Below are 57,421 nucleotides of genomic sequence, written 5' to 3'. Positions count from 1 at the left end.
GTAGGAGCCGCCCAGCAGCCGCGTCAGCCACTTGATGCTGTGGTAGGCCAGCCAGTGCCGGTGCAGGTCGTTGATGACCACGGCTACGCCGGCTTGCTGGTGCCACTGCCGCAGCAGCGGCACCAGCTCATCATCGGTGAAATGGTGGCAGAACAGGCTGCACGTCAGCACATCGTAGGGCTGGGTCTGAAACTCCGGGGAGAAAATGTCGAACTGCCGGTAGCTGATTTCGGGATACTCCCGGCTTTTGGCCGTGGCGTATTCCAGCATGAAGGCATTGGCATCGATGCCGGTCAGTTCTACGGTCACACCGTTTTTGCGGGCCCAGCGGGCTATGTGGCGTAGGGTATCGCCGCCGCCGCTGCCCAGGTCGGCCAGGCGAAGGGGGCGGCCAGTTGGGAAGCGGCTTTTGAGGCGTTGCAGCGCGTTCAGCACTGGCGCATAGCCGCCCAGCCAGGTGTTGATGGTTTCCAGCTCGTCGAGGTTCTGGCGCAGGGCGTCATTGGCCAGCGTCAGGTCGTCCATCAGCTCCGGGCCGGAGGCTCTTTCACTTAACATTTATCAATTAACATTTAACAGTTCGGGCAAGGGCTTTGTAGCAGTCAATGCGCCTTGTTGCGTTTCTTCTTGCGCCTGCTCGTTAAATGTTAAATGTTCATTGGTGAATGAAATCTCCAGCAGCATGGCCTCCATGGTCAGGCCCGGGCCGAAGGCGAAGCTGAGCACGGGCGCGCCGGCATCGGCCGGGGTGGCGTGGGCCAGCACATCGCGCAGCACATACAGCACCGTGGCCGACGACATATTGCCGTAGTCGCGCAGCACGCGGTAGGCGTGGCGGTTGTCGTCGTGGGTCAGGCCCAGCTCGGTCTCAATGGTTTCCAGAATCTTGCGTCCGCCGGGATGAATGGCGAAGTGCCGGATGTCGCCCAGCTCCACGGGCAGGCTGGCCAGCAGCCCATCCGTCAGGTTGCGGATGCCGCGCTGAATCAGCTTCGGCACGTAGCTGCTCAGCGTCATCTCAAACCCGAAGTCATTGATATGCCACGCCATGTCGTCGTGGCCATCGGGCTCCAGCCCGCAATGGAAGGCCTGCAGTGCCAGGCTGGGCACGCCGTTGGGCAGCGGGCTAGCCTGCACCAGGCAGGCCGCCGCGCCATCGCCAAACAGCGCGTTGCTGATGAGGTGGTCTTCCTCGGGGCTTTTTTGAAAGTGCAGCGTGCACAGCTCCACGCTCACAATCAGCACACGGGCCTGGGCATCGGCGCGGCAGAAGGCATCAGCCAGCTTCACGGCGTTCACGGCGGCGTAGCAGCCCATGAAGTTCACGCAGGTGCGGCGCACGTCGCGGCGCAGGCCCAGGGCCTGCACCAGCTCAATGTCCAGCCCCGGCGCGTACATGCCCGTGCAGCTCACCGTCACCAGATGCGTGATGGTGTCCACCGCCACGTCGGGCACCTGGCGCAGGCACTCGCGCACAGCCTCGGTGGCCAGCGGCAACGCTTCCCGCCGATAAACGGCCATGCGCTGGCCCACGCTCGGAAACGGCTCCAGGGTGGGGGTATTGGGAAAAAACGTGTAGTCGCCATTGGCCCGGCCATAGTCGGGCAGCACCGAATACCGGTGCGCAATGCCCGAAACCCGGTACAACGCCCGTAGCTTGCGCGTGTCGTTTTCGCCAAATTCCAGGGCCTGGGCCATGAAATCGGCAATTTGCGGCTGCGCAATGCGGTGGACGGGGTTGGCTGTGCCAATGGCACCTAAGTAACTCGGCATTCCGGGAAGGATTTTCGGATTGGGATAATTAAAAGAAGCTCAATGCGCCTGACGGCTGAAATTACGGGCAGTCCCGCACATTGCTCCACTACTTACGGAATAAGGCAGGATTTTACACATTTGGGTCCAAAAAAACACCAATAACATTCCGGCCTTGGTACCCGGACTACCGCGCTGCCGCCGGTCTTTAGAAGGGCTGGCCGTGGGTGCGGCGCATCAGCGCCCGCACCGCCCCCGGCCAGTGGCGCAGGCCGCCCACCACCGCCTCGCTCAGCAGCGGTCCGCCAAAGAGCTGCTGCACCGCCCGGCCCACCCGCAGGCGCGCCCCAAACTGGGCCTGCCAGGCCCGGGCGTAGTCATGTTCCAGCTGCGGGCGGCTGGTGCGGCCCGCCAGAAAACCGTCGGCCGCCGCCGCCGCCAGCGCTGCGCCGTGCAGCGCCATGGCCATGCCATTGCCACACAGCGGCGTGATGAGGCCCGCCGCGTCGCCCACCATCAGGATGTGCTGCTCCACGGGCTGCTTGGGGGCGAAGGATATCTCATTGATGACCTCGGGCTGCGGATACAGCACGTCGGCCGCGTCCAGGATTTCGCGCAGGCGCGGGTTGCGGGCCAGCACCTCCCGCTCCAGCGCCGGAATGCTGCCGTGGTCCTTTAGGTTTTGGCGCGAGCTGAGGTAGCAAAAGCACAGCTTATCCTCTTCAATGGCCGAAATCCCGGCGTAGCCATCGGCAAAGTTGTGCAGCGCAATCACATCGCGCGGAAAGCCCGGCAGGCGCAGGTGGTATTTCACGCCCAGGTAGGGCGAGCGTTGCGCGAAAAACGGCCGTTGCAGCTGCCGGTCAAGGTTGGCGCGCTTGCCGTAGGTGCCCAGCACCACGCGGGCCGTGAGGGTGCGGCCGTCGGCCAGGGTCACGGTGTGCCGGTCGGCGGCGGGGTCAAAGGTCACGTCCGTTACCGTGTTTTTGAGGTGAAACACCACGCCCGCCGCCAAGCCCTGCTGGTACAGAAAGTCATCGAGCAGATAGCGGCTCACGCCAAAGCCGCCCAGGTCGAGCGGGCTGCTAAGCGTGCGGCCGCCCGGCGACGACAGCAGGAACCGCGAAATGGCCGCCGGCCCCAACTCGGCCGGGTCGGCCCCGAGGCGGCGCAGGTAGGGCAGCACCTCATTGCTCACGTATTCGCCGCACACTTTATGAAACGGATACTGCTTGCGCTCCACTACTGTTACCTGGTGGCCGCGCCGGGCCAGGTCCAGGGCGGCCGCCAGCCCGGCCAGGCCACCGCCAATCAATAAAATATCCATTTAACTGGTCGGGGAAATAAGAACGGTGGAAGTGAAAGTAGCGGAGTTTATCGAGGTTTTTGGATATTCTGGTGTAGCTTACTGCACAAGGGCTGTATCTTTGTCAACCAAAAGCAAATTTTACCGTTACTTCAACAACTTACTGCCCTTTCTACCGCCTCCTAATTTACACTATGATGAAACGCCTACTTTTACCTCTGCTATTATTTGTCTGTCTTAGCCTCGGCGTAGGGCCGTTGCTGCATACGGTGCCCACCGTGTCGGCCGCTGCCATGCACCGCCCCGGCCAGCAAACCCGCCCCAGCGACGACAAAAACCTGCTGGTTTATCCCAACCCCAGCACCGGCATCGTGCACCTCACCATCAATAACTTGCAGGGTAAGAAAGTGGAGCTGAGCGTGCTGAACGTTATCGGCTCGGTGCTCTACCACGAAACCGTCACGGAATTCAACGACAAATATTCCCGTACGCTTGATTTAAGCAAATTCGCCAACGGCCTGTATTACGTGCGGCTGGAGTCAGATAACACCAGCCAGATGTGCAAGCTGGTTATTCGCTAAGCGAAAATTCAGGGCATTATCGGTCAATAAAAAAAGCAGCTTTCGGGCTGCTTTTTTTATTGACAAAAATTGAAGAATTATTGGGCACGTACCGGAATGGGCGTGAGCATTTCTTCGACGTTGGATACCGTTTTGAGCGCCAGAATGGCGGTGACCAGCAAGAGGCCAAGCATGAAAATAAACATAATGCTACAGAAAAATCTAGTGGACAAAAAGCAGCCCGATTCAGCAAGCTGCATCTGATGTATTCAACCCCGAAAACCCCGGGCAGGTTTCAATAAGATTAGGGCATTTGCAGCAGGGCCTGCACTACGCGTCGGGCATCGGCCCCAATACCGTTGAGCAGGGCCGAGTTACGGCTGTCGAGCCAGTCGAGCCCCAGAAACGCTACGCCCGGCGCGGCCGTGAGGCCGCGCTGGTGGCGGGGCTGGCCATTGGCCTCAAAAACGGGCAGCTCCAGCCAGTCGTAAGCTGGGCAGTAGCCGGTGGCCCACACCACGGCATCGAGGGGCGGAGAGGTTGCCCGCTGGCCCGCAATGGCCCCGGTGGGCAGCACCGCCGTGGCCCGGCCAATGAAAGTGGCCGCCGGCAGCCGGCGCAGGCGGGCCAGGTCGCTGCTCACCACGGGCTCGGGCTGGCTCGCCATCCAGCGGCCGAGGGCCGTGTGGCGCGGAATGCGCAGCAGGCCCAGCACGGTCAGGCCGGCCCACATCAGCTGGTTGTTGGGCATGGCCGGAGTCTTCTCATCGAAAGCCACAAAAACAGCCCGGCCGGTGGCCGCAATGTCGGCCGCAATTTGCAGGGCCGAGTTGCCGCTGCCCACTACGGCTACCGGGCCGGTGCCGGGCAGCTGGGCTGGCCGGCGGTAGTCGCGGCTGGGTAATTGGGCCACGGCGGTGGGCAATTCGGTGGCCCACGCCGGTATTTTGGGAGTGGTGTAGGGGCCGGTGGCTACTATCACGCGGCGGGCGGCGTAGGTGCGGCCGGCGGCGGTGTGCGCGTGGTAGCCGGGCTGGCCGGGGGCGGCCGTGAGGCGGGTCACGGCCAGCCCGGCATCGAGCGGAAATGCGAAATGCGCGGCGTAATCGCGCAGGTAGGCGCTGGTTTCGGCCCGGGTGGGGTAGCGGAGGCGGTTGCCGGGCCAGGGGCGGCCGGGCAGGCCGCTGGCCCAGGCCGGCGAAAACAGGCGGAGCGAATCGTAGCGGGTGTCCCAGGCATGGCCGGCTGTGGGGGCGGCATCCAGCAGCCGGAAATCGACGCCGTGCCGCTGCAGGTAGTAGGCAGCAGCCAGCCCGGCCTGCCCCGCCCCAATCACCAGCGTATCGGTGTGTATGAGCGGGGGCGCCGGGGCCAGGGGAATGGGAGGTGGCATGCGCGCTAGGATTGCAGCTCGGGAAACTCCGTGCGCAGGCCGGCCATCACCTGCTCGGTAACGGTGCGGATGAGGGTGACCTGCTGGGCGGCGTGGGCCGGGGCGGGCGGCGTTTCGGCGTAGGCCTCCGCCTCCCGAATGACGTGGCGCAGGCTTTCCACGCCCAGGCCGTCGAGGGAGCTTTTGAGGTGATGGGCGGCATCGCCCAGGGCTTCCCAGTCGCCTTTGGTCAGGGCCTCGTCGAGGGCGGTGAGGATGGCGGGCGTGGTTTCGATGAAGGCCCAGGCCAGGCGGCGCACGATGGTTTCGTCGTTGCGCACCAGCTGGCGCACATTGCTTAGGTTATAGAGGGAAGGCGCGGAAGGCATAGTGGGAGTAGTGAAGGAAGGAGACGTTGATTTGCTGGCCTGGCTGTGGTGTGCCAGCACGGCCTGCATGGTTTCGAGGAGCTGCTCTTCGCGGTAGGGCTTGGCAAGGTAGCCGGCAAAGCCGGATGCCTGCAGGCGCTCGGCTTCGCCGGCCTGGGCGCGGGCCGTGAGGGCAATGACCGGAGTAGCGGCCCGGCTGGGGTCGGGGTGTTGGCGCAGGGCGCGGGCGGCAGTTTCGCCATCCATGCCCGGCATCTGAATATCCATCAATACGAGGTCGAAGGTCCGGTGTTCAAAAAGGTTGATGGCGGCCGGGCCACTGGCGGCGGTGGTTACCTGCCAGCCCCAGTTGCGCAGCACGGTTTCGGCCAGCAGGCTGTTTACCAGGTTGTCTTCGACCAGCAAAATGCGGCCGGCATCGGCCAGGACAGGGGCTTCGGCCGGCGTTTCCGATTCTATCGGGCGGGCGGCGGCCACCGGCTGGAAGGCCAGCGTGAAGGCAAACGTACTGCCCTGGTTCACCTCGCTGCACACCTGCAGCACGCCGCCCATGAGTTTCACCAGGCCTTCCGAAATGCTCAGGCCCAGGCCCGTGCCGCCGTACTCGCGGTCGGTGCTGGCGGTGGCCTGGGTGAAGGGCTCGAAGATTTTATCCAGTGTTTCGGGCGCAATGCCCAGGCCGGTGTCGCTCACCATGAATTGCAGCCACACCGTGCCTGCGGGCTCGGCGTGCTGGCGGGGGCCGGGCACCACCCGGCAGCGCAGGTTGATGGTGCCGGTTTCGGTGAACTTGATGGCGTTGCTGACCAGGTTGAGCAGCACCTGGCGCAGGCGGTGCGCGTCGCCCAGCACCGGGCCGGCGAGGGTGGGCTTTTCGATGCGCAGGCGCAGGCCTTTTTCCCGGGCGCGGGGCCGCAGCAGGGCCGCGCAGCCGCGCAGCAGCTCCACCGGGGCAAAAGATATGGCCTCGGGCTGGAGCTTGCCCGCGCCGAGGCGGGCGGTGGTGAGCACGTCGTTCAGCACATTGAGCAGGTGCTCGGCCGACTCGCCCAGCAGCCGCAGGTAGTCGTGCTGGCTGCGGCTGAGGGTGGTTTTCACCAGCACCCCCGTCAGGCCCAGAATGCCGTGCAGCGGTGTTCGGATTTCGTGGCTCATGTTGGCCAGGAAATCCTCCTTGGCCTGGGCATCAACCTGGGCCGTCGCAATGGCACCTTCCAGAGCCTGCTGGGTGCTTTTGAGCTCGGTAATGTTGCTGTCCACGCCCAGCACCTGGGCCGTGCCGTCGTCCTGCACAAACAGGCGCTTCACGCTGCTAAACCAGTTGACCCGGCCATCGGGGTTCGTGAAGCATTCCTCCTGCGTCAGGTCCTGGCCGGTGGTGAGCACCTGCAGGTCCTGCTGCCGGTAGCGGGCGGTATCAGCCGTGGTGGGAATATCCGGCTTGCCGGCGCACACCAGCTCATCGGGCGTCATATTATACAAAGCGGCCAGCGACTTGTTGGCCAGCAGGTAGTTGCCGTGCTCATCCTTTAGGTAGATGGGGTGGGGCAGGGCATCAATCACCTGCCGGAACAGGCGGTGCTGCTCAGTGAGCCGGGCGGTGGCAAGGCGGTGCTGCTCGTCGGCGGCCCGCTGCTCACTGATGTCCTCGGTCACGCTGATAACGCTGGTGGTTCGGCCCTGGGCATCGCGGCCAAAAGGCGCGTGGGCGCTGTGCAGCCAGCGGGTGGTGCCGTCGCGGTGGCGGGCCGTAAACTCAATGGTTCGCACCTCGCCATCGGGCATCTGAGCCACTTCCTTCATGGTGGCCTGGTAGCGCACCAGCGACTCGGGCGGCAGCAGGTGCGGGAGCAGGTGGCCGGGTGGGAAGGCCAGAATCTCTTCGCTGGTATAACCCAGCAGGGTTTCGATGCGGCGGTTGGTGTAAGTGGTGCGCTGCTGCTGCAGGTCGAACACCGCCACCAGGTTGGGCACCACGTCCAGCACCTGCCGCAGCTGGTGGCGGCTCTGGCGCAGCTCGTCGATGGCGGCGCGGTGGCGGGTCACGTCCTCGGCACTGCCCATAATCTCCCACACCTGGCCTTCGGGGCCCAGCACGCTGGCCCGCACCCGCAGGCGCAGCAAGCGCCAGCTGCCGTCGTGGTGGCGCACGCGGCAGTCCCAGCTGGCGGTTTGGTTGCGCGCCAGTAGCAGCTTCATATCCGATTGCATGAGCTGCGCCCGGGAGTCCGGGTGTATTACCTCCTGGCCCAGCCCCTCGCCCAGCGCCAGCAACGCCTGGGCCGTGTAGCCCAGCACGGTGTGGCAATGCCGGTTGCAGTGCACCAGCTGGCGGTGCCGCATGTCGTAGCTGAACAGGATGAGGGGCACGCGGTCGGCCAGCACCTGCCCTGGCACCACCGCCGGCAGGGAAGCGGCATTGCCGGCAGGTGCGAGGGGAGGGGGCTGCATCCTGCGTTCGGCCACCCGCCGGGCTGCTGTTGCAGCGGCCCGGCGAGCCAGACGAGGAGAACGGGAGCGACGCATCAAATGAGAGCTAAGCGTAAAACAATGTCGCAGGCAAAGGCAATGCGCACCAACGAACTCGGCAGCCCGCTCGCCGGTATTTACCCGATGTGCAGCTCGCGTTGCTGTAACATACGGTAAATAGTGGATTTCCCGATGTTGAGGCGGGCCGCCACGGCCAGTACGTCGCCGTCCAGCTCATCGAGGCAGCTCTGCACGATGGCCGTGGTCTGCTCGCGCAGCGAAAGCTGGCTGCCGGGGCCAAAGGTGGCTTTGCCGGGGCGCAGAGGTAGGTCTTCGCCATGAATGAACTCGCCGTCGGCCAGCACGGTAGCCAGCTCCACCACGGCCTTCAGCTCGCGCACGTTACCCGGAAACGGATGCGCCTTCAGCTGCTCGCGGGCCGAGTCGGTGAGCTGGCGTGGCGGCAGGTTGTTGAGCTGGCAGAAATCGTGCACGAATACGCCGGCCAGCAGCAGCACGTCGGTCCCGCGCTGGCGCAGGGGGGGCAGCACAATGGGCAGGCCCAGCAGGCGGTAGTACAGGTCTTCGCGGAAGCGGCCCGCCTGCACCTCCGTCAGCAGGTCGCGGTGCGTGGCCACAATCAGGCGCACATCGAACGGGATGGCCTGGTTGCCGCCCACGCGGGTCACTTCGCGCTCCTGCAGCACGCGCAGCAGCTTGGCTTGCAGGCTCAGGTCGAGGTCGGCTATCTCGTCCAAAAACAGGGTGCCGCCGGTGGCTTCTTCCAGCCGGCCCACGCGGCGGGCCACCGCTCCGGTAAAGGACCCTTTCTCGTGCCCAAACAGCTCGCTCTCCACCAGCTCGTGCGGAATGGCCGCCATGTTCACGGCCACAAAAGGCAGGCAGGCCCGGCTCGATTGAAAGTGAATGGCCTTGGCCACCAGTTCTTTGCCCGTGCCGGTTTCGCCGCTCACGCTCACCGTGATGGTGGTGCGGGCCGCCTTGGTGATGAGGGTTTGCACGGCCTGCATCGACGCGTGCTCGCCCAGAATGGCCTGGCCGGCCCCGTGGCGCACCCCAATCTGCTGGCGCAGCTGGGTGTTCTCGCGGCGCAGGCTCACCTGCTGCGCTATTTTGCCCACCAGGTTCCAAAGGCGGTCCAGGGTATTCTCATCCTTCACCAGGTAGTCGTAGGCGCCCTGCTGCAGCATGCTCACCGCAGTACTCACATCCTCCTGGCCCGATATCACCACTACCTCGGTGCCCTGCAGCCGCTCCCGAATCTGGCGCAGCACCTGCTCGCCCTTGGCATCGGGCAGCGAATAGTCGAGCGTGATAAAATCCGGCTTTTCGCCCAGCTGCTCCAGGCACGCCTGGGCCGTGGTGAAGCGCGAAACGCTGTGGTTCGGGTTCTGGCTGAGGCGGTGCAGGAGCAGCTCGCCATACCATTCATTGTCCTCGACTATAAAAATCTTAAAGGGTAGAGTAGGGCTCATGCAGCAGGTGGAAATAGGAACCTAAAATAACGTTGCATCAATCGAAAACGAACGGCTTATGAGCCTATTTACGATAGTTGAATAAAGAGTAGCATTAAAAAAATTATATTACAAAAATACGCAATAAAAAGCGGAGTAGTGGAATAAGTGGTTCAACAAGGCACATACGAACTTGGGATGTAATCGGATTTTAGGGGGATTATTGATAAATTCCCATTTGAGGACGCTGTTCCAATAATGGGAAATAAAATTAATATCGTAAAAATTATATCTAATTGACTGATAGGGCAAAAAAACGCCTGTGCCGACATGGACACGGAATTGCACGGATGGAGCAGGCACAGGGCCAAAGAGTTAAATATTTTTTGCGAATAGTTATGGAATCCTTTACCCCAACTTCCGTTTTAACAGCCCATGCCCGGGCGTGGAAATCGCTGCTGACCTTGCTGCTGCTCTGGCTGATTGGGGCGGGTGGTGCCCACGCACAATCGGCTCCGAAGCGCGCCTACTACTCCACCGGGAGCAATGTGGCAGTGGTGAAGCAGCCCTCGCCCCAGGTGGCGGGCAGCGGCAACGTCACGGCGGGAATCAACGCCGCTGATGGCGACGTCAACACGTTTGCCATACTCAAGACCGATGCCAATGTCAGTGTGGGAAATCCTGTGGCGTTGCGCCTGGGCCTGACGCAAGCAGCACCGGCCGGCTACCGGGCGGGCGTGGTGTTGGCCAACGCGGCCACTTTACTGAGCCTGAATGCCCTGGGCACCGTCACGCTGCGCACCTACCTCACCGGTGCCTCGCCGGAGCTGCGCGAAGAGAAAGTGGTGCGGCTCGATATTGTGCGGGCAGCTCTGGGGGCAGGGTCACTGCCCACGCAGCTGGAGTTTGTGTCGTCCAAATCGTTCGATGCAGTAGAAATTGAAATTGGCGGCGCATTGGGCATCAACTACATCACCAATATCTACTATGCTTATGGTGTACGGCCGGGCCTCCAGACCCGGGCCACGGGGTATCTGTCGCGCTTCACCGTTCCTACCAGCGCCGAGTACAGCACGGCTAGCTCGACCGGGGGCGTGTGCGTGAATACCGATGTTGACGACGCGGCCAATGTGGCCGACATCAGCCTGACCAACTTTGCCACCATGCGCAGCACGCTCACGGTGGCCTGCAACCCCTCGTTGAGGACCAAGCTGGCCGGCGTGCCCACGGGCGGCGTACCTGCGGGCTACTACGCGGGCTTTGTGATTGGGCAAAATAGCCTGCTGGATGTGAGTGTGCTGAGTGGCCTGCGGCTGACTACCTACAAAGCCGGCGTTAAAGCGGAGGCCAGCATCGGGGCCAATCTACTTCAGCTTACGCTGCTGCCCGATAATAAGGCCCAGGTATCGTTTGTTGCCACCAAGGTTTTTGATGAAGTGCAAATCGAACGCATTGGGGTACTCACGGCCCTCGACGACCTGCAGGTATTTTATGGTTTTGGCCTGGCTCCTTCGGCTTTTCAGGGAATTAATCCGGTGCTCTCAAATTTTGCTGACCCTGCTAATAACGTAGACTATTTTGCCAGCGCCGCGCAAGTAATACAAGTATTTGGGTTGGGGTTGGTGACGCTTTCCAGCGTGAGCAACCCAAGCTTTGCCGCAGATGTCGACAATACCAATTTTGCGCAACTGAACACTACCGGGCTTGGCGTGCTGCTTAACACGGCCACGGCCAGCCTGAAGCTGAAGCTGAACGGCTCGGGCCGGGCCGGCAACCGCGTGGGCATGGTGATAAGCAGCGGAGCCGGCTTGCTCGACCTGAACCTGCTGCCCAACCTCACTTTGTCGACTTACGACTCGACCAATACCCTGATTGAAGCCAAAACCGGCGCGGCTCTGCTCAGCACCACGCTGCTGGGTAGCACCAGCCAAAGCCGGATATCGTTTCAGGCCTCGCGCGATTTCCAGTTCGTTAAGCTGGAAGTGAACGCCGTGGCTTCGCTGTTTACCAACACCCGCATCTATTATGCCTTTGCCGAGGATATTCCGTTGCTGTCGCTGGCGGCCCCGCTGCCCGTCGAGCTCACGGCCTTCACTGGCCGCTGGAACAACGGCGCGGCCGACCTGGCCTGGAGCACTGCCCTGGAAAAAAACAGCAGCCATTTCTTAGTAGAGCGTTCCATTGGCGGCGATGTTGCCTTCCAGGCTATTGGGAAGGTGCTGGGTGCTGGCAGCAGCAATACCCCCAAAGACTACAAGCTCCGCGATGCCGAAGCCGGCAACCTGGGCGTTACCACCCTCTACTATCGCCTGCGGCAGGTCGATAACGATGGCACCGAGACGTTTTCGCCCGTAGTGGTGGTGGCGGTAGCCAAAGCAGTGGCCGTGCCGCAGCTCGAAACCTACCCCAACCCCGCCCCCGATGCCCAGGCCGTGAAGGTTCGTTTTGTGAATATGCCGGCCGGGGGCGGCCTGGTGCAGACGTATTCGGAAATGGGCCAGCTGGTGAGCCAGCAGCCCGTGGGCCCGGCCACTACTGGTCTGGTATTGCCCAGGTTGGCTCCCGGCCTCTACCATGTAGTGCTGCGCGATGCCGCCGGACAGCGGCTGGCTACGCAACGCCTGATAATTAGCGGCCAATAGCACACTGCAGGCCCTTCGCAGAAAGTCCCGTTGGCGCATTGCCAGCGGGACTTTCCGTTTCCCGTGAGGCTTATTGGCAGTCGGTTAGGCAAGCCCTGGCCCGCCGCATTGCCCACCAGTTAATACCGAAGTGACAAGGCAGCGCGCATATTCCTGAATAATAAACAGGTAAACTATGATTTTTAAATGCTGAGGAGCGAATGCCAAAATGTTGATGCTCTAATATTTAGGCGATTGATAATGTAGCGGTAACATTACGGTGGTGGTGAGGCAATCCCAAAGAGGGAATTTTGCGGTCATCATTCGAAATCCCCATTGCCTGCCTGTTTTTATGAAGCAAACGATTATTCGCATTAGCAGTGCCGCGCTGCTCCTGACCCTGGCCGCGTCGTGCTCGCGCACCGAGCAAGTAGCTCCCAGCCAGCAGCCCATTGCCGCCACCGTAAACCAGGACGCTACCCGCGACAGCAACCTGGCCATGGGCAACCCCAGCGGCGCCGTGACCGACGCCACCAACTCGCCTAACAACTACCTGATGACCAAAACCCAGTATACCCTTTCGTATAGCCGCGACAAGGGCAAGCCGAACTGGGTGAGCTGGCACCTGAGCAGCGCCTGGCTGGGCAGCACCCCCCGCCAGGACAACTTTTCGTCGGATGCCACGCTGCCCAGCGGCTGGTTCCGGGCCACCAGCACCAGCTACACCGGCTCGGGCTTCGACCGGGGTCACAACTGCCCCAGCGCCGACCGCACCGGCTCGGTAGCCGACAACTCGGCCACGTTTCTGATGACGAACATGATGCCCCAGGCCGCTAACAACAATCAGCAAACCTGGGCCAACCTCGAAAACTACGAGCGCACCCTCGTGGCCCAGGGCTACGAGCTGTACGTTATCTGCGGCAGCTATGGTACTGGCGGCACTGGCGTAAACGGTTATGCCACTACCATTGCCAGCGGCAATATCACGGTGCCCGCCCGTTGCTGGAAGGTGGTGGTGGTGCTGCCCGAGGGCAGCTCCGACGCCAGCCGTGTGACCACCAGCACGCGCATCATTGCCATCGACACGCCCAATACCACGGCCATCAGCTCGGCCTGGGGCGGCTACCGCACCACCGTGGATGCTATTGAGGCCGCTACGGGCTACAATATTCTCTCGGCCGTGAGCAGCACCGTGCAGGCCACCATTGAGTCGAAAGTAGACACCGGCCCCACCAGCTGAGTTGTGGCCATAATTACAATTTTCGCCCGGTTTCTGGCCGATTAATTACAGTTATAGCAAGCAAGCCGGCCGGAAAGTAAAAAGCCCCTGAAATACCGTGTATTTCAGGGGCTTTTTACTTTCCGCTGAATGCAGATGAAGGCTACATATCCTGAATAAACAGCCAAAGTTACGGCACGTTGTCCTTGCAAAGCAATTAGTTACGAAGGCCCGAATTTTTTCCGAAGCAAAAAAGCTGGGTGAAAAGCGCGTCGATTAGCCAGTTAGGGCGAAAACGAAAGTTGAAAAATGAGTGCCCAACAAAAAGGTAACATTACCAATGTTTGCCCGGCGTAAACATTCCGTAATTTTGCACCGTGCTTCAACCCAAACACCAGTTGATAGAGCGCGGGACCCTGCTCAGCAGCGACCCGCGAGAGGACCGAAAGGTCTTCGCCGCCGTCGGTTTTTCCGATTTTGCCGCCGGTATTTCTGCTGTTTCTTCTTGTTGCTGCCCCGCCGCCGTTTCGGATTCCGAAACGGTTTTTTTATGCGCGGTTAGCTCGGTTTTCTCCCCAGCTGTTCAGTCTAAACGCTCTTTTGACTAATATTCATGGATGTCAACACCCTCGCCCTCAAGGTAGTCGCAGCCACTCTCGCCTCGGCCCACACCGGCAACAGCGACCTTAGGCACCGGCCCCAAGCGCATGGCGGTAGGCCAGACGGATATTCGAGAGTGTGTGCCCTTCCTGATTAACCGCGACAATGTCATCTAGTCTCGTTCTGATGTGATGCCTCATCCCTGCCGGGCACGGCCCCTAGCCCCCTTCTCTGTTGGAGATGGGGAACTGGTTTTTAACGCTAGTCTGGTTTTGGGTGGGGATATTAAAAGTGAAGTTGGCCTGATGGGCAGTAAATTTAAATAAGTCGTCTGGTTTCCCCCCCCCCTATCCATCGGGGAGAGGACCAAGTGGCGAGGCGAACATTATAACAATACAGCTTATGAAACTCGGAGCCATAACGTTACAGAATGCGGTGTGCCTGGCGGCGGCCCCGTGGGAGCTCGACGGCCTGGGGTACGAGCAGTTGGGCGCGATTTTCACTAAAACCGTAACTATGGAGCCCCGCGCCGGCCTGCCCGGCGACGAAGGCATCCTGCAGGTAGCCGACCAAACCCTGCTCAACCGCACCGACCTGCGCACCGAAGGGGCTGAAGGACTGGTGCAGGAGCACCTGCCGCGCCTGCGCCGCTTCGGCGTGCCGGTATTTGTGAGTATTACGGCGCCGGGCGTGCCGGGCTTCCGTAAAATTGCCCGCTACCTGCAACGGGAAGTGGGCGAGCAGCTGGCCGGGGTAGAGGTATACATTACCGTACCAGCCGGTGGCTCGGGGGGCGATATAACGGCCCGGTTCGTGCGCGAGGCCACCGAGGCCGTGCGCAACGAGCTGCGCGACAATGCGGCCGTGATTGTGAAGCTGCCGCCGTGGCCCGACCACATCCGGGGCTTGGCCCTGGCGGCGCAGGAGGGCGGTGCGACCGCCCTGGCTGCTACCAACACCCTGAAGGTATTGCACCTGCCCACCGACCGCGCCGCCGCGCCGCTGGTGGGCGGCCTCTCGGGCGAGGCGCTGCGGCCGCTGGCCCAGCGCTGCGTGTGGGAGCTGGCCAATGACGAGAAACTGACGCTGCCCATCTTCGGTACGGGCGGCATTTTTACGCTGCGCGACGTGCAGGACTACCTGCGCGTAGGAGCGCAGGCCGTGCAGGTGGCCAGCGGCGAATGGCTGTCGCCGGGCCTCTCGGCGCGGCTGGCGGCCGAGGTGGCGCACGCGGCGCTGCCCACGAATTAGGCGGCCGGGCAGTAGTGCCGGTTTGGCCGGCGGCTGTTACCTTGTTTGCTTCATTCTTCGCCATTCACTCCACTATTCCCACCCACCTGGTCTCATGCAAAAGCTCATATCCCGCGTTCAAGCCGCTAATTCCCTGCTCTGTGTCGGCCTCGACCCCACCGGCGACGATGCCACCGTGGCCCGCCGCCTGCGCGAAGTCATTGCCCAGGCCGCGCCCTACGCGGCGGCTTTCAAACCCAATCTGGCCTTCTTTCTGAGCCGTGAAAACGGCGTGGCTCTGCTTCAGCAGACCGTGCGTGATATCCCGAAGGACATTCCGGTGATTCTGGACGGCAAATTCGGCGACATCGCCAACACGGCCGAGCAGTATGCCCGCTTCTCCTATGACATTGTGGGGGCCGACGGCGTAACCGTGAACCCCTACATGGGCGACGACACCATCCGGCCCTTCGCCCGGCCCGGCAAAATCGTTTTCTCCCTCGCGAAAACTTCCAACAAGCCTCAGCACGGCCTGCAGGATGCCGCCATGACGCGCGGCGGCTCCATCAGCGACTGGGCCGCCCGCCTGGCCAAGCTGATGGATGAGGAAATACCCGACTCAACGGTGGGCCTGGTAGTGGGCGCGACCGAGCCGGCCACCGTGGCCAAGCTCCGCGCCGCCTGCCCCGAGCAATGGTTCCTGGTACCAGGAATTGGCGTGCAGGGCGGCGACCTCTCCGCTACGCTGCGGGCCGGCCTGCGCCAGGATGGCAGCGGCCTGCTCATTAACTCCTCGCGGGGAATCTGGCAGGCTCCCGATGCCGGAGCCGCTGCCCGGGAGCTGCAGGAACAAATCAACGAATTCCGGGCCGTGACGAGCCCCGCTCACGCCTGAACCAAAAAGCCGCTTCACCGCGGCTTTTTGCATGTTAGTCTTTTCAAATCAAATGACTGAAAATACCCAAGCTCATTCGCCCATTGCCCTCGATGCCGAGCTGCTGACCGAGCAGTTGCACCAGGAAGATGCCCTGTTGCGCGGGCACTTCCGGCTGTCGTCGGGCCTGCACTCCGATACCTACGTGCAGTGCGCCCGCTTCCTGCGCCGCCCGGAACTGGCCGCGCCCGCCGCCGCTGCGCTGGCCGGCCAGATTCAGGCCGCTGGCCTGCAGCCCGACGTGGTGGTAGGCCCCGCCATGGGCGGCGTGGTGATTGGCTACGAGCTGGCCCGGCAGCTGGGCGTGCCCGGCATTTTTACGGAGCGCGACGCGGATGGGCAAATGACGCTGCGGCGCGGCTTCACCATCGAACCGGGCGAAAGAGTGGTTATTGCCGAAGATGTGGTGACGACTGGCAAAAGCACCCTGGAAGTAGCTAAGGTGCTGCGAGAAATGGGTGCAGAAGTGCTGGCCGTGGCTTCGCTGATTGACCGCACGGGCGGAAATGGTGGGCTGGATTTCCCGCATTTCGCGCTTTTAAAAGTGCAGGCAGCGACCTTTGCCCCCGAGAGCTGCCCTTTGTGCACCGCCGGCGTGCCGGTAGTGAAGCCCGGCAGTCGGCCGGAGAAAGCGTTTTAGTAGGAGAGTGAAGACCCGAAAGCCCAGCTTGAACGTCATGCTGAGCATTCTGCGCATCAAGCAGAGACCGAAGCATCTCTACCGCTTCGTTGTGATAGTAAATAATTAGTTGTGCGTTAGAGATGCTTCGGCTTCGCTCAGCATGACCTTCTGATATTATTGATGTCTGACAACACCACCCACACCATCCAGCTCACGCTGAAACCCGGCCAGCACGACGGCGACGGCCAGCGCGTGGCCGAAGCCGCCGCCCGCCACCTCGGCCTGGCCACCGGCCGCGTGCGCAGCGCCGCCCTCTACACGGTGCGCTACCCGCTCAGCGAAACCCAGCTGCATGATTTCGCCACCCGCTGCCTCGCCGACCCGGTGCTGCACGACGTGCGCCTGAACGAGTTGACCGGTGCTGAAGGGTTCGCCACTTATATTCTGGTAGCCCGCCGTCCCGGCGTGACCGACGACGAAGGCACCTCCGCCCAAAACGCCCTCGCCGACATCCTGAATGAGCCGCTGGACGTGCACACCCAGCACATTTTTAGTAAGAAGCTCTACCTGCTCGAAAACGACCTGCCCGAATCTGACCTGCGCCGCATCGCAGAAGAACTGCTCGGCAACAAGCTCATCAACTGGCTGGAAGTGGGCCGTGTGGCCGACGGCATCCGCGACTACACGCCCCGCCCCGGCGGCGGGGCCGAAGCTATTACCGAAGTTATTTCCCTCACCGGCCGCAGCGATGCGGAGTTGGTGCAGCTCTCGAAGGAGAACATCTACGCCCTGAATCTGGAGGAAATGCAGGCCGTGCGCGACCACTTCGCCGCTGCTGAAACGCAGGCCGAGCGGCAGGCCGCCGGTCTGCCCGCCGACCCCACAGATTGTGAGCTGGAAATCATCGCCCAGACGTGGTCGGAGCACTGCAAGCATAAGGAGTTTTCGGCCCTCATCAACTACAAAGACCTGGCAACGGGCGAGGAGAAGCAGGTCGATTCGCTCTTCAAAACCTACATCAAAGACGCCACTGCGGAGGTTGACCGTCAGCTGCGCGCCAACGGCAACGACTGGCTGGTGAAGGTATTCTCGGACAACGCCGGCGCGGTACGCATCAACCCCGACTCGCTGTTTGTGTGGAAGGTGGAAACGCACAACTCGCCCTCGGCCATCGACCCCTACGGCGGGGCTATCACGGGCATTCTGGGCAACAACCGCGACCCGCTGGCCACCGGCATCGGGGGCGCGCGGCTGCTGTTCAATACCAACGTGCTGTGCTTCGGCAACCCCGAATATGACGGGCCGCTGCTGACCGGGCAGCTGCACCCGCGCCGCATTCTGGAAGGCGTGCGCAAGGGCATTGAGGACGGCGGCAATAAATCGGGCGTGCCCACAGTGAACGGCGCGATTGTATTCGACGACCGGTACGCCGGCAAGCCGCTGGTGTACTGCGGTACTGGCGCCGTGATGCCGATGCAGTTTGCGGGCAAGGATTCGTGGGAAAAGAACATAGATGCCGGCGACCGCATCATCATGGCCGGCGGCCGGGTAGGCAAGGACGGCATTCACGGCGCGACGTTTTCGAGCATCGAGCTGGACGAAACCGCGCCCGCCACGGCCGTGCAAATCGGCTCGCCCATCACCCAAAAGCTGGCGATGGATTTCCTGCTGCTGGCGGCCCGCCGCGGCCTGCTGAAATGCAGCACCGACAACGGCGCGGGCGGCCTTTCGTCCTCCGTGGGCGAGCTGGCCGGCATTAGCGGCGGCGCGGTGGTAGAGTTGGAAAAAGTACCGCTGAAGTACCCCGGCCTGCGGCCCTGGGAGATTTTCGTGAGCGAGTCGCAGGAGCGGTTTACGCTGGTGGTGGAGCCCGGCAAAATGGCCGAAATCACGGCGCTGGGCCAGGAAATGGAAGTGGAGTTGACCGATATCGGCCACTTCACCGCCGACGGTTTCCTGGACGTGCGATTTGATGGCGCGCCGGTAGCCCGCCTCAACATGCACTTCCTGCACGAGGGCGTACCGCGCAAAATCCTGGAAGCGGAGTGGACGCGGCCGGCGCTGACGGAGCCAACGTTCACCTCACCCCCTGACCCCCTCTCCCGTGGAGAGGGGGCACCGGATATGCACTCAATAGAACCATCAGGCTCCCCTCTCCGCGGGAGAGGGGCTGGGGGTGAGGTGAGCCAGCCGCGCATTGCGCTGCCGGCTGACTACACCGAGACGCTGACGCAGCTGCTAGGCTCGCTCAATATCTGCTCGCGCGAGTCGGTGATTCGCCAGTACGACCACGAGGTGAAGGGCCGCACCATTGTGAAGCCTCTGATGGGCGCGACCGGCCAGGCTCCGCAGGACGCGGCCGTGGTACGCTTTAATTTCGAGAGCTGGGAAGGCGTGGCCGTGAGCAACGGCATCATCCCGCGCTACGGCGATTTGGACGCGTATGATATGTCGGCCGGCTCGTTTGACGAGGCCGTGCGCCAGATTATCGCGGTGGGAGGGAAGCTCCCGAACCTGACGCCCGGCGACGGGATTTTCTGGTCGGTGAACGACAACTTCTGCGTGCCCGATTCGGTGTACGACGCCACCAGCAACCCCGATGGCAAGCAGAAGCTGGCCAAGCTGGTGCGCATGTGCGAAGCCCTGCGCGACGCCACCGCCGCCTACTGCATCCCGCTCACTAGCGGCAAGGACTCGATGAAAAACGACTTCAAGGCCGACGGCGTGAAGATTTCGGTGCCCCCCACCGTGCTCTACTCGATGACGGCCAAGATGGAAGACGTGCGCCGCGCCGTGACCTCCGATTTCAAGCAGGCCGACGACGTGGTATACCTGCTCGGCGAAACCCACGACGAGCTGGGCGGCTCCGATTTCTACGCTCTGCACGGCCAGCTGGGAGCCAATGTGCCCAAGGTGGACTTCGCCAAAGCCAAGGCCTTGTACACGCTGGTGGGCCAAGCCAACGACCAGCGCCTCATCCAATCCTGTCACGACCTGAGCGACGGCGGTCTCGCCGTGGCGCTGGCCGAAACCACCTTCGGCTACGGCTACGGGGCAGAAATCGACCTGCCCGCCGCTGGCCTGCCGCTGGCGACGCAACTGTTTTCGGAGTCGCATTCCCGCTTCCTGGCCACGGTGGCCCCGGAAGACGTGGTGGCCTTCGAGCAGCTGCTCGGTAGCCGCGCTACCCGCCTCGGCCGCGTGACGCTGGATGGCCAGCTGACCGTGCGCCACGCCGGCCAGCCGGTTATTTCGGCCAATACCGCCACCCTCCGCGCCGCCTGGACCAATGGCCCAGTCAACAAATTACTTGGGGTTGTTTCAAAAGACAACCTCAGTCACTCCAATTCGCTCTAAAAGCACAAGACCCTTTTCCATTGGCCCAAAAGACTTTTGAAATGGTACAAGACGGCGCTCACAGAGCACATAAAGTTCAATCGGAGGCACAAGCTGGCGCGACTGCTTCGGCTGGTGCCGTGCAGGCCCTCATTCTGACCGGTTTCGGCATCAACTGCGAAGAAGAATTCGCAGCGGCTTACCGCCTGGCCGGTGCGGAAGCTACCATCGTGCACCTCAACCAAGTGCTGCACGGGCAGGTGAGCATCCACGATTTCGACATCCTCAACTTCCCCGGCGGCTTCTCCTTTGGTGATGACCTGGGCTCGGGCGTGGTGCTGGCCAACAAGCTGCGCTACCGCCAGAATGGCCCCCACGGCCGCACCCTGCTCGATGACATTAAGCAGTTCATTGCCAATGGCAAGTTCGTATTCGGTATCTGCAACGGCTTCCAGGTGCTGGTGAAGCTGGGCCTGCTGCCCAACCTGGGGGGCAATGTGGTGCCCGAAGTGACGCTGACCCACAACGCAAGCGGCCGCTACGAGGACCGGTGGGTGACGCTCCGCGTAAACCCCGCGTCGAACACGCCCTTCCTCAACGGAATGGACAGGCTGGAGGTGCCCGTGCGTCACGGCGAAGGCCGGCTGGTGATTCCGGACGCTGCCACGCAGGCCGCCATCGAAACCGCTGGCCTGAACTGCCTGACCTACGCCGATTTCGACGGCAGTGCCACCGATGTGTACCCCTTCAACCCCAACGGCGCGGCCCTGAACTGCGCCGGCCTCACGGACCCCACGGGCCAGGTGTTTGGTCTGATGCCGCACCCAGAGGCGTTTTTGTCGGCCTATAACCACCCCGACTGGGCCCGCCGTCGCCGCCAGAGCCCGGAAGCTTCTGAGGAAGGGGAGGGGCTGCAGATTTTTAAGAATATCGTGGCGCACATCGCCCAAAAAAATACTTCGACGGCCCCGGCCGCGCAACTCGCTAACCAACACTAGCCTCTTTCAGAAACGTAGCTAATGAACACGCTCACCCACTTCGCTTCGCCCCAACTCCCCCTGCTCCACCGTGGTAAAGTCCGCGACAGCCTGCGTGCGCCCTCCGGCGACCGCCTTATCATCGTAACCGACCGCCTCTCCGCGTTCGACAGCGTGCTGGAAACGGCCATCCCGCACAAAGGCGCGGTGCTGAACGGCCTGGCCAACTTCTGGTTTGCCAAAACCGCGCACATCATCCCCAATCACGTCCTGAAGCTCGTCGATGCCAATGCCATGCTGGTGAAGGAAGCTGAGCCCATCAAGGTGGAAATGATTGTGCGGAACTACATCACCGGTTCGATGCTGCGGGGCTACCAGAAGGGCCAGCGCACCTTCTCGGGCGTGACCGTGACTGACGGCCTGACCAAGCACCAGCAGTTCCAGGAGCCGATTGTGACGCCAACTACCAAAGAGGAGTCGGACCGCGAAATCACCCCCGAAAACCTCGTGAGCGAGGGCTGGGTGAGCAAGGAGCTGTACGACCAGATGAAGGAAAAATCCTTGGCGCTGTTCAAGGTTGGTTCCGAGCTGCTGAAGGAGAAAGGCATTATTCTGGTTGATACCAAGTATGAGTTTGGCCTGCTGAACGGCGAGCTGATTCTCATTGATGAGATGCACACGCCCGATTCTTCGCGCTTCTGGAGCGCCGAGGACTACGCCCGCAACCCCGAAACGGCCGAGCAGATGGACAAGGAGTACGTCCGCCAGTGGCTCATCGCCAACAAGCAGGACGGCCAGTACCCCCGCGCCCTCACGCCGGAAGTTGCCAAGGAAGCCAGCCGCCGCTACCTCGATATCTACGAGCGCATCGTGGGCGAGCCGCTGCCCACCGCCGAAACCGCCGCCGAAGATGCCCCCGGCTCGGGCCGCCACGACGCCCGCGCCCGCCTGCTGGCCAACCTCGTGGCTGCCGGCCTCCTCAAGGATGCCTGGGTGAACATCGTGATGGGTTCGCCCGCCGATAAGGAGCACTGCGAGAAAATCCGCCAGCAGTTCGAGGGCTACGACGTGTTTACCCAGCTGCGCGTGACCTCGGCCCACAAAAACGGCGAAGCCATCGCCGGCATGGCCGACATCTGGAACAACAGCATCGAGCCCGGCGTCATCATCGCCGTAGCTGGCCTGAGCAACGGCCTCGGCGGCGCCCTGGCCGCTAACGTAAACGTGCCCGTGATTTCGTGCCCGCCCTATAAGGACTACGCCGAGTTGGCCATGAACCTGAACTCGTCGGTCATCATGCCCTCGGGCACGCCCAACCTCACCGTCGTGCGCCCCGACAACGCCGCCCAGGGCGCCCTGCGCGCCCTCAACCTGCCCCGCCTGCGCGAGCGGCTGAACAAGGACATCCTCGCTACCAAAGCCAAGCTGAGAGCGGCCGACGAGGAATTTAAACAACTCTAAACCCGCGCCGCCTCGGCTCCCCCTCTCCCCAAGGAGAGGGGGCCGGGGGGTGAGGTTATGCAATAACGATGTCAAACACCAAAACCCTTCTCCTCCTCGGCTCCGGCGCGCGCGAGCACGCCCTGGCCGAAAAGCTGACCCGCGACGGGGCCACGGTGCACGTGCTGCCCGGCAACGCCGGCATCCCCAACAGCCACCCCGAAATCGACCCGCTCGATTTCGAGGCTGTGAAAGCCTTCGCCCAGGCCCATGATTCCCGGCTGATTGTGGTGGGGCCCGAAGCTCCGCTGGCGGCTGGCATCACCGACTTTTTTGCCGGTTCCGACATCCAGGTTTTCGGCCCCACCCGCTCGGCGGCGCGGCTGGAAAGCTCGAAGGTGTGGAGCAAGGAATTCATGCGCCGCCACGGCGTGGCCACGGCGCAGGCCTGGGCCTTCCGGAGCGACAACATTGCTGAAGCCCGCACAAAAGCGGCTGAGCTGGGCGGGCATGTGGTGGTGAAATATGACGGCCTGGCCGCCGGCAAGGGCGTGTACGTGTGCTCGTCGCCGGAAGAAGCTGAAGCGGCGTTTGATGATTTGCAAACGAGTTATTCCGGCTGGTTTTCTTTCCTGCTGGAGGAAAAATTGACCGGCCCCGAAATCAGCATCATCGGTCTCACCGATGGCCGCGTTATTCGCCTGCTGGCCACTTCACAGGACCACAAGCAGCTGCTGGCCGGCGACCTCGGCCCCAACACCGGCGGCATGGGCGCCTACTGCCCCGTGCCCTTCGCCGACGACAACGTGCTCGCCGCCATCCGGCGTGACATCGTGGACCCCACCCTCGGCGGCATTCAGCACGAGCAGTTCGACTTCCGGGGCTTCCTCTATTTTGGCATCATGCTCACGCCCACCGGCCCCAAGCTGCTCGAATATAACGTGCGCCTCGGCGACCCCGAAGCCGAAGTCCTGCTGCCAGCTCTCGACAGCAGCCTGCTGGCCCTCATCGAAGGCACCCTCAACGGCACGCTTTCCAAGCAGGGCGTGGTGCAGCGGCCTGGCGCTTTTGTGGGCGTGGTGCTGGCCTCGGGCGGCTACCCGGCCCCGAAATTTGCCACCGGCTTCCCCATCACCGGCCTCGATAAGTTGCCCATTGGCGTGCGGGCCTACCACGGCTCTACCCGGCGGAACGAAGCCGGCGAGCTGGTGACCAACGGCGGCCGCGTGCTCGTCCTCACTGCCCACGGTGTCGATTTGGCCGACGCTACCGCCCGCGTCTACGAGGCGTGCAGCCTCGTCAGTTTCCAGGATATGTACGTGCGGCCCGACATTGCCCAACGTCCCGAGCCCGTGCTCACTACCGCTGTTGTAAATTAGACCAAATGATACCAGAAGCGCACCTTAAAGTGACGCAGCTCCTCACCGCCTTCAAGCAGAGTGGGCTGGCTGCCCTCTCCGCCGAAGTGGGGGAGGGCGTGGGCGCGACGGGCCGCAAAGCCCGCTTAGCCATCCTGCTTTCCGGCCGCGGCTCCAACATGCTGGCGCTGCTGGAAGCCACCAAGACCGGTGTGTTGCAAGGGCTGGCCGAAGTGGTTGTGGTGTTCAGCAACAAACCCGATGCGCCCGGCCTGACCTTTGCCGCCGAGCAGGGCTGCCCGGTAGCCTCGCTGCCCAGCCAGGGCCGCAAGCGCGAAATATTCGATGCCGAAGCGGCCGCGCTGCTCCAGCAGTATCAGCCCGATTTGGTGGTGCTGGCGGGCTACATGCGGATTCTCTCCCCGGCCTTCATTCAGCCGTTTGCGGGCCGCATCATCAATATTCACCCCGCCGACACCCACCAGCACCAGGGCCTGCACGCCTACGAGTGGGCGTTCGATAACCAGCTGCTCGAAACCAAAATCACCGTGCATCTGGTTGATGAGGGCCTTGATACCGGCCCCATTCTCGCCCAGCAAACGGTGGATTTGCGCGGGGCCGATACCTTGGCTGAAGTCGAGCGGCGCGGCCTGGCCGTGGAGCACGAGCTATACGCTGAGGCCCTTAGGGGCCTAATTATGAATTATAAATTATGAATTATAAATGGCAGCTGTGCCGGGTGCCAGCTACCATTTGTAAGCCATGACCATTAATTCATAATTTATAATTCATAATTTATAATTCAAAAAGCCATGTGCGGAATAGTAGGTTTTCACGGTCCCGATAACGTCGTGGCTGATATGATTGTCGGCCTCACCGCCCTCCAGCACCGGGGGCAGGATGCGGCCGGCATCGCCACGTTCGACGACTCGTTCCACCTGCACAAGGGGCAGGGGCTCGTCAACGACGTGTTCAAGCCCAAGCATGTGAAGAAGCTGAAAGGCAATATCGGCATCGGGCACGTGCGCTACACCACCCAGGGCGCCAACGATTCGGACCTGGCGCAGCCTTTCACCACCAGCTACCCCTTCGGGCTGGCCATGGTGCACAACGGCAACGTCATCAACTTCCGCGACGTGGCCAAGCGCCTGCACGAAAAGTACCACGTGCTGCCCAAAACCACCAACGACCTGGAGCTCATTATGTACACCTTCGCTTCGGAGCTGCGCGTGAAAGACCTCGACCACCTGTCAGTGGTAGATATTTTCGACGCCGTGGAAACCACCCAGGAGCTGGTGAAGGGTGCCTACGCCACCATCACAATGATTGCCGGGCACGGCCTGCTGGCCTTCACGGACCCGTTGGGCATCCGGCCGCTGGTGTTGGGGCGGCGCGACACGCCTGCCGGCCCGGTGTACGCTTTCGCTTCCGAAAGCACCTGCTTCGACTACCTCGATTTTGAGTTTGTGAAGAACGTGGGGCCGGGTCAGGCCATCTTCATCGACAACAATTTTCAGGTTCACTACAAAAATCCTTACGCCTCGCCCAAAGCGTTTTGCGCGTTCGAGCACATTTACTTTGCCCGCGAAGACTCCGTGATTCATGGCCACTTGGTGGCCCGCGAGCGGGTGCGCCTCGGTAAGCGCCTGGCCCGCAAGGTGGTCGATGCCGGCCTGAAACCCGACATGGTCATCGACGTGCCCAGCTCGGGCTACTTCGCAGCCTCCGGACTGGCTGAAGCCATTGGCGTGCCCTACCGCCGGGCGCTGGTGAAAAATAACCACATGGGCCGCTCCTTCATCGTGCCCACCCAGGCTGGCCGTGAGGACGTGGTGAAGAAAAAGCTGAACCCCATCCGCGAGTTTGTGGCCGGCAAAAAGGTGGCTGTGGTGGACGACAGCATTGTGCGCGGCACAACTTCGCGCCGTATCGTGCGGCTGCTGCGCGAAGCCGGCGCGGCCGAGGTGTACTTTATTTCCAGCGCCCCGCCCATCGTGTCGCCCTGCATCTACGGCATCGACATGGCCATGAGCACCGAGCTGATTGCGGCCAATTATTCGACGGAAGAAATCTGCCGCTACATCGAAGCCGATAAGGTGATTTACCAGGATTTGTCGGATTTGGAGGAGCTTTTTGCCGAGGAAAAAGGCCACGGTGGCAGCTGCTTCGCCTGTTTCTCGGGCAAGTACCCGACCGGCGACGTGACGCACTACCTCCGCCACATTCAGGAGGAGCGCGCCAGCCACCGCGGCGATAAGAAAAAGGAAAAAACGTCGGTAAGCGCCAAAGCCCCCGAGCCGACGGAGCACTAGTCTCACCTCACGAGACCCCTTTGGGGCCGGCCCCCTCTCCTCAGGGAGAGGGGGAGCCTAACGACTTCTATCCTGAAATTCAACTTCCAACTTCAATTCGCGCCGCCTCGGCTCCCCCTCTCCCCAAGGAGAGGGGGCCGGGGGGGTGAGGTGAACCGCATGAACGACACGAAAAATAACCCCGCCGGCTACTCCATCGAAGAAGGCAACGCCGCCTCGCGCAACGCCTACAACTGGTCGAAAAAAACCTTCGTCAACCGCAAAGGCAAGCCCGGCGAGCCCGCCCAGGACCTCGACGGCGGCTTCTCCAACGAAATCCGCTTCGGAGCCGAGCGCCTCGGCATCAGCTCCGACGGTATCGGGACCAAGATTGAAGTGGCCGAGCGCCTGAATAAGTACGATACCCTCGGCTACGACCTCATCGCGATGACGGCCGACGACCTCATCGCCGCCGGCTTCGTGCCCACCAACCTCTCCAACATCATCGACGTGAACCACCTCGACTACGACGTGGTGGACCAGATGATGCGCGGCCTGCACGACGCCGCCAACTTCGCCCAGGTGGCCATCACCGGCGGCGAAATCGCGGAGCTCGGTAACCGCATCGGCGGCTGGCCCGGCGCGAAAATGAACTTCAACTGGTGCTCCACGGCCATCGGTGTGCTGCACCCCAGCCTGTCCCAGCCCCTGAGCGGCAAAACCGCCCAGGCCGGCCACGTGGTGGTGGCCCTGCGCTCGCCCTCGTTCCGCTCCAACGGCTACTCGCTGGCCCGCAAGACGCTGCAAAAAGTGTTTGGTGACAACTGGCACGATGCGCCCTACGACGGCACCGACGACGGCCTATATCCCACCTGGGGCGACGCCATGCTCGCGCCTTCGCTCATCTATTCGCCCGGCGTAGCGGCGCTGCTCGATACCGGCCTGCCGCTACACGGCGTGGCCCACATCACGGGCGGCGGCGTGGCCGATAACTTCCAGCGGGTGCTCAAAAACGGCCTCGGCGCGGTGCTGGATAATCTTTTCGGGCCTCTGCCCGCCATGCAGCGCCTCTGCGAAATCGGCGACATCAGCGCCGAAACGGCCTACCTCTACTGGAATATGGGCACCGGCATGCTCGTCGTAACCGAAGAAGCTTCTGCTGCTGCCGTAGTGGCTTTACTGCAGGCTAGCGGCTATGACGCGCAATTGGCTGGCCACCTCACCGCCGAGAGCGGCGTAACGCTACGTGTGGGTGCGGGCGAGTTGCGGTACGCGTAAGACTTAATGACTCAATAGAAATCCCTGCTGTCTTGATTGACGGCAGGGATTTTTTGTGATAACGCCTAAGCTAGTTTTACTGCTATGTCGCATGAAGAACACAATACCCAAGCCGAAATCAACATCAAAAACGATATTGAAAAACATGGCTGGACGGTCTGCTTATTTGAAGCAGATACCGCCACGCCCGCATTTGCTTACACAATTGGTCTGTGGAAGAATTTTAATTATCCTGAAATAATTGCTTTCGGTCTTCCGCTCGATACGATGCATGCCATCTTGAACGATGCCGGAGACATAATCAAGGCTGGAAATCCATTGGAAGTTGCTGTTGATAACTTCGAGATTCTAGAGCTTCACCCGGTTCAGTTTCGCCAGGTTAATACGGATAATATCGTTGATTATTTTGGCTATGCTCAGTGGTTTTACGAATATGAAGCCTTCCCAGCGCTGCAATTATTCTGGACGGATAAAGCCGGTAAATTTCCCTGGGATTCGGAATTTGATAAGAGGTACGAATTCGACCAGCCTTTGCTCTACAGCAAGCTTGACTTCAAATTCTTTGAGCATCGAAATGTTGCTGCTTTTGTAACAAGACAAATCTTCAAAGAAGGTCAACCCATACTGCGCGTGGTACACGACATCGACGACGGTGCATGGCATTTCTTATCCGAAGACGCTGTGACAGATGAGGACATGATGGTTGTTTGTCTGGAGGAAGTAGTAAAACACGACCAATCGATAAACAAGCTATTCAACTTGCCAACGGGACAGATTGCAATCCGCGAATTTGTCGGCGCAAAATGGGTAAGGGAGGAAGTTGTATCAGATGAGCTGTAAGGTGGTTCAGCTGCTACCCCTACGCCGAGCGCATCGGCCGCTTCTCCAGAATCAGGCGGGTGCGGTACTCGTAGAGGCCCATTTCGAGGCCTACGGGGAATACGTGGGGATTGAGGAAGCGGCGCACCCCGGGGTCGAGGCTTTGCACTTCGCGCTGGGCGTGAGCGCGGCTCTCGGCTAGGGTGGGCAGGTCGAGCACGCGGCGGCCGCGCCGGAACACCGGCTCCAGCAGCTCGCGAAACTGCGTGTCGGGCCGGATGGGCAGGCGGCGGGTGCTGTCGGCCGGGTCCACGAGCATGAGGTGGCTGGGCAGGTTCTCGGCCGTGTTGTACAGCATATCGGCGCGGGGTTTGCCGTACTCGTTCAGGTAACGGCGAATTTGCAGGATGCCCGGGATGCTGGTTTTGGCCACCTGTTCGGAGAGCTTAATGGTGAAGTCCCAGCCCGAGTTATCAGCTTTGCGCAGGGCGGCCAGCTTGTACACGCCGCCTAGCGCCGCTTGGTTGTAGGCCGTCACGAGCTGGGTGCCCACGCCCCAGGTATCGATGCGCGCGCCCTGCTGCTTGAGGCTGGTGATGAGGTTTTCCTCCAAATCGTTGCTGGCCACGATGCGCGTTTCGGTAAAGCCGGCCTCGTCAAGCACCGCCCGCGCCTCGCGGCTGAGGTAGGCGAGGTCACCCGAATCGAGCCGGATGCCGGCCAGCTCGTGGCCGTTGGCGCGCATCTGGCGGGCCACTTTTATGGCTTGGCGCACGCCCTCTATGGTGTCGTAGGTATCCACCAGAAATACCGAGTCGTCGGGAAACGCTTGGGCATAGGCCGAAAACGCATCTACTTCATTAGCAAACGACATGACCCAGCTGTGCGCGTGCGTGCCGCGCACCGGAATGCCGTAGCGCTGCCCGGCCAGCACGTTGCTGGTCGCATCGGCTCCGCCGAGGTAGGCTGCCCGGCTGGCTCCCAAGCCCCCATCGAAGCCCTGGGCGCGGCGCAGGCCGAACTCCAGAATCTGGTCGGTTGGCCCGGTGGCCTCCCGGATGCGGGCGGCTTTGGTAGCAATCAGGGTCTGGAAATTGATGAGCGTGAGCAGGGCCGTTTCCAGCAATTGAGCTTGCAGCAGCGGCCCGCGTACTCGCATAATGGGCTCATTGCCAAATATAACGGTGCCCTCGGGCACGGCGTCGATGTCGCAGGTAAATTTCAACTCGCGGAGGTAGCGCAGGAAATCGGGCGGAAACATCACCCCGCCTTTGCTGCCGCGCAGGCTGCCGAGGTATTCCAGGTCATCTTCCGAAAATTTCAGGTTCTCCACCCAATCAACGGCCAGGGCCAGTCCGGCGGCTACCGCGTAGCCGCCCTGAAACGGAGCCTTGCGGAAGTAGAGGTGAAACACCGCCTCGCGGTCCTGCAAGCCCTGCTGCCAGTAGCCGTAGGCCATCGTAAGCTGGTATAAATCGGTGACGAGGGCCAGCGAGGGGGCGTAGAGGCCGGAGAGGGGAGCAGCATTCATAGGGCGAAATAACAGCGGAAAGATGCATTTGCTTACGGCGTGGCAACTATTCCGGCCACCAAGGGCTGCGGCGTGGGCATTGGCCAAGCCGCGCTACCTTGGCAGCCAAATGAATAAAACCAAGGCAACAGGCACCCGGCCAATGAGCTGGGCGCGAACAATGGATGTGCGCTGGCGGCTGGCCCTGGCCGTAATAGTTGGCATTGCGGGGGCGCTGGCGGCCCCGCACCTGCTGGGCACCCTGGCCCGCGTGGTGGTGGGCTGGGTGGGCTTTGCGGCCACCGACTTGGCGCTGATAATGCTGGGCATGTGGCAGGCCGACACCGACGACATGCGCCGCGTAGCCGCTTCCGAAGACCTGCCCCGCACCCAGGCCTTCGTGCTGGTGGTGGGCGCGGCCATGGCCAGCCTGGGGGCCGTAGTGGGCCTGATGGGCTCACTCAAAGGTATTTCGAAAGACCTGCGCGTGCTGCACGTAGTGCTGAGCGTAGCCGCCGTGGTGCTGGCCTGGACGCTGGTGCACCTCGTGTTCACGCTGCGCTATGCCCACACCTATTACGACGCCGATGAGGACACCGGCCAGGACACCGGCGGCCTGATATTCCCCGACGACCAGGGCCAGGACCAGGGCTCCAAACTCACGCCCAACTACGTGGACTTCGCCTACTTTTCCTTCATCATCGGCATGACGGCCCAAACCGCCGACATTGGCATCGGCAACCGCGAGCTGCGCCGCGCCGCCCTGCTCCACGGCCTCATCGCCTTCATCTTCAACACGGTTATCGTCGCCCTCACCATCGGCACCATCGGCGGAATGCTTAATTGAGTTAAGAGTTAAGAGTTAAAAGTTATGAGTTAGGAATTAAAAGTTAAATATCAAGCTGTAATGGTTGTTGTCAGTCGTTCTGCGACGAACTTAACTCTTAACTCTTAACTCAAGAAATCAGCCCCCGGCTTACGGCCAGCTTGATGAGGGCGGCGGTGTTTTTAGCCTGGGTTTTGGCGATGATGTTCTGGCGGTGGGTTTCGATGGTGCGCTTGCTGGTGAAGAGCTTATCGGCGATTTCGCCGTTGGTCAGGCCCTCGGCAATGAGCTTGAGCACTTCCAACTCGCGGGCCGTGAGGTCGGCCCCGGAGTGGCCTTCGGCGGTCGAGTCTTCGGTGCCCGGGCGTTGGGCCACGGCCTTATAAAGCATGTTCAGGCCAATTTCGGTGCACAAAAATGGGTTGCCCGCCGCCACAGTGCGAATAGCGTGGGTGATTTCGCTGATGGCCGCATTCTTGAGCACATAGCCCAGCGCGCCGGCTTCCAGCATGCGGGCCACGTAGTTTTCGTGGTCGAGCATGGTGAGCACCAGAACGCGCACCTCGGGGAAGCGCAGGCGCAACTCCGGCATGGTGGCAAAGCCGTCGAGCACGGGCATCTGCACGTCCATCAGCACCACGTCTACGGGCGTGGTTTCGAGCAGGGCCAGCACTTCGGCCCCGTTGCTGGCTTCGCCCACCACATCGAGGTCCGGTTCGGCAGAGAGCAGGGCCCGTATGCCATCACGCAGGATGGTGTGGTCATCGGCAAGAAGTAGTCGTGTCATAGCTGGAAGATAGTTTGAACTAGGCAAAACGGCCGGCGCGCAACAAAGTTGGGAACTTGGAATGTACGAGACCCGGGACTACGTATTAGTACTAAATCGCCCGGATTAATCCGGCATTTTGAAGGGATTTATACTGCTTTTGTTGCAATGGCTATAGTTGAGCTTAGCAAAAAGGGTAATTTCGGGTTGTTTATTCTCATTTTACTAATTTGTAGGCTGAGAATTTGATATCTTTCAGCTGCCCGCTCTACCTTTTTCCCCGTTCATGATTCGTTTGCTACTTACCGATGGCGATACGCTCACCCGCGAGGAGCTGCGCATTGGGTTGGGAGCTGCCATAGGCCTCGAAATAGTGGGCGAAGCCACGACGGGCGAGGAGCTGCTGGCCCAACTACCCATCCTGAGCCCCACGGTTGTGCTGCTCGACCTGAGCCTGCCCGGTCCCGATGCCTTCGCGGTGCTAGCGGCCCTGCGCGAGCAGTACCCCCAGCTGCGCGTGCTCGCCCGGGGCGAGCTCACCAACGAGCGCTACGTGGTCCGCGCCTTCGATTTGGGGGCCAATGGCTACATCCTGAAATCGGCGCTGCTGCCGGAGCTTTTGCACAGCCTGGGCACGGTGGCGGCCGGCCGCCCGTTTTTATGTTCGGGCCTCGGCCTGGCGTTGCTGAACCGGCTGCGCCTGGCCCAGCCCATTGACGGCACTGTTGCCCGCCTAAGCCTGGGCCTCAGCAAGCGCGAAATGGAGGTGCTGAGCCTGGTGGGCGAAGGCCTCACCAACGCCGAAATCGCCCTGCGCCTGTTCACCAGCAAGCGCACCGTGGAAACCCACCGCCAGAACATCATGGAAAAAACCCAGACCCGCAACACGGCCGCCCTCATCAAGCTGGCCGCCCGCCAGGGCCTGCTGCCGGAATAGGTGGTAAATGAGTAAATGAGTAAATGAGTAAATGAGTAAAGTGAAAATTTTATGTGTTGGCGCCACATTACTCATTTACCCATTTACTCATTTACCCATTTACTCATTTACCGCTTGCGCTGCGATGATGAATTCGGCCAGCTCGCGGAAGCAGCCGTGGCCGCCGGCCGTCTGGCAGTGAAAGTCGGCCACGGCGCGGGCAAAGGACGTGGCATCGCCGGGACAGGCCGACAGGCCGACCAGACCCAGAATCTCCACATCGTTGGTATCGTCACCGATGAAGGCCACTTCCTCGGCCGTCAGGCCGGTGCGGGCCAGGATTTCGTGCAGGCAGGTGGGCTTGTCCTTGATGCCCAGGTGCAACTCCTCGATGCGCAGCTTGGCGGCGCGGGTACGTACCGACGGCGACATTTCGCCCGTCATAATGCCCGTCAGGATGCCGTGGTTGCGCAGGCGTTCCACACCCATGCCGTCGCGGATATTGAACCGCTTCATTTCCTCGCCCCGCTCGGAATAGTACACCCCGCCATCGGTCAGCACGCCGTCGCAATCGGTGAGCACCAGGCGAATGCGGCGCGCTCGGGCAGTGAGGTCTGATAATTTCATAAAAACAAGGAAAAAAACGAATAAAGCAAGAGCGTCAAAAAGCCAAAACCGGCCCAGCTAGGCCAATAGGGCCGCAAGTTCGGTATAGAAAGGGGAAGTGAAAATTGTACCAAAAGTATAATTATACCGGACCGCGTACCTTAGTAGCTGGAATTAACTTTACTTGTGACCTTATGAAGAATAAGTTGACTATAGCCGCTACGGTTGCCCTTCTGCTGCCAATGGCTGCCTTTGCCCAGCTGCCCCACGAGGCAGTAGTGGCGGCCGAAATAGCATTTGCAGCTCAAGCTACGCAAACAAGTACGGAAGCGGCGTTTCTGGCCAACAGCTCCCCCACCTCCCTGGTCACCGAAAACGGCAAGCTGGCCAACGCCCAGGAGGTGTGGCGTACGCGGCCCTCGCGCCCCGGCAGCAAGCTTACCTGGTACCCGGTGCTGGCCGATGCCGCGCAGTCGGGCGACTTGGGCTACACCACCGGCCCCTGGACCATGCTGCAAAACAACCGCCCGGTTTCGACCGGCGAGTACGTGACTGTATGGCGCAAGCAGCTCGATGGGCGGTGGAAATTCGCGGTTGATATGAGCATTGAGCGCATTGGGGCCGTGCCTTCGCAGGTGGCCACCGTGGCCCGGCCCCGCCTGATGGCCGCCGCCGCCACGCCCAGCACCGCGCCGTCCAACATTGTGCTCGAAGTGGATAGCAAATTTGCCACCGCCGAGCTCATGAAGCCCGGTGCCACCTACCAGCAATACCTGAGCGCCGAAGCCCGCCTCTACCGCTCGGGCCTGTCGATGATGCAGGGCGCGGCGGCCTCAGCCAACATGAAGTCCATCGACGGGGGCTACCTGTTCATTGCCAATACCGGCTACCTGGCCGCCGCCGGCGATTTGGGCTATGTGGTGGGCTCGCTGCACCGCCCGGCCAGCACCAACCACCCCGAGGAAAACGGCACTTTCCTGCGCATCTGGCGCCGTGAGGCCGATGCCAGCTGGCGTATTGCCTTGGAGATGTTCGACTTAGTGCCCATTGCCGGCGCGGCCGCAACTGCTGCCCCGGCGGCCCCCTCGCCGGCCGTGCCGGCGGCGGGCACCACCGGCCAGGTTCCCCCCAAGCGCGCCCAATAGTGCTGGCCGCCTGCGGCTTCCAAAGCGCAGCCTGAGCAGGTCGTCAGTCATCAGATTTCAGCTATCTAAAAATCATTTTATTGATTCCTGTCTGACTACTGATTACTGACTACTTAGAGCGGTTTTTCAGGTTCGTATACACGTAGCGCGAACTTTGTAGTTCGCGTCCCCGCGCCATTAGAACGGCTCTGATGGCGCGGGGACGCGAACTACAAAGTTCGCGCTACTGCCTGCTGGCCTCATGAACTGTACCCAAATCCGATTACTGAATCCCTGATAAGCCCCCAGCGCGCCCCGGCGAGCCGGGGGCTTTTTTTGCATGGCGTGTAAGGTCGGTGCCCGCGCGGCGTCTGGCCGGGCAGGGGAGGTGGTGGCCGCGTCTGCGGCTGGCAGCCTTTGCGTTAGCTATTTTTGGTTGTTATGAAAGCATTAAACTGGTTGTTGGCCGTTCCGATGCTGGGCAGTTGGGCGGCACCGGTGCCGGTGCGGCCCGTGGGCCCCTTCGCGGGGGCCGGCCGGGTGCCCGTGGTGGTCGAGCTGTTCACGTCCGAAGGCTGCTCCAGCTGCCCGGCCGCCGATGCGGCCCTGCGCGAGCTGGCCCGGACCCAGGCGGTACCCGGCGTCGAAGTCATTGCCTTGGGCGAGCACGTCGACTACTGGAACCGGCTGGGGTGGAAGGATGGCTTTTCGGCCCCGGCCTACACCGCGCGGCAGCGGCAGTACGCCACCGGTTTCGGAACAGGTTCCTACACGCCCCAGGCCGTGGTAAATGGTCGCTACGAGTTGGTGGGCAGTCGCGCTGCCGATTTGGTGGCTGCCGTATCCAAGGCTGCCAAAATGCCGCAGGCGGCGGTGTCGGTGGCAGTTTTAAGTAGTAGCGCACAGGTGCGGGTAAGCAGCCTGCCGGCCGGCACCGCTGCTACCGAGGTGCTGCTGGCCATCACCGAAAGCGGGCTGGCTTCGCAGATTGGCCGTGGCGAAAATGCGGGCCTGCTGCTGCACCACGCCGCCGTGGTGCGGCAGCTGCTGCCGCTGGGCAGGGTAGGGGCCGACGGCTCCTTCACTGCCTCGCCGGCCTTCACCCTGGCCGCTGGCTGGAAGCGCCCCAATCTGCGGGTAGTAGCGCTGGTGCAGGAAATTGCTTCGCGCCGCATTGTGGGCGTGGCCACTGCGTCGGTAGTGAGTGAATAGTACGCGGACGGCAAAGTCCGCGCTACTGCTCACTAAGCGAAGCGTAATATTGTGGTGCGACTCAACCCGTTCAGCCGTCGCTCCGCATGACTCCAGCCACCCCCGTACCGGCCGAATGGCCCGCCCGCTTCGGCGATGAGCTTTACCGCTTTGCCCTGAGCCGCGTTTCCGATTCGGAGGTCGCCGAAGAGCTGGTGCAGGAAACCTTTCTCAGCGCTCTGGCCAGCCTGGCCACTTTCCGCGCCGACGCTTCGGAACGGACCTGGCTGTTTGTGATTCTGCGCCGCAAAATCATCGACCACTACCGCCGCCAGGCTCGCGCCCCCCACATTGGCCTCGATGCCCTCCACGACGGTGGGGCAACGGAAGCTGATTATTTCAACCCCGCCAACGGCCACTGGAACGGCCCGCAGGCCCCCGCCAGCTGGCTCCGGGCCGATGCCGCCCTGGAGCAGCAGGAGCTGCACGAAATCCTGCGCCTGTGCCAGGAGCGGCTCTCGCCGCAGCAAGGTGCCGTATTTGCCATGCGCTTCGTAGAGGAATTATCGGCCGAAGAAATTTGTCAGGAACTGGGCCTCACGTCGTCTAACTACTGGGTTATTGTGCATCGGGCCAAGCTGCAGCTGCGGCGCTGCCTCGAAAAACACGGCATGGGCAAAAACTAACTATTCGCTATGTTACGACTTATCAACTGCCAGCATGCCACCCTGCTCATCGAGCAGCGCCAGGACCCGGCCATGCCGCAGCGCGAACGTGCCAGCCTGTGGCTGCACCTGCACCTGTGCCCCTATTGCAAGCGCTACTCCCGGCAATCCATCCTGATTGCCGAATGGGCCCGGGCCTCGGCTGCCGGCCGCGCGCAGGCCGGCCCGGGGTTGTCGGCTGCCGCCAAGGAGCGCATGCGCGAGCAGTTGGTGGCGGCCGGGTAAGGTGTCATCTGAATCATAAAAAAGACCGTCATGCTGAGCTGACGGTCTTTTTTGTTGGCGATTAACGGCTTTGCTAAGCGCCCGTGGGGGCCAGGCGCACCACAAGCCCGTCGACGCGGGGCGTGAGGCGAATCTGGCAGCTCAGGCGCGAGCCTTCGTGCACCACGGGCAGGGTTTCGAGCATGTCGAGCTCGGCATCTTCGGGCTCGGGTAGGGCGGGGCCGGCCAGTACTTCCACGTGGCAGGTGGCGCACAGGGCCATGCCGCCACAGGTGGCCTGAATGTCATAGCCACTGGCTTTCAGCAGCTCCATCAGGCTGAGGCCCATGTCGGTAGGGCCCACTAGTTCGGTGCGTTGGCCAGGAGCTTCTTCGACGTAGACGCGGATGTCTTCTTCCATATAGTAAATGAGTAAATGAGTAGGTGCGTAAATGAGGAAGGGGCTGGGCCTGCTTACTCATTTACACACTTACTCATTTACATAGAGGGTGCCCCGTTCACGGTCGTGTACTTGAGGGTGTACTTCTTGTCGGGGTAAATGTACTTGAACGCCCCCTGGCACATCAGCGCGGCTTCGTGGAAGCCGCAGAGGATGAGCTTGAGCTTGCCGGGGTAGGTGTTGATATCGCCAATGGCGAACACGCCGGGCAACGAGGTGCTGTAGTCGAGCGTGTTGACTTTCACCGCATCGTTCTCAATTTCCAAGCCCCACTCGCCGATGGGGCCGAGCTTGGGCGTGAGGCCGAAGAGGGGAATGAAGCAGTCGAGCGGCACGGTTTCGGCCTTGCCATCGTTGCCGGTGATGGTCACTTCCTTCAGCGTGCCGTTGCCGTGCAGGTGCGTCACGTTGGAGCTGAGCACGAGCTTGATTTTGCCGGATTCGTGCAGCTTCTGCACTTTTTCGGCCGAGTCGGCTGCGCCACGAAAGGTGGTGCCCCGGTGCACGAGCGTGACATCGGAAGCCACGTTGGCCAGGAAGTTGGTCCAGTCGAGGGCCGAGTCGCCGCCGCCGGCAATCACGATTTTCTTGTCGCGGAAGCTCTCGGGGTCGCGCACCATGTAGTGCACGCCTTTGCCACCCTCAAAGTTTTCCAGGTTCTCCACGGCTGGCTTGCGGGGCTCGAACGAGCCCAGGCCGCCGGCAATGGCCACGGCCTTGCAGTGAATTTCGGTGCCATCGGTGGTGAACAGCTGGAACGAGCCATCGTCGAGCTTGGCAAACCGCTCCACCCGCTCGCCCAGCGTGAAGGTGGGGTGGAAGGGCTCAATCTGCTTCATCAGATTATCGACGAGGTCGCCGGCCAGAATCTCGGGAAAACCTGGGATGTCGTAAATCGGCTTCTTGGGGTAAATTTCGGAGAGCTGGCCCCCGGGCTGGGGCAGCGCATCAACCACATGGCAGCGAAGCTTGAGCAAACCGGCTTCGAAAACGGCGAACAGGCCGACCGGGCCGGCCCCGATGATGCAGATATCGGTTGAAATCGTGTTGGGCATAAGAGCAATAAGTGCCTGAAGAAAAGCGGCCGCAAAGGTACGCCTCGGGGCCGGGGCCGCCAACGGTGACCGGGTTTATAACAGCAAGCTGGCGGAAAACGTTGGCCGGAATACGCTGAAAACTAGAGGTAATCTAAGAAATGCGCGGCCTCCCAGATGCTCAGAAACTGGCGCACGGCCATGGCGCGGCTGGTGGTCACTGCATCGCAGTGGCGGCGGGTGGGCAGGCCGGGCAAGTGCACTTCGGCCACCATGCGCACCCGATGGCCCACAATAAGCTGCTCAACGGCCTGAAAATCGGTCAGTAGGTTGGTATTCAGCTGGTTCACAACCTGCATGTCGCTGAGAATGTCGAAGCCCGGCTCAACCTCGGCCAATGCCGCAGTCCAATCCGCTACGTAATGGGGCAGGGCGGTGGCCGTTCGCATCGACCCAAAATTTTGATAGAAAATGCGGTTGCGGGCTGGTTCCGCCATAAGTTGATATTCGGAACGGAGAGCGATAAGGTGCATGGAAAGGCAGGGCTACGAAATTACCTGCGGCTCCGGCAACAGCTATTTGACAGGCTGTTGCCCGCAGGCAAGGTGTTGCTAGGAAAGGGCGGGTGCAAAGGTAATTGTACCAAAAGTGGTATCCCGACGTTTAGCCAATGGTTTTCGGCCGTTGGCAAGTTCGCTGCGTAATGCCTATACTTCGCCCCAAAACCTAGCCTAGCGTTTCATCTATGCCGATTTCCGTTTCCGTGGGCCTGCCCGCGCCGCGTTTGTTTCGTTGTTTCCGGCTCGCCGGCCTGTTTTTAGGGACGCTTTCGCTGCTAACCGCCTGCGGCACCGAGCCGGCCGAAACTACCGCCGGCAAACCCGCCAAAGGAACCAAAGCCCCTGCCGCCGCCCCCGCTGCCACCGAAGCCGCGCCGTTGCACGTCAGCATCTTTCTGGAATATTCGGGCGGCATGAAGGGCTTCGTGCCGCGTGGTGGGGCTGATAAGCCGGCCACTGAATTTCAAAAACGCATCGGTGCGCTCATCACCGAAACGCAGGTGAGCGGGGCCGTGGCTGAGCGCAAATACTACCTCTGCGAAAACACCGCGCCGCGACCCGTGAAGTTTCAGGAAATGCGCGACGTGGTGCAGGGCGAAGTGAGCCAGGCCGCCCTCGGCACCGAGCTGCCCCAGATGCTGGAAGGCATTCTGGCCCTGCCGCAGGCCACCGAGCAGGTGAGCGTGGTGATTTCGGACTTTATTTATGGCCCGGCCCGCAAGTCGGATTTCTCGCAGCTGCCCAACCTTATTCGCACTTCTATAGCGCCCGTGAGCCGGCAGCAGCTGGCCGTGGCGGTGTTCGGCGAAACCTCCCATTTCTACGGCAGCTATTTCCCGGCCGTGAAAACGCCCGTGCAGAAGCGCACGCTCAACGGCGAGAAGGTGCCCTATTATGTGTGGGTGATTGGACCGCCCGCGCAGGTGGCCCGCTTTGCAGCCGAGGTATTTAAGAACGCGCCGGCCCAGCAGGCATTTTTCGGCCTAAAGACTAAAACGCCCGCTTTCGCCCCACTGCTGGTGAAACTAACCGACCCAAAACTGAAACCCAGCGGCAGCGTGTACGGCGAGGATAATGGCCTGACCATGAAAGTGTCGGACGACCCGGCAGAGTTTACCGTGGGCCTGAATCTGAAAGAATTGCCCGCCGCGTGGCAGCAGCCAGCATTTTTGGCCCAACATCTGCAGGTGCGCCTCCCAAATGGGCAGGCCAGCCTGCTGCCCAACTCAGTGCGCCCCCTCACCGATACCGAGCAGAGCGGCCAGCCCGTGCTGGCTCCTTACACCCACGTGATGCGCCTGCGGGTGAGCAAGCTGTTGGCCCCCACGGCCACGCTCACCGTTTCACTGCCCGCTCCGGAAACGCCGGACTGGGTTTCGGCCTGGAGCACTACGAATGACAATACGCCCGCCCCGCGCACGTTTGGCCTCGACCAAATTCTGGCCGGCGTCCGGCAATCGTATCCAACCACGCTGCCGTCCGTATTTACGGTTCAGCTTCCAATTAAAAACGACAAATAATTGATTGGTGCTTGGTTTTTGGTGCTAGGTGCCTGGGAAAAATGAGTTGGTACCATCCCAGACACTAAGCGCAAAAAAAACAGGCACTAAGCACCAAAAACCAAGCACCAAACTAAATGCAAACCTTCTTCACCAGCCTGTACTCGGCGCTGATTTCTATCTTCCAAAGCCAGCGCCCCGCCGATTATGGCTTGTACAAAACGGATTTGTTTTCCCTCGTTGGCTGGAGTACGCTGGGCGTGAGCCTGCTGCTGGTGCTGGCGTTTTATTACGTGTTCAATTCGGCCATGCGCACCGGTATGTTCCGCAGTACGCACTGGGCTTTGACGTTGGCACTGGCGGCTGGTCTGGGGACTTTCCTGGCCAATAGCCTCAGCAAAAGCCACGGCGCAGAGGTGAGCAGCTACTTGGGGTATTTCATGGTCGTGAATATGATTGTGGCGGCCCTGTGGTTCCTGCTTTTCTCGGTGCTGCTGAAGCGGTGGAGCACGTATGCGCGCACCACGCCGTTTGTGGGGCCGTTTTAGCAGCTCCCCTCACCCCGGCCCCTCTCCCGCGGAGAGGGGAGCCTGATGATTTCAGGCTCGGGATTTTGAAATTGTCTCTAGAAATACTTGCGCCGCCGTGGCTCCCCTCTCCGCGGGAGAGGGGCCGGGGGTGAGGTTTTCACGTCAGAACAAGCTATGTCCAAACTATTCATCTTCGCCGTGGGCGGCACCGGGGCCCGCGTGCTGCGCTCCCTCACCATGCTGCTGGCGGCCGGCGTGCGCATCCCAAACTGCGACCAGCTGGTGCCCGTCCTCATCGACCCCGACACCCAGAACGGCGACGTGACCCGCACCGTGGCCCTGCTTAAGCGCTACGCCCGCATTCACGAAGCCCTGTACGGCGACGGGCAAAAGGAAAAAACCGGCTTCTTCAGCCAGCCCATGAACACGCTGGCCCACCTCAACACCAGCGGCGGCGGCGAGGAGCTGCGCGACTCGTTTGTGTACGACTTCGGCGGCATCAGCCAGCCCTTCCGCGATTACCTCAAATACAACGACCTCTCGGTGGAAACCCAGGGGCTGGTCGATTTGCTGTTCACGCAGGACAGCCTCGCGGCCAACCTCGACGTGGGCTTCCGGGGCTCGCCCAACGTGGGCTCGGTGGTGCTGAACGCCGTGGTGCAATCCAAGGAGATGCGCTACCTCGCCCAGAGCCTGCAGGATGGCGACCGGGCCTTTTTCATCAGCTCGATTTTTGGCGGCACGGGCGCGGCCGGCTTCCCGCTGCTGGTGAAAAACCTGCGCGACGCTAACTCCCCGCTGGCCCACCCGGAAGTGCGCCGCCGCCTGAAGGCCGGCGCGCTGGTCATGCTGCCCTACTTCAAGCTGCAGGAGCCTTCGGCCGATGAAAAGGCCGCCGGGCAGGATTTTATCGACTCCAATACCTTCATCACGAAGACAAAAACGGCGCTTTCGTACTACGCCGACAACCTGAAAGGGCTGGAAGCCATGTACTACCTCGGCGACCAGCCCGGCCAGCCGCTGGCCAACCACCCCGGCCGCGCCGAGCAGCGCAACCAGGCCCACCTGCTGGAAATGCTCGGGGCCCTCTCGGTGCAGCATTTCATGGAAGTGCCCGACAACCAGCTCGATAGCAACCAGCCGATTCACCACGAATACGGCCTGAAATCGGACGCTACCGACATCGACTTCGGCCAGCTGCCGGCCGATATGCGCCAGGAAGTGGCCCGCCCACTCATCCAGCTGCACTACTTCGCCCGCTACTTCCTCAAGCACACCCCCGACGACGCCAAAGCCCCTTACTACGAGGCGGGCGACCTCGCTGCCCAACTGCGCAACAACCGCGCTTTGCGTGAGCTGTACGACTTTTTCGGCGAGTACAATGAGTGGATTCGGGAGTTGGGCGTGAACCAGCGCCGCTACACCGCCATCCGCGCCGATGAGGTGGATTTCAACAAAATGGTGGCTGATAAAACGGTGGAAACCGGCATTTTCAGTAAAGGCATTACGCCGGGCTATTTCCGCGATGAGTTGACCAAGGCGGTGGGCAAAGCCACGCTTTCTAATCCGACGGAGAACGAGGCGCTGCGCTGGGTAGTGAAGGCGTTTGAGGACGCTACGGGCGAGATTCTGGATAAGAAGCTGCAGTATTCCTAACGGCTCACCTCACCCCCGGCCCCTCTCCCGCGGAGAGGGGAGCCAGACGATTTTTCTGCTGACAACAAACTTGAATTTATAAACAGAGGCCCTCCTCACCCAACATTACCACGCCGCCGTGGCTCCCCTCTCCACGGGAGAGGGGCCGGGGGTGAGGTGAACGGGGCCGCGCCTCTCTCAAACATACACATGGCTAAAATCCTCCGACTACACGACACCGGCTCCAGCACCCACGAGGGCTGGGGGCCGACGGGCAAAATCGGCCCCCACGAAGTGGAGCGCCTGCTCGACCCGCAGGGCGGCCGCGCCGCCAAGGTGGCCGTGTCCATCCCTTCGCCCTTTGCCCGCATGCACTTGGTCGAAACCGCGCTACGCTTCGTAACGCAGGGCGGCACCAGCCAGGATTCGGTGTACCACCAGCTGGTGAGCCACTTCTGGGACGTGTGGGAGATGGTGTTCAACTTCCACCAGCGCAAGCTGGCCAGCCAGCGCCTGCAAATCCGGGCCTGGCGCAAGGACGAGGAGTTGGCCAAGCTGCGCGCTAATCCCGCCACCCGCCCGCTGGCCGATGTGCTGGCCCTGTACCTCGACGGCCGCTTTGCCAAGCTGACCGAGATGCACCTCATCTACTTCCCCGGCGCCAATGGCGTGCCGCAGCTCATCGGCGGTACCTCGCCGCTCACGCTGTTTTTCCCGGCCCCGAATGTGAAGCCGCTGCCGGTGCAGCGCCCGCAGGGAGGGGGGTATTATTTTGATAACCAGTATGTGCCGCTGGCCAGCCGCGAAGCCGCCTTCCGCGACTACGTGTACCAGGAGTTCGTGGGCGACCCGGCCTTGACGGCCCTCGCGCCGCTGGTGCGTGACACCCTCGACCGGGGCCTACTGCAGAAGTGGGCCATGGACGGCACCGCCAGCCTGAGCAACTTCCCCATCCTCACTGACGCTTCCAACAACCAGATTGACGTGGCCGGCGTGCTGCTGCGCGTGCGCCCCGACGAGGGCACCGTGCGCGGTTCGGACCTGTTCATCCGGCCCACGCGGGCGGGAGTAAACGGCCCGCTGCCCATCGTGCTGCGCCCGGGTTTGAAAGCCGTGGGTAAGAAGTATTACAACGAAACCCTGTTTGCCGATAGCGGGGCCACCGTGCCCGCCGCCGACGCGCGGCCCCTGAAGGAGCGCACCCTGCCCGGTCCGGAGCTGCCGTACCCGTACCTCACGGTGAACGACCTGCTGGAAGAAACCCTGCTGGCCGTGCCTTATGAGGTCGATGCCGAGCGGTTTTTCTGCGGCAACCTGAAAATTGCGCCCGGCTTCCGGCCCAGCAGCTGGCCGCTGCTGCCCATCAAGCCGCTGTATTTCGACTACTTCACGCAGGCGGATTTGGCCGAGCACCTCACGCTGGAGCTGGAATCGGCCTGCATCCGGGTGAAGCTGCGCGTGCCGGTGAGCGGTGGCGACTACGTGGACTACGAGCGCGCCTACTACGATAACCCGCAAGGGGAGGGCATGGGCCGTTTGCGCGTGACCAACGTAGCGCTGTCGGTGTTTCCGTTCGTGAAAGTGGCCGATGCGCCGCAGTATAACGATTTTTACAAAGTCATGCTGGTCGATGCCAACAACATCGACCCCAGCATGGTGACCAAGAAAGTCGACCTGAAATTCTGGGCCAACGGTCACCAGCTCAGCGAAACCGGCACCGACCAGAGCGCCACCCGCTACGACCGTACCCCCAAAACCAGCCAGGACGAGGGCAGCACCTATTTTGAAATTCGCGGCACGCATTTCGACTACCTCGAAGTACTGAATCCGGCTCCGGCCGAGGGCCGTGCGCTCATCATTCCGCGCTGGCCTGAACAGCGCCAGGGCACCAAGGAGTACCGCTTCGCCATCGACTTCGGCACCACCAACACCCACGTGGCCATGCAGGACAGCCCCGGCCAGGAGCCCAAGCCGTTCAGCTTCGGCCTGAGTGATACGCCGGTGGCGCTGCTGAAAAAGAGCACTGCCGAGCCCGACCGTAGCGCCTACGAGCGCCTGTATCGGGGCATCGACGACGACCCGGCCAATTTTGTGCAAATCAAGCGCTGGCAGCAGTACCAGGAGCGCGAGTTTGTGCCGCCCATCATCGGTCAGGACGGTTCGCCATACGCCTTCCCGGCCCGCACCGCCACCTACGAAGCGGCCAACTACGCCACCCAGGAGCTGAGCGTGCTCGGCAACATCAACGTGGCCTTCGGCATCATCACCGAGGAGCAGCGCCGGCCTAATTACCACACCAATCTGAAGTGGGATAACTCGCTGAACATCGCCAACACCAACCGCGTGCGGGCGTTTTTTGCAGAGATATTACTGCTGTGCCGGTCCAAAGTAGCCCTGAATGGCGGTAACCTGGCGGCCACGCAAATCACCTGGTTTGCTCCGCTGAGCTTCTCGACTTACCAGCGCAACCTCTACCAGCGCGAGTGGGATACGCTGTTTCACCGCATCTTCCACACCACCAACTCCATGCCCTGCATGGTGGAGAGCACCGCGCCATACTACTACCTCACGCGCCGCAACATTGTGACGCTGGGGCCGGGCGAAAACGCGGCCTTCATCGACATCGGCGGCGGCACCACCGACGTGCTGCTCTACGCCGACCGCAAGCCGGTGCTGAGCACCTCGTTCCGCTTCGCCGGCAATGACCTCTGGGGCGATGGTGGGGCCGAAGTGCGCGGCTCGAAGGACAACGGCCTCGTGCGCTTCGGTGTGGCCGGGGTGCAAAGCGCAGTGCTGAGCCCCGCTGCCCGCCGGGCCCGCGAATACGTGCTGGTGGCCGAAGGAACCGATAATTTTGGCTCCGAGGACGTGGCCAGCTTCCTCTTTAGCTACGACCAGCTGCTGGGCTTCAGTGAGCGGTTGTTGCGGGCCGAGCACCTGCGGGTGCTGTTCTACCTGCACTTCGGGGCGCTGATTTACCACGTGGCGCAAGTGACGGTGGCCAACGGCCAGCAGCTGCCGCGCTACCTGTGCTTCACGGGGCGCGGCAGCCTCTACGTGCGCCTGCTGGCGGCCGGCTCCAACCTGCAGCCGGTGGAAAAGCTGGCCCGTCTCATTATGGAAAAAGCCACCGGCCAGGCCGTGCCGGCCGATTTCCGCATCAAGTTGGCCGACGACCCCAAGCAAACTACCGCCAACGGCGGCGTGCTTGCCACCGGTCAGATTCCGCAGGACCCGCCCTTGGTGCGCCCCGTGGGTGGCCTGCCCGATGCCGAGAACCCGCTGGCCGACCAGGGCGAGCATCACCTCGAAGCCTCCGCCGTGACTGACGAAATCAAGCAAGCCGTGCTGAACAACGCCCGCGCCTGTCTGAAACTGCTGCTCGAAGACCCCGAGCTGAAGCGCGTGCAGGCCGACTTGGGCGTGAAAAACGACCAGGGCTTGGTGATGAATACGCTGGAGCGCAGCCTCGGCGATTCCTTCAACCTCTACCGCCAGCAGTATGCCGACGTGCTGCGCGACGGCGATACCATCCCGGAAACGCTGTTCTTCCTGCCGTTCAAAAACGCCCTGTATGAGCTATCCAAGGTGCTTCATGACGCGCAGCCGCTCAACTAGCCCGGCGCTTTGGCCGCGCCAGCTGCAGCCGGCCGGCGGCCTGAACAAGGGTCGCCGGCCATTGCTGTGGCTGCTTGCGTTGCTGGTGGTGCTGGGTAGCGCCCCAACGGCGTGGGCGCAGCCAGCGGCCGGCCCGTCGGTTCCCGGCGCAACTTCCGGTACGGCAGCTCCCGCTGTTGTTGCTGATTCGATACCGCCCGCCACGGCCGTTGCCCCTGCTCCGGCTGCCCCGCCCACTTCCAGCTGGACCACGGTATGGGCTGTGTTGGGTGGGGTAGCCATTGGCGTGCTGGGCGCCTGGTTGTGGACCCGGCGGTCATCGGGACCCCGGGAAGTGGCGACGGATGTGTTGCCGTCCACCCCGGCAAACGCGCCGGAGCCCGTTCGGAAAAAGCCGGCGGAAAACGTTCGCAAAGCGCCTCCCTCTGAGCCTGCGACTGCCGCTTCGTCCGCGCCGGCTGAAAGTCCGGGCAAGAACGTGTCGTTTAAATCGCTGCGCGAGGTGCAGGGTACTACCCCGAAGCCCGGCAGTAAATCGTCGGGCACGGGCAAAAAGAATAAGCCAAATTTCAACTCCCGCAGCCCCGCCGACTCGCCCGTTGCGTGGCCGGCAGTGCCCCACCGTCCTTCCGCTATGAACCCGACCACGCCCCCCATACCGCCTTCCGGCGACGACCAGCCCCTGGAAACCGGCCAGACCATTGAGTGGGCCGCGCCTACGTCCACGCCGCCCGCCATTCAGGAATTGATTGACTCAACGGCTGCTGACAAGGAAGTTTCGATTGACCCGGATGCCCGTGCCGAATCGTTGGAGGCGCTGGAAACGGCCGCTGTCGCTGCGGCTCCGGTAGTTTCTGCCGGCCCGGTGCATTATTACGCCCCGGCCCCCGACGTGCCCAGCATCGAGCACCGCAAGCTCAGCTCCAACCCGCTGCCGCAGATGCCGCTGCTCATCACGCTGCCCCACGCGGCCGCCGAAACGGCGCAATTCTCGTTCAGCCCCCAAGCCGACCAGTCGCGCATTATCGGTAACGGCGTGCGCGAGTTGAAGGAATTCTTCCAGTTTGAACTGCCGCCTACGGAGCAGTTCACCACCATCAAAAACCTGACGCCCGGCCGGCTGGAAAAGCGCGACGATGCTTGGCACGTAGTGCAAAAGGCTGAAATCGCGCTGAGCTAACCCCACCCCCGGCCCCTCCCCGGTGGGGGAGGGGTGCCAATCGAAAATTTTATTAGAACACTCCCCTCCCCATTGGGGAGGGGCCGGGGGTGGGGTCGGCCGTAACTTCGGCCATTATCTGAGAAAGCGTTTATGCTCTTAATCGAAATCCTCCTCATCCTGGCGCTGGTGGCCTGGCAGGCGCTGGTGTTCCTGCGCAACCGCCAGCTTACGGCGCGGGTGCAGGCCATGTACCCAGCGGCCGGCGCGGTGGCCGTGCAGCCCATCGCCTACACCGCCGCCGAGCCGGACAAGAACTTCGCCATTCAGTATGATGCGCTCATTACCCGGGATGCCTCGCCGGAATTCGGCCAGATTATTACCGATACCAACGAGTACCTGCTGAATAACCGGGGCGCGGCGGCCGATTTCGGCATTCTGAAAGACATTTCCGAGCGCCACGCTGAGGCGCTGGACGAGGAAATTCAGGCCCAGATTGCTACGCCGCTGTACTTGGGTTTGCTGGGCACGTTCACGGGGGCTATTCTGGGCTTGCTGGCCTTGGTGGGCAACCCGTTTGCGGAGGTGGTGGCTGACCCGGCTAAGGATACCTCCTTCAGTAACACCGATGTGCAGCATTTCCTTGGCGGCGTGCTCATTGCCATGATTGGCAGCCTGTTCGGGCTGGCCTTCACCCTCGCCGGCAACCAGTTGCTAAAACAGGCCCGCGCCGCCCGCGACCGCAACAAAAATGCCTACTACACCTTCCTGCAAAAGGCCCTGCTGCCCAAGCTGAACTCCGACATGCAGGCCGGCATGAGCAAACTGAAATCGGTACTGGATACCTTCAACGCCGAGTTTTTCAGCCAGATTCAGAACGACTTTTTCAGTAAGATTCACGAGTTTACGCCGCTCATTGCCAGCATCACCGAGAACGTGAGCGTGCAGAAGCGCTTCCTGGAGCAGCTGGAGAAAATTGGCTACTCGGAGTTGGCCAACGCTACCATCAAGGTGTTCGATAGGGTGGACGAAAGCGCCCAGACCTTCGAGAAATTCCTCGGCTACCAGCAGGCCCTGAACACCACCGTGACGCACAGCAACGAGGCCGCCCAGACCATCGGCGCGCTCCTCAACCGCCTCACGGCGCTAGAGCAGGGCCTGGCCAGCGTGCCGCAGTACCTGCAACAGCACGACGATGCGCTGCGCCAGCAGGTAGCATTCTTCAGCCAGCACGGCAAGCTGCTGGCCGACCTCGGTGCGCAAATCCGCCAGGGGGTGAGCGAGGGCGTGCACCGCATGGACGCCGAGCTGGATGGCCGCCTGCAGGAGTTGCAAAAGGAAGCCAGCGCCGCGCATGAGCAATGGCAGCAGCATTTCCGCCGCCTCAACGAGAACAACGTCTACCAGAAAATCACGGAGTACCTCAACCCCTTCACCCAGCTCCCGGCCCAGCAAAAGGACCTCAACGTGCTGCAGGAGCGCCAGGCAGCCCTATCCGCGCAGGCCATGCAGCGCATGGAAGCCCGCCTGCTGGCCGATGCGCAGCTGCAGCAGCAGCTCTTGCAGCAGGTGGACCGCACGAACAAGGTGCTGGAGGAAATCACCCGGCCCAACTGGTTTCAGCGCACGGTGCTGGGCAAGAAGTAAACGCTCACCTCATCCCCGGCCCCGGTTCGCTTGATGCGCGAAGCCCGCGGAGAGGGGAGCCTGACAACCAATAACCGGGGGTTGAGAATCGACTACAAAATCCGTGAAATCCGTTCAAATCCGAAAAATCAGTGGTCTATGAAAGAGAGCAGAGACTTCTTCTGGCCCAGCTACGTGGACCTCATGACGGCCCTGTTCCTCATCATGCTCGTGCTGTTCGTGCTGGGCTTCAAGCGCTCCAACGACAAGCAGCGCGTAAATGAGCGGCTGATTTCGGAGTTGAAAGTGCAGGTTCAGGAAAAGCGCAAACTCGACGAAATCAAGGCCGCCCTGGCCCGCCTCGAAAGCAGCTACTTCGAATACAATGCCCGCTATAAGCGCTACGAGCTGAAATTCCCGGTCACCTTCGCCTCGCAAAGCGCCGTGCTGCCCGCCGATGCCCAGACGCCGCTGGTAAAGGCCGGCCGTTTCCTGCTCAGCCAGATGCAGTCGATAAAGACCGACGACAAAGTGCAGTACCTCATCGTGGTAGAGGGCCGCGCCGCCAAAGACCTGCGCTACCCCGCCAACGACCCGCATAACCTCGACGGCCCCGCCGTGCGCCAGCTCAGCTACAACCGCGCCATGGCCGTTATCCGGCTCTGGGAGCAGGCTGGTCTGCGCTTCCCCAGCAACCTGGAGGTGATTGCGGCCGGCAGCGGCTTCCGTGGGGCCGGCCGCTACACCGGCAGCGAGGAGGCGCTGAACAAGCGCTTTATTATTCAGATTCAGCCCAAGATTGGCTCGATTGGGAAGTAGGGGCGGGGCTTGCCCCCGCCCGTCGTTGAGCGGTTAGTTCTGGAATCGTCCAATCGACGGGCGGGGGCAAGCCCCGCACCCTACTTCAAGATTTCCTCAATTGCCGTCAGCTCTTCTGCGCTGAAAGCCAGATTCTCCAGGCACTTCAACGAGTCGTCCAACTGCTCGGGCTTGCTGGCGCCGATGAGCACGGAGGTTACCCGTTCATCCTTCAGCAGCCAGGAGAGGGCCATTTGGGCGAGGCTTTGGTTGCGGGTTTTCGCCAGCTCATTGAGGCGGCGCACTTGCTCGAGGCGCTCGGGCGTGAGGTTGTTTTCGGTGAGGAAGCCTACGCCTTTGGCCACGCGCGAATCGTCGGGGATGCCGTGCAGGTACTTATCCGTAAGCAGGCCCTGGGCCAGGGGCGAGAAGGGGATGCAGCCCACGCCCTCGTCGGCCAGCAGGTCGAGCAGGCCGTCTTCCACCCAGCGCTCAAACATCGAATACTTGGGCTGGTGGATGAGGCAGGGCGTGCCCATATCGCGCAGCAGCGCGAAGGCCTCGGCGGCTTCGGCGGGCTGGTAGTTGCTTAGGCCCACGTAGAGGGCCTTGCCCTGGCGCACGATGAGGTCGAGGGCGGCCATGGTTTCGGCCAGGGGCGTGTCGGGGTCGGGGCGGTGGTGGTAGAAGATGTCGACGTACGCCAGGCCCATGCGCTTGAGGCTCTGGTCGAGGCTGGAAACGAGGTATTTCTTGGAGCCCCACTCGCCGTAGGGGCCGTCCCACATGTGGTAGCCGGCTTTGGTCGAGATGATTAATTCGTCGCGGTAGCCGGCGAAATCTTCGCGCAGGATGCGGCCAAAATTCTCCTCGGCCGAGCCGGGCGGTGGTCCGTAGTTGTTGGCCAGGTCGAAGTGCGTGATGCCCCGGTCGAAGGCGCGGCGCAGGATGGCGCGGCCGTTCTCGAAGGTGTCGACCCCGCCGAAATTATGCCACAGGCCGAGGGAGAGGGCCGGTAGTTTCAGGCCGCTGCGGCCGCAACGGCGGTAAGTCATTTCCTGGTAGCGGGCGGGGTTGGCTTGGTAGGGCATGGATGGGGAGATGAAGAACAACAAACTCCCCTCCTTTTTTAAGGAGGGGACGTGGCCGCGCAGCGGACACTGGGGTGGTGAGTTCGTTGAACGACTTGCGGCGGGTCCAGAAACGCAAACGACACCCGAACATAGCACAAATGCCTCGTTCGGGTGTCGTTCAACGAATGCAACCACCCCAATTTTCGCAGCGCGAAAATGTCCCCTCCTTAAAAAAGGAGGGGAGTGGGACGTTCAACCGGCTAGTAGCGGCGGTTGATGCAGTTCAGGTCCTCAAACGCCGTTTTCAAACGGGCCGAGAACGTCTCTTCGCCTTTGCGCAGCCACACGCGCGGGTCGTAGTATTTCTTGTTGGGCGAATCGGCCCCGCCGGGGTTGCCAATCTGGCCCTGCAGGAAGCCTTCGTTCTTCACGTAGTAGTCCTTGATGCCTTCCCACAGCGCCCATTGCAGGTCGGTGTCGATGTTCATCTTGATGGCGCCGTAGCTGATGGCCTCGCGGATTTCCTCCTGGCTGGAGCCCGAGCCGCCGTGGAATACGAAGTCGATGGGCAGGGTTTCGGCGATGTTGTGCTTCTGGCGCAGGAACTCCTGCGAGTTGTGCAGAATCTTGGGCTCCAGCTTCACGTTGCCGGGCTTGTACACGCCGTGCACGTTGCCGAAAGCGGCCGCAATGGTGAAGCGTGGGCTGATGGCGCTCAGCTGCTCGTAGGCGTAGGCCACTTCTTCGGGCTGGGTGTAGAGCTTGGAGCTGTCCACGTCGGAGTTGTCCACGCCGTCTTCCTCGCCGCCGGTCACGCCCAGCTCAATCTCCAGCGTCATGCCGATTTTGGCCATGCGCTCCAGGTAGCGCTTGCAGATTTCAATGTTCTCCTCAATCGGCTCTTCCGACAAGTCCAGCATGTGCGAGCTGTAGAGGGGCTGGCCATGCGTCTGGTAGTATTTCTCGCCGGCATCGAGTAGGCCGTCAATCCAGGGGAGGAGCTTTTTGGCGGCGTGGTCGGTGTGCAGTACCACGGGCACGTCGTAGAGCGCGGCCATGAGGTGAACGTGGTGAGCGCCCGAAACACCACCCGCGATGCTGGCCCGCTGGCCGTCGTTGCTCACCGATTTGCCGGCGAAGAACTGCGCGCCGCCGTTCGAGAACTGCACCATCACGGGCGAGTTCACTGCCTTGGCGGTTTCGAGCACGGCATTCACGGTGTTGGTGCCGGTCACGTTCACGGCGGGCAGCGCGTAGCCGTGGGCCTTGGCATTCTGGAAGAGGGCCTGCACTTCGTCGCCGTGCAGCACACCGGCGCGCAGGCCGGAAAGAGTTTGGTCAGCCATAAGAAAAAGTTGTGCGGCAGGGCCGCGGTGGGAGTTGGAAGCGAATAGAAAAGGATGCCGCCGCCCGCGGTGGCCCAACGGCAAAGTACGGGCGGCGCTGCCTAACCTGAAAGGTTTCGGCCAAACGAATACGGCCTTGCGCCCCAGGACCCAAAAAAAGAGGCCGACCGTTGCAGCGGTCGGCCTCGGGGCTTCACTTCTAAGCCCACTCACTTCCAGTTGTTTTTATTCGATGGTCATCTGCTTTGCCTGCTGGTAGGTGCCGAACCGGCTGCTGACCTGTAGCTGGTAAATATAGTTGCCAGCCGGCAATCCCAGGCCTGCCAGGTTCAACTTTATATTCTGGACGCCAGCGCTACGGCCCTTGCGCACCACGCTGGCCATTTTACGGCCCAGGTGGTCGAGTAAATCGAGGCGGACATCGGCATTTGTCGGCAGCGTGAACGGGACGGTGGTTTCGCCCTTGTGCGGGTTGGGGTAGTTCTGCCCCAGCACAAAAATACTGTCGGCTAAGCATGTCTTCCCGGGGGCATCATCGGGCTGGTGGCGTCCCGGGGAAAATACATCAGGCGAAACGGCGCAGCCGCTGGTCGGTATCGTCGCGGTGGCGTAGTCGGGGGCATCGGTCATGGGGTGGCAAATAATGCGTGAGGAACAGACCGTGACCGGGGCCGGAAGGGAATGCAAGTAAACAATAAATCAAATATGCGAGCCTAAGCGCAGAGCTACGACCGGGAATCGATGGCTTAGTTTAAAAAGTCGATGAACGTCAGCTCTGTTACCTCCAATGGTTCTGCTTTAAACCCAGGTGCTCCCCGCAGTGGCATAGGCCCGGCCCGGCGGGGCAGTGGTCGGCGTGGGGCCCCGGTTGGGCGATTGGGTTTGATGCCCCGGCCCTGGCCCGGCACCTTTGACGCAGCCAACCGGCCCCGCTGCTGGCCGCTTTTGCTGCCGGGTTAGCCCGGCCTCTGGCCTGCGCCGCACGGCAGGCCGGCACCGTCACTCATCCCATCCATCTCTGTTCCTTTTTGCCATGCAACGCTTCGAAGACGAGTTTGAAACCCAGCTCCGGTCGGTATTGAAAGCCGATGAATACGCCCGGCTACAGGCCCAGCGGGCGGCCCAGCGCCGGGCACGCCGCCCCGGCCGCCGGCCAGCCAACTAAGCAGCCGGCAGCCCGCGCCAGCCATGCCGCTGTTATCGCCTTATCCCTTACGAGTATGAAAAAGCAGGTCTATCGTGTTTTGCGCCGCATTTTCCGGCGGCACCTCATTGCGCCGTCCCGCCTCATACCGCGCCGCCGGCTGAGTGCCGTGTTTGCCAGCGAGGTGGAGCGCAACGAGCTGTACTGCGAGGTAGAGCAGGCGTGCTACGTGCAGCTCGACGATGCCGAGCTGCGGCGGGCCGAAACGTTTCAGGCGCTGGTGGCCTACGTGGTGCGCTGCCTGGCGGCGTAGGGGCCGCGCTAGAGGCGGCGCAGGCCGGCGGTGGCGGCGGCATCGCCGGGCCGGATGAGCAGGGCCTTGGTGTAGAGGGCGCGGGCTTCGGCTTTCTTGCCGAGGTTGAGGTAGGCCCAGGCCAGGGAGATGTTGGAATCGTAGTCGAACGGGTAAAGATTGACGACGTGCTCGAAGTAGCGGGCGGCCTGGCCGTAGGCCTTGCGGTTGAGGTAGATAACGCCGGTCCAGTAGTTGGCCTGGGTATTTTGGGGGTCTACTTTGAGGATGGTTTCGTAGGTGCTCAGCATCTTTTCAATCTGGCCCAGCGCGTTCAGGGGCTTGATGAGGCCGAACTTGGGCTCGATGGCGTAGGGGCGCTGCTCCACGGCCTTCTGGTAGTGCGCGGCGGCGGCGGGGTAGTTTTTGGCCAGGAAATAGAGCCAGCCCAGGCGCAGGTTCTGCTCGTAGGTGCCGGTGTAGATGCTTTTGATGGGCGCAATGGCGTCGGCGTAGTCGGCCTTGGCCTCGGCGGCGTAGCTGGTGGCAAAGGCGGCAGTCTGGTCCGGAGCCTGGGCGGCGGCCGGCACAGCATACACGAGGGCAGCGGTGGCGAAAGTCAGCTTTACCAGGTCCATGCGAGGGCGGTACTAAGAGATTGCAAGTTATACAGTGAGCCGTTGATGGCATCGCGGCGGCACTCCAGGCCGTAGCTCAGGCGCAGCGAGAGCCGCTCGGGCAGCAAAATAAGCAGGCCGGCCCCGGCGCGGGCCTGCAAGGGGTCGAGCAGATTGTACACGTATAGTCCATCGAGCTCGGCCAGCACCGGCACCTGGCCCAGGCCGCCGTACACATCGAGCCAGGCGCGGCGGTGCAGCCGCCCGCCCGCCCCCAGCAGCGCATGCAGGTGGCTGCGGCCGTTGGAGCGCACCACGCTGGCCTGCCCGAAGCCATACAGGCGCAGGTTGCCGAGCGGGTACACGGTCAGGCGCAGGTCGGTTTGGGTGCGGGCAGTATCGGTGAGGGTGCCCACGTACTGGCCCACCTGCGCCGTCCAGTGGGGGCGGGCGTAGGCCAGGGCGGCATAGCCAAGGTGGCTGCTGCTGGTTTCGAGACGGCCAAAATCGCTGTCGAGGAAATGGTAGCCGAGCAGGACCCGCCAGCGCGGCGCCAGCTGCCCGGCCAGCAGGGCGTAGTACCCGTTCTGGCGCACGGGGTAGGAGTTGCCGCGGCCGCGCTGCTGGCGGTCGGGCAGCTCAATGTTCTGGCCGAAGTAGCTAATGCTCTGGCTCAGGTTGAGGCGGGGGCTGAGGCGGGTGCCCACGCCCAGGCGCAGGAAGCCGGCCGGCCCCCGATGCTCCTGGCGGGTGGTCTGGCCGCTGGCCTCCACCTCCACCCGGCTCAGCAGCTGGAAGCCATTGAGGTGCAGTGGGCGGCGCAGCGAGTCGGGCAGGTCGCGCGCCACCAGTGCGGCGGGGCCGGGCTGGTTCAGGCTGAGGTAGGCCAGGGCCAGGCCGTAGCGGGCGGTGATATCAACCGGGTTTTCGCGCAGGGCACGGCCGTAGTGCCAGATGGCCTGGGCCGGGCGGTCGCGGGCCAGGGCCGCCTGGCCCAGCCGGCAGCGCAGGGCCGGGTAGTCGAGCCCGAGGCGCAGGGCGGCGCTTCCCACCGAGTCGAGCGCGGCCCAGCGGTACTGCCCGGCCAGGGCCTGGGTCAGGCTGTCGGTGGTTTGATAATCGGGCATCGGGGCCTGGGCGCGGGCGGTGGTGGCTCCAGCCAGCAGTAGGAGCAGCAGCAGGGCTAATTTCCTCATGCGCCGGCTACTGAGCAAGTGAGGGTGAAGCTGCCGGTGGCACGGCGCACGCGCAGCTCGGCGAGCCGGCCTTCGGTAAAAAGCAGCTCGGCGGCCTGCACCTCGCGGGCGCGGCCAAAACCTGCCACCACCACGCGGCTGCGCAGCCGCACCGGACCGCCGGGCCAGTGGCCGGCCATGGAGGGCACTTCCTCAGCCCAAAAAGCAGGCCGCAGGAAACGGTAGAACGGGGCCAGCACGTCCTGCGCCCAGGTAAGCGCCGGGTTGCGCACCACGGTCAGCGGAAACTCGTCGTGCACGACCTGGCCCGGCAGGCTGGCCAGCGGTACCCGGTAGGCGGCCTGATAGAGCAGAAAGAGCCACGAGCTTTCATCGCCATAAAAAGCCGTGCAGTAGAACACCGACTCATCGCCGCCGAAGTAGAGCACCGCTCCCGTGCGCTGGCAGCGCAGGTAGGCCAGGTTGTAGGCATCGGTGAATACTTCCCAGCGCTGGGCCGGGGCGGCGGGCGCGGCGGCATCGCGCACGTCCAGGGCGTAGCCGGGGGGCAGGCGCAGGGCCTGGCTCAGGGTGCGGTTGAAGGTGGGCGGGCGCACGGTTTCGCCCGCCACGGGCACAGCAAAGTGCCGGAGCTGCGGCATTTGGGGCGCAGCAGAAGCCAGCATTTCGGAAGAGTCCGGTGTCCTATTGGATTCGAGGGTTAAACCAGCCGGTGAGTCTGCTGCGCCATCCGGTACATCGGCAAGGCTCCCGGTGGAGGCTAATACTTGAGACAGCTGCTGCTTCAGCTTCTTTAGCGGCTGGGTTGGCAGGGCAGCCATGCCGGCCGCTCCCGCCTCCGCCACAAAATACGCCAATGGGTACGCCAGCGTGCGCGAGCCCACGTAGGGGGTGGCCTGCACCTGGAAGTGCAGGTGCGGCTCAGGCGAGCGCCCCGAGCTGCCGCAGGTGCCGATGATGTCGCCGCGCCGCACGTAGTCGCCCACCTTCACCGGCACCGAGTGGGCGCGCAGGTGCGAAAGCTGGGTGAACAGCCCGGCCGCATGGCGGATAACGACGGTATTGCCCCAGTTCTCGCGGGTGTTCACCTCGCCGATGGCGTTGTCTTCGATGTGCTGAATGACTTCCTGCACCACGCCGTCGGCGGGGGCCAGCACGGGCTTGTTGTAGGCGTAGTAGTCGCTCAGGGCGCGGCCGGTGCCGTGGTAGGTGCGGCCGTCGGCGTCGGTGATGGCGAAGTCCAGGGCCTGGCCCCAGTCGCCGAGGTGGGTGGGGCCGCCGTCGGTGTAGCCTTGGGTGCAGGTCCACGCGCCCAGGAAGGGCAGGGTGAGGGGCACCGCGCCCTGGTGGGCCAGCCGCACGCGGGCCGTGGCGTAGGCGTAAAGGTTGCGCTCGGGCGAGTAGCGCTGGATGGGCGTGAGCACGAGGCTCGCGCCCGGCCGCTCGCGCAGCAGTAGCACGTACAAAAACAACAAAGCCGTGGCGCAGTAGGGCAGCGACAGCGCCGGCAGCCCCAGCCGGTCCAGCACCGTAGTGCAGCCAGCCAGCAGTACCACCGTCACGGGCACGCTCAGCAGGGCCCACCCGTAGCTGGCCGCCGAGGGGATGACGAACACGCCGCCCACCGCCACGGCCGCCACCACGTAGTTGGCCCCCAGGTTGTAGTCGGGCGGCCCGCTGCCGGCCGGCCCGGTGAGCAGCAGCAAGCCATATGCTCCCAAAAAGCCCAGCACCGATAGCGAAAACGCAATGCGCGAGTGCCACAGCAGCCCCGCCGCCACCAGCAGCCCGCCCAGCGCACTGTCCTGAAACAGCACCGCGCTCAGCGCCCGCAGGTACGTAGCCAGCAGCGGTGGCCAGGGCCAGTCGCCCACCCACTGCGCGGCCGAGGCCAGCCGGGGGCCGCCCAGGGCGTAGGCCTCGTTCAGCCAGTAGATGCCGCTTTCGGCCGCCGGCAGGTTCAGCAGCGGCCCGGCCCCCAGCAGCAGCACCCACACCGTGCCCACAAACGGCACCGACAAAAACGGCAGTCCCCGCCCGCCCAGCCAGCCGCCCAAAGCCACGCTCAGCAGCAGGGCCAGGCCCGCGCCCACCACCACCAGCCCCGCCAGCCCCCAACCCGGCGCGAAAAACGAGGCCAGCCCCAGCCCGGTAAGCAGGGCGTTGAAACTGTAGGCTCCGTTGTCCGTCCACTCTTTATTGAAGCCGCCCAGCCGCGCCCCGGCCACCGCCAGGCAGGTGCTGGCCAGCCCCGCCGCCCCCACCACCGGGTGCCCAAACGACACCAGCAGCAGCACGGCCGCAAAGCCCCGATGCTGCGAAAAAAACAGCATGGCGTAGCTGTGCAGCACGGCGCGAAGGAAGGATTGAAGGGTAGGAGTCATAACGGCGCAGCTGGCGTAACCTCACCCCCTGACCCCTGCCGGGCACGGCCCCTCTCCTTGGGGAGAGGGAGCACCGGAAATGCTTTTGGGTAAATCGTCAGGCTCCCCTCTCCTGAGGAGAGGGGCCGGGGGTGAGGTGTTTCGGGGAGGGCGGTGAAAGTTAAGGAAGCAGGTGCGCCGGCACCCGCTCCAGTTGTTGCAGATAATCCAGCGTTTCGGCGGCTCTTATTATATGCACCGCGCCGGCCTCGTCAATCATCACTACGTTGGGCCGCAGGTTGATGAACTGCTGCCACTGGCTCATATTGTACGCGCCCACTTTGTGCACTACCACGGTATCGCCGGGGGCGAGCAGGGGCAGGGCGATGCTGTTGCGGAGCTGGTCGATGTTCATGCAGAGGGGGCCGTAGAGCACGGTGGGCTCGGTTTGGTCCGAGAATTCGCGGGTGGGGCTGATGTGGTGGTCGTACCAGAAGGAAGTGAACAGCAGGTTCACCCCGAAGTCGAGGATGGTGGCGCGGCGGCCGTCGGCCA

At 62.3% G+C, this 57,421-nt stretch carries 49 protein-coding genes (2 of these 49 running past the window's edge); 30 read left to right on the top strand and 19 right to left on the bottom strand.

Annotation, left to right across the window (positions count from 1 at the left end; all coding sequences use genetic code 11):
• From HBN54_RS04885 to HBN54_RS04875, 3 genes are all read right to left on the bottom strand, one after another.
• Window positions 1-558, bottom strand: the 5' portion of a protein-coding gene (locus HBN54_RS04885) for a methyltransferase domain-containing protein (protein WP_168672035.1). Its footprint begins 141 nt before the window's first position; 558 of the gene's 699 nt are visible here — the first part of the coding sequence; its start codon is at window positions 556-558; its stop codon lies beyond the left edge, outside the window.
• Between the two features lie 3 nt (window positions 559-561).
• Window positions 562-1,773: a type III polyketide synthase gene (locus tag HBN54_RS04880; RefSeq protein WP_168672034.1), complete on the bottom strand. Its 1,212-nt coding sequence runs from the start codon at window positions 1,771-1,773 to the stop codon at window positions 562-564.
• 187 nt (window positions 1,774-1,960) lie between these two features.
• Complete coding sequence (locus HBN54_RS04875) at window positions 1,961-3,079, bottom strand: NAD(P)/FAD-dependent oxidoreductase (RefSeq protein WP_168672033.1); 1,119 nt, start codon at window positions 3,077-3,079, stop codon at window positions 1,961-1,963.
• Between the two features lie 173 nt (window positions 3,080-3,252).
• Between HBN54_RS04875 and HBN54_RS04870 the strand changes: the two genes are divergently transcribed.
• On the top strand, window positions 3,253-3,639 hold the full coding sequence (locus HBN54_RS04870; RefSeq protein ID WP_168672032.1) for a T9SS type A sorting domain-containing protein: 387 nt from the start codon (window positions 3,253-3,255) through the stop codon (window positions 3,637-3,639).
• Between the two features lie 283 nt (window positions 3,640-3,922).
• Here HBN54_RS04870 and HBN54_RS04865 read toward each other — a convergent pair whose 3' ends face one another.
• The 3 genes from HBN54_RS04865 to HBN54_RS04855 all read right to left on the bottom strand — a co-directional run bounded on the left by HBN54_RS04865 (window position 3,923) and on the right by HBN54_RS04855 (window position 9,344).
• Entirely contained in the window at window positions 3,923-5,011 is a 1,089-nt protein-coding gene (locus HBN54_RS04865) for a flavin-containing monooxygenase (RefSeq protein WP_168672031.1), read from the bottom strand.
• A 5-nt stretch (window positions 5,012-5,016) separates the two neighbouring features.
• Window positions 5,017-7,830, bottom strand: coding sequence for a PAS domain-containing hybrid sensor histidine kinase/response regulator (locus HBN54_RS04860; protein WP_168672030.1), 2,814 nt, complete (start codon window positions 7,828-7,830; stop codon window positions 5,017-5,019).
• Between the two features lie 155 nt (window positions 7,831-7,985).
• The gene (locus HBN54_RS04855; RefSeq protein ID WP_168672029.1) at window positions 7,986-9,344 is read right to left on the bottom strand and encodes a sigma-54-dependent transcriptional regulator; all 1,359 of its coding nucleotides are present in this window, start codon (window positions 9,342-9,344) and stop codon (window positions 7,986-7,988) included.
• 377 nt (window positions 9,345-9,721) lie between these two features.
• On the opposite strand from HBN54_RS04855, the gene HBN54_RS04850 reads away from it, so the two are divergent.
• From HBN54_RS04850 to HBN54_RS04780, 14 genes are all read left to right on the top strand, one after another.
• Complete coding sequence (locus HBN54_RS04850; RefSeq protein ID WP_168672028.1) at window positions 9,722-11,965, top strand: T9SS type A sorting domain-containing protein; 2,244 nt, start codon at window positions 9,722-9,724, stop codon at window positions 11,963-11,965.
• A gap of 331 nt (window positions 11,966-12,296) precedes the next feature.
• Window positions 12,297-13,184, top strand: a complete 888-nt coding sequence (locus tag HBN54_RS04845; protein ID WP_168672027.1) for a DNA/RNA non-specific endonuclease — start codon at window positions 12,297-12,299, stop codon at window positions 13,182-13,184.
• Window positions 13,185-13,540: 356 nt separating this feature from the next.
• Complete coding sequence (locus HBN54_RS04840; RefSeq protein ID WP_168672026.1) at window positions 13,541-13,771, top strand: hypothetical protein; 231 nt, start codon at window positions 13,541-13,543, stop codon at window positions 13,769-13,771.
• Between the two features lie 394 nt (window positions 13,772-14,165).
• Window positions 14,166-15,014 carry a dihydroorotate dehydrogenase gene (locus HBN54_RS04835; RefSeq protein WP_168672025.1) on the top strand — a complete coding sequence of 283 codons (849 nt, stop codon included), beginning with the start codon at window positions 14,166-14,168 and terminating at the stop codon, window positions 15,012-15,014.
• A 94-nt stretch (window positions 15,015-15,108) separates the two neighbouring features.
• A complete protein-coding gene (gene pyrF, locus HBN54_RS04830; RefSeq protein WP_168672024.1) occupies window positions 15,109-15,888 on the top strand; it encodes an orotidine-5'-phosphate decarboxylase in 780 nt (259 codons plus the stop codon).
• 52 nt (window positions 15,889-15,940) lie between these two features.
• Window positions 15,941-16,567 carry an orotate phosphoribosyltransferase gene (gene pyrE / locus HBN54_RS04825; protein WP_168672023.1) on the top strand — a complete coding sequence of 209 codons (627 nt, stop codon included), beginning with the start codon at window positions 15,941-15,943 and terminating at the stop codon, window positions 16,565-16,567.
• Between the two features lie 162 nt (window positions 16,568-16,729).
• Window positions 16,730-19,906, top strand: coding sequence for an AIR synthase-related protein (locus tag HBN54_RS23380; protein ID WP_235955387.1), 3,177 nt, complete (start codon window positions 16,730-16,732; stop codon window positions 19,904-19,906).
• A gap of 119 nt (window positions 19,907-20,025) precedes the next feature.
• Complete coding sequence (locus HBN54_RS04810; protein ID WP_210427947.1) at window positions 20,026-20,883, top strand: phosphoribosylformylglycinamidine synthase subunit PurQ; 858 nt, start codon at window positions 20,026-20,028, stop codon at window positions 20,881-20,883.
• Between the two features lie 21 nt (window positions 20,884-20,904).
• The gene (gene purC, locus HBN54_RS04805) at window positions 20,905-22,323 is read left to right on the top strand and encodes a phosphoribosylaminoimidazolesuccinocarboxamide synthase (RefSeq protein WP_168672021.1); all 1,419 of its coding nucleotides are present in this window, start codon (window positions 20,905-20,907) and stop codon (window positions 22,321-22,323) included.
• 68 nt (window positions 22,324-22,391) lie between these two features.
• On the top strand, window positions 22,392-23,681 hold the full coding sequence (gene purD / locus HBN54_RS04800; RefSeq protein ID WP_168672020.1) for a phosphoribosylamine--glycine ligase: 1,290 nt from the start codon (window positions 22,392-22,394) through the stop codon (window positions 23,679-23,681).
• Window positions 23,682-23,686: 5 nt separating this feature from the next.
• Window positions 23,687-24,376: a phosphoribosylglycinamide formyltransferase gene (gene purN, locus HBN54_RS04795; RefSeq protein WP_168672019.1), complete on the top strand. Its 690-nt coding sequence runs from the start codon at window positions 23,687-23,689 to the stop codon at window positions 24,374-24,376.
• Window positions 24,377-24,472: 96 nt separating this feature from the next.
• A complete protein-coding gene (purF, locus tag HBN54_RS04790; RefSeq protein ID WP_168672018.1) occupies window positions 24,473-25,972 on the top strand; it encodes an amidophosphoribosyltransferase in 1,500 nt (499 codons plus the stop codon).
• 159 nt (window positions 25,973-26,131) lie between these two features.
• Window positions 26,132-27,229, top strand: a complete 1,098-nt coding sequence (locus tag HBN54_RS04785; RefSeq protein WP_168672017.1) for an AIR synthase-related protein — start codon at window positions 26,132-26,134, stop codon at window positions 27,227-27,229.
• 84 nt (window positions 27,230-27,313) lie between these two features.
• A complete protein-coding gene (locus tag HBN54_RS04780) occupies window positions 27,314-28,069 on the top strand; it encodes a DUF4262 domain-containing protein (RefSeq protein ID WP_168672016.1) in 756 nt (251 codons plus the stop codon).
• Between the two features lie 19 nt (window positions 28,070-28,088).
• On the opposite strand, the gene HBN54_RS04775 is transcribed toward HBN54_RS04780, so the two are convergent.
• Entirely contained in the window at window positions 28,089-29,579 is a 1,491-nt protein-coding gene (locus tag HBN54_RS04775) for a nicotinate phosphoribosyltransferase (RefSeq protein ID WP_168672015.1), read from the bottom strand.
• Between the two features lie 109 nt (window positions 29,580-29,688).
• Between HBN54_RS04775 and HBN54_RS04770 the strand changes: the two genes are divergently transcribed.
• Window positions 29,689-30,405 (top strand): DUF1345 domain-containing protein, encoded by a 717-nt coding sequence (locus HBN54_RS04770; protein ID WP_168672014.1) that lies wholly within the window; start codon window positions 29,689-29,691, stop codon window positions 30,403-30,405.
• Window positions 30,406-30,514: 109 nt separating this feature from the next.
• Here the strand turns inward: HBN54_RS04770 and HBN54_RS04765 are convergent, their stop codons facing one another.
• Complete coding sequence (locus HBN54_RS04765) at window positions 30,515-31,171, bottom strand: response regulator (protein ID WP_168672013.1); 657 nt, start codon at window positions 31,169-31,171, stop codon at window positions 30,515-30,517.
• Between the two features lie 265 nt (window positions 31,172-31,436).
• Between HBN54_RS04765 and HBN54_RS04760 the strand changes: the two genes are divergently transcribed.
• Entirely contained in the window at window positions 31,437-32,087 is a 651-nt protein-coding gene (locus HBN54_RS04760; protein WP_168672012.1) for a LuxR C-terminal-related transcriptional regulator, read from the top strand.
• Window positions 32,088-32,186: 99 nt separating this feature from the next.
• Here the strand turns inward: HBN54_RS04760 and HBN54_RS04755 are convergent, their stop codons facing one another.
• Window positions 32,187-32,693 carry a KdsC family phosphatase gene (locus HBN54_RS04755; RefSeq protein WP_168672011.1) on the bottom strand — a complete coding sequence of 169 codons (507 nt, stop codon included), beginning with the start codon at window positions 32,691-32,693 and terminating at the stop codon, window positions 32,187-32,189.
• A 221-nt stretch (window positions 32,694-32,914) separates the two neighbouring features.
• Between HBN54_RS04755 and HBN54_RS04750 the strand changes: the two genes are divergently transcribed.
• The 4 genes from HBN54_RS04750 to HBN54_RS04735 all read left to right on the top strand — a co-directional run bounded on the left by HBN54_RS04750 (window position 32,915) and on the right by HBN54_RS04735 (window position 35,937).
• Complete coding sequence (locus HBN54_RS04750) at window positions 32,915-33,817, top strand: Cif family virulence factor (protein WP_168672010.1); 903 nt, start codon at window positions 32,915-32,917, stop codon at window positions 33,815-33,817.
• Window positions 33,818-34,237: 420 nt separating this feature from the next.
• Window positions 34,238-35,008, top strand: a complete 771-nt coding sequence (locus tag HBN54_RS04745) for a DUF1223 domain-containing protein (protein WP_168672009.1) — start codon at window positions 34,238-34,240, stop codon at window positions 35,006-35,008.
• 86 nt (window positions 35,009-35,094) lie between these two features.
• Entirely contained in the window at window positions 35,095-35,673 is a 579-nt protein-coding gene (locus tag HBN54_RS04740; protein ID WP_168672008.1) for a sigma-70 family RNA polymerase sigma factor, read from the top strand.
• Between the two features lie 9 nt (window positions 35,674-35,682).
• Window positions 35,683-35,937, top strand: a complete 255-nt coding sequence (locus tag HBN54_RS04735; RefSeq protein ID WP_168672007.1) for an anti-sigma factor family protein — start codon at window positions 35,683-35,685, stop codon at window positions 35,935-35,937.
• 73 nt (window positions 35,938-36,010) lie between these two features.
• On the opposite strand, the gene HBN54_RS04730 is transcribed toward HBN54_RS04735, so the two are convergent.
• The 3 genes from HBN54_RS04730 to HBN54_RS04720 form a co-directional block, all read right to left on the bottom strand.
• On the bottom strand, window positions 36,011-36,337 hold the full coding sequence (locus HBN54_RS04730) for a 2Fe-2S iron-sulfur cluster-binding protein (protein ID WP_168672006.1): 327 nt from the start codon (window positions 36,335-36,337) through the stop codon (window positions 36,011-36,013).
• A gap of 77 nt (window positions 36,338-36,414) precedes the next feature.
• Window positions 36,415-37,431, bottom strand: a complete 1,017-nt coding sequence (locus HBN54_RS04725) for an NAD(P)/FAD-dependent oxidoreductase (protein WP_168672005.1) — start codon at window positions 37,429-37,431, stop codon at window positions 36,415-36,417.
• A 122-nt stretch (window positions 37,432-37,553) separates the two neighbouring features.
• Complete coding sequence (locus tag HBN54_RS04720; protein ID WP_168672004.1) at window positions 37,554-37,859, bottom strand: hypothetical protein; 306 nt, start codon at window positions 37,857-37,859, stop codon at window positions 37,554-37,556.
• 296 nt (window positions 37,860-38,155) lie between these two features.
• Between HBN54_RS04720 and HBN54_RS04715 the strand changes: the two genes are divergently transcribed.
• From HBN54_RS04715 to HBN54_RS04685, 7 genes are all read left to right on the top strand, one after another.
• Window positions 38,156-39,490, top strand: coding sequence for a hypothetical protein (locus HBN54_RS04715; protein WP_168672003.1), 1,335 nt, complete (start codon window positions 38,156-38,158; stop codon window positions 39,488-39,490).
• Between the two features lie 116 nt (window positions 39,491-39,606).
• On the top strand, window positions 39,607-40,017 hold the full coding sequence (locus tag HBN54_RS04710; RefSeq protein ID WP_168672002.1) for a hypothetical protein: 411 nt from the start codon (window positions 39,607-39,609) through the stop codon (window positions 40,015-40,017).
• A gap of 156 nt (window positions 40,018-40,173) precedes the next feature.
• A complete protein-coding gene (locus HBN54_RS04705) occupies window positions 40,174-41,655 on the top strand; it encodes a hypothetical protein (RefSeq protein ID WP_168672001.1) in 1,482 nt (493 codons plus the stop codon).
• 189 nt (window positions 41,656-41,844) lie between these two features.
• A complete protein-coding gene (locus HBN54_RS04700) occupies window positions 41,845-45,252 on the top strand; it encodes an acetate and sugar kinases/Hsc70/actin family protein (protein ID WP_168672000.1) in 3,408 nt (1,135 codons plus the stop codon).
• Window positions 45,230-46,432, top strand: coding sequence for a hypothetical protein (locus tag HBN54_RS04695; RefSeq protein ID WP_168671999.1), 1,203 nt, complete (start codon window positions 45,230-45,232; stop codon window positions 46,430-46,432). The genes HBN54_RS04700 and HBN54_RS04695 overlap by 23 nt, the downstream gene beginning before the upstream one ends.
• 132 nt (window positions 46,433-46,564) lie before the next feature.
• Window positions 46,565-48,058, top strand: coding sequence for a hypothetical protein (locus HBN54_RS04690; RefSeq protein ID WP_168671998.1), 1,494 nt, complete (start codon window positions 46,565-46,567; stop codon window positions 48,056-48,058).
• Window positions 48,059-48,196: 138 nt separating this feature from the next.
• Complete coding sequence (locus tag HBN54_RS04685; RefSeq protein WP_168671997.1) at window positions 48,197-48,856, top strand: OmpA family protein; 660 nt, start codon at window positions 48,197-48,199, stop codon at window positions 48,854-48,856.
• A gap of 80 nt (window positions 48,857-48,936) precedes the next feature.
• Here HBN54_RS04685 and mgrA read toward each other — a convergent pair whose 3' ends face one another.
• From mgrA to HBN54_RS04670, 3 genes are all read right to left on the bottom strand, one after another.
• A complete protein-coding gene (gene mgrA, locus HBN54_RS04680) occupies window positions 48,937-49,926 on the bottom strand; it encodes an L-glyceraldehyde 3-phosphate reductase (RefSeq protein ID WP_168671996.1) in 990 nt (329 codons plus the stop codon).
• 242 nt (window positions 49,927-50,168) lie between these two features.
• Window positions 50,169-51,254 carry a class II fructose-bisphosphate aldolase gene (fbaA, locus tag HBN54_RS04675; RefSeq protein ID WP_168671995.1) on the bottom strand — a complete coding sequence of 362 codons (1,086 nt, stop codon included), beginning with the start codon at window positions 51,252-51,254 and terminating at the stop codon, window positions 50,169-50,171.
• Between the two features lie 225 nt (window positions 51,255-51,479).
• Entirely contained in the window at window positions 51,480-51,884 is a 405-nt protein-coding gene (locus tag HBN54_RS04670; protein ID WP_168671994.1) for a T9SS type A sorting domain-containing protein, read from the bottom strand.
• A 403-nt stretch (window positions 51,885-52,287) separates the two neighbouring features.
• On the opposite strand from HBN54_RS04670, the gene HBN54_RS23790 reads away from it, so the two are divergent.
• Entirely contained in the window at window positions 52,288-52,419 is a 132-nt protein-coding gene (locus HBN54_RS23790; RefSeq protein ID WP_262888252.1) for a hypothetical protein, read from the top strand.
• A gap of 55 nt (window positions 52,420-52,474) precedes the next feature.
• Window positions 52,475-52,711: a hypothetical protein gene (locus tag HBN54_RS04665; RefSeq protein ID WP_168671993.1), complete on the top strand. Its 237-nt coding sequence runs from the start codon at window positions 52,475-52,477 to the stop codon at window positions 52,709-52,711.
• Between the two features lie 8 nt (window positions 52,712-52,719).
• On the opposite strand, the gene HBN54_RS04660 is transcribed toward HBN54_RS04665, so the two are convergent.
• The 4 genes from HBN54_RS04660 to HBN54_RS04645 all read right to left on the bottom strand — a co-directional run.
• Complete coding sequence (locus tag HBN54_RS04660; protein ID WP_168671992.1) at window positions 52,720-53,328, bottom strand: tetratricopeptide repeat protein; 609 nt, start codon at window positions 53,326-53,328, stop codon at window positions 52,720-52,722.
• A complete protein-coding gene (locus tag HBN54_RS04655) occupies window positions 53,316-54,503 on the bottom strand; it encodes a hypothetical protein (protein ID WP_168671991.1) in 1,188 nt (395 codons plus the stop codon). The genes HBN54_RS04660 and HBN54_RS04655 overlap by 13 nt, the downstream gene beginning before the upstream one ends.
• On the bottom strand, window positions 54,500-56,887 hold the full coding sequence (locus HBN54_RS23930; RefSeq protein WP_168671990.1) for an urea transporter: 2,388 nt from the start codon (window positions 56,885-56,887) through the stop codon (window positions 54,500-54,502). The genes HBN54_RS04655 and HBN54_RS23930 overlap by 4 nt, the downstream gene beginning before the upstream one ends.
• 160 nt (window positions 56,888-57,047) lie before the next feature.
• Window positions 57,048-57,421: the end of a type III PLP-dependent enzyme domain-containing protein gene (locus tag HBN54_RS04645; protein ID WP_168671989.1), read on the bottom strand. It continues 973 nt past the right edge of the window; only the last 374 of its 1,347 coding nucleotides appear in the window; its start codon lies beyond the right edge, outside the window; it ends in the stop codon at window positions 57,048-57,050.

Origin of the sequence: Hymenobacter artigasi, from assembly GCF_012275535.1 — a bacterium.
GTDB classification, from domain to species: Bacteria; Bacteroidota; Bacteroidia; order Cytophagales; family Hymenobacteraceae; genus Hymenobacter; species Hymenobacter artigasi.
This window is presented reverse-complemented; position numbering and strand designations above follow the sequence as displayed.

Bases quoted from the DNA above. Each gene is read 5' to 3' on its own strand.
- HBN54_RS04685 (WP_168671997.1), top strand. From the start codon at position 48,197: ATGAAAGAGAGCAGAGACTTCTTCTGGCCCAGCTACGTGGACCTCATG.
- HBN54_RS04740 (WP_168672008.1), top strand. From the start codon at position 35,095: ATGACTCCAGCCACCCCCGTACCGGCCGAATGGCCCGCCCGCTTCGGC.
- HBN54_RS04695 (WP_168671999.1), top strand. From the start codon at position 45,230: ATGACGCGCAGCCGCTCAACTAGCCCGGCGCTTTGGCCGCGCCAGCTG.
- HBN54_RS04875 (WP_168672033.1), bottom strand. From the start codon at position 3,079: ATGGATATTTTATTGATTGGCGGTGGCCTGGCCGGGCTGGCGGCCGCC.
- HBN54_RS04870 (WP_168672032.1), top strand. From the start codon at position 3,253: ATGATGAAACGCCTACTTTTACCTCTGCTATTATTTGTCTGTCTTAGC.
- purC (WP_168672021.1), top strand. From the start codon at position 20,905: ATGAACACGCTCACCCACTTCGCTTCGCCCCAACTCCCCCTGCTCCAC.
- mgrA (WP_168671996.1), bottom strand. From the start codon at position 49,926: ATGCCCTACCAAGCCAACCCCGCCCGCTACCAGGAAATGACTTACCGC.
- HBN54_RS04845 (WP_168672027.1), top strand. From the start codon at position 12,297: ATGAAGCAAACGATTATTCGCATTAGCAGTGCCGCGCTGCTCCTGACC.
- HBN54_RS04745 (WP_168672009.1), top strand. From the start codon at position 34,238: ATGAAAGCATTAAACTGGTTGTTGGCCGTTCCGATGCTGGGCAGTTGG.
- HBN54_RS04860 (WP_168672030.1), bottom strand. From the start codon at position 7,830: ATGCAGCCCCCTCCCCTCGCACCTGCCGGCAATGCCGCTTCCCTGCCG.
- HBN54_RS04725 (WP_168672005.1), bottom strand. From the start codon at position 37,431: ATGCCCAACACGATTTCAACCGATATCTGCATCATCGGGGCCGGCCCG.
- HBN54_RS04855 (WP_168672029.1), bottom strand. From the start codon at position 9,344: ATGAGCCCTACTCTACCCTTTAAGATTTTTATAGTCGAGGACAATGAA.
- HBN54_RS04755 (WP_168672011.1), bottom strand. From the start codon at position 32,693: ATGAAATTATCAGACCTCACTGCCCGAGCGCGCCGCATTCGCCTGGTG.
- HBN54_RS04865 (WP_168672031.1), bottom strand. From the start codon at position 5,011: ATGCCACCTCCCATTCCCCTGGCCCCGGCGCCCCCGCTCATACACACC.
- HBN54_RS04735 (WP_168672007.1), top strand. From the start codon at position 35,683: ATGTTACGACTTATCAACTGCCAGCATGCCACCCTGCTCATCGAGCAG.
- purF (WP_168672018.1), top strand. From the start codon at position 24,473: ATGTGCGGAATAGTAGGTTTTCACGGTCCCGATAACGTCGTGGCTGAT.
- pyrE (WP_168672023.1), top strand. From the start codon at position 15,941: ATGACTGAAAATACCCAAGCTCATTCGCCCATTGCCCTCGATGCCGAG.
- HBN54_RS23930 (WP_168671990.1), bottom strand. From the start codon at position 56,887: ATGACTCCTACCCTTCAATCCTTCCTTCGCGCCGTGCTGCACAGCTAC.
- HBN54_RS04850 (WP_168672028.1), top strand. From the start codon at position 9,722: ATGGAATCCTTTACCCCAACTTCCGTTTTAACAGCCCATGCCCGGGCG.
- HBN54_RS04785 (WP_168672017.1), top strand. From the start codon at position 26,132: ATGAACGACACGAAAAATAACCCCGCCGGCTACTCCATCGAAGAAGGC.
- fbaA (WP_168671995.1), bottom strand. From the start codon at position 51,254: ATGGCTGACCAAACTCTTTCCGGCCTGCGCGCCGGTGTGCTGCACGGC.
- HBN54_RS04700 (WP_168672000.1), top strand. From the start codon at position 41,845: ATGGCTAAAATCCTCCGACTACACGACACCGGCTCCAGCACCCACGAG.
- purN (WP_168672019.1), top strand. From the start codon at position 23,687: ATGATACCAGAAGCGCACCTTAAAGTGACGCAGCTCCTCACCGCCTTC.
- HBN54_RS23790 (WP_262888252.1), top strand. From the start codon at position 52,288: ATGCAACGCTTCGAAGACGAGTTTGAAACCCAGCTCCGGTCGGTATTG.
- HBN54_RS04760 (WP_168672012.1), top strand. From the start codon at position 31,437: ATGATTCGTTTGCTACTTACCGATGGCGATACGCTCACCCGCGAGGAG.
- HBN54_RS04730 (WP_168672006.1), bottom strand. From the start codon at position 36,337: ATGGAAGAAGACATCCGCGTCTACGTCGAAGAAGCTCCTGGCCAACGC.
- HBN54_RS04770 (WP_168672014.1), top strand. From the start codon at position 29,689: ATGAATAAAACCAAGGCAACAGGCACCCGGCCAATGAGCTGGGCGCGA.
- HBN54_RS04655 (WP_168671991.1), bottom strand. From the start codon at position 54,503: ATGAGGAAATTAGCCCTGCTGCTGCTCCTACTGCTGGCTGGAGCCACC.
- HBN54_RS04780 (WP_168672016.1), top strand. From the start codon at position 27,314: ATGTCGCATGAAGAACACAATACCCAAGCCGAAATCAACATCAAAAAC.
- HBN54_RS04720 (WP_168672004.1), bottom strand. From the start codon at position 37,859: ATGCGAACGGCCACCGCCCTGCCCCATTACGTAGCGGATTGGACTGCG.
- HBN54_RS04660 (WP_168671992.1), bottom strand. From the start codon at position 53,328: ATGGACCTGGTAAAGCTGACTTTCGCCACCGCTGCCCTCGTGTATGCT.
- HBN54_RS04765 (WP_168672013.1), bottom strand. From the start codon at position 31,171: ATGACACGACTACTTCTTGCCGATGACCACACCATCCTGCGTGATGGC.
- HBN54_RS04775 (WP_168672015.1), bottom strand. From the start codon at position 29,579: ATGAATGCTGCTCCCCTCTCCGGCCTCTACGCCCCCTCGCTGGCCCTC.
- HBN54_RS04670 (WP_168671994.1), bottom strand. From the start codon at position 51,884: ATGACCGATGCCCCCGACTACGCCACCGCGACGATACCGACCAGCGGC.
- HBN54_RS04835 (WP_168672025.1), top strand. From the start codon at position 14,166: ATGAAACTCGGAGCCATAACGTTACAGAATGCGGTGTGCCTGGCGGCG.
- HBN54_RS04665 (WP_168671993.1), top strand. From the start codon at position 52,475: ATGAAAAAGCAGGTCTATCGTGTTTTGCGCCGCATTTTCCGGCGGCAC.
- HBN54_RS04750 (WP_168672010.1), top strand. From the start codon at position 32,915: ATGGCTGCCTTTGCCCAGCTGCCCCACGAGGCAGTAGTGGCGGCCGAA.
- HBN54_RS04880 (WP_168672034.1), bottom strand. From the start codon at position 1,773: ATGCCGAGTTACTTAGGTGCCATTGGCACAGCCAACCCCGTCCACCGC.
- pyrF (WP_168672024.1), top strand. From the start codon at position 15,109: ATGCAAAAGCTCATATCCCGCGTTCAAGCCGCTAATTCCCTGCTCTGT.
- HBN54_RS04705 (WP_168672001.1), top strand. From the start codon at position 40,174: ATGTCCAAACTATTCATCTTCGCCGTGGGCGGCACCGGGGCCCGCGTG.
- HBN54_RS04710 (WP_168672002.1), top strand. From the start codon at position 39,607: ATGCAAACCTTCTTCACCAGCCTGTACTCGGCGCTGATTTCTATCTTC.
- HBN54_RS04690 (WP_168671998.1), top strand. From the start codon at position 46,565: ATGCTCTTAATCGAAATCCTCCTCATCCTGGCGCTGGTGGCCTGGCAG.
- HBN54_RS04715 (WP_168672003.1), top strand. From the start codon at position 38,156: ATGCCGATTTCCGTTTCCGTGGGCCTGCCCGCGCCGCGTTTGTTTCGT.
- purD (WP_168672020.1), top strand. From the start codon at position 22,392: ATGTCAAACACCAAAACCCTTCTCCTCCTCGGCTCCGGCGCGCGCGAG.
- HBN54_RS23380 (WP_235955387.1), top strand. From the start codon at position 16,730: ATGTCTGACAACACCACCCACACCATCCAGCTCACGCTGAAACCCGGC.